This is a genomic window from Urechidicola sp. KH5 (assembly GCF_054661455.1).
Map to the genome: position 1 here is coordinate 749,729 of NZ_BAAFSW010000002.1, position 57,671 is coordinate 807,399.

General features: G+C 34.5%; 31 protein-coding genes (2 of these 31 running past the window's edge). All 31 read right to left on the reverse strand.

What is annotated here, in order from left to right; all coding sequences use genetic code 11:
- Positions 1-1,687 carry the 5' portion of a sialate O-acetylesterase gene (locus ACYQ5R_RS07955; RefSeq protein ID WP_460190388.1) on the reverse strand. Its footprint begins 380 nt before the window's first position, so 1,687 of the gene's 2,067 nt are visible here — the first part of the coding sequence; its start codon is at positions 1,685-1,687; its stop codon lies off the left edge, out of view.
- Positions 1,688-1,756: 69 nt separating this feature from the next.
- A complete protein-coding gene (locus ACYQ5R_RS07960) occupies positions 1,757-3,181 on the reverse strand; it encodes a sulfatase-like hydrolase/transferase (RefSeq protein ID WP_460190389.1) in 1,425 nt (474 codons plus the stop codon).
- Positions 3,182-3,187: 6 nt separating this feature from the next.
- Positions 3,188-4,066, reverse strand: a complete 879-nt coding sequence (locus tag ACYQ5R_RS07965; protein WP_460190390.1) for an alpha/beta hydrolase fold domain-containing protein — start codon at positions 4,064-4,066, stop codon at positions 3,188-3,190.
- A gap of 13 nt (positions 4,067-4,079) precedes the next feature.
- Positions 4,080-5,054 (reverse strand): alpha/beta hydrolase, encoded by a 975-nt coding sequence (locus ACYQ5R_RS07970; protein WP_460190391.1) that lies wholly within the window; start codon positions 5,052-5,054, stop codon positions 4,080-4,082.
- 47 nt (positions 5,055-5,101) lie between these two features.
- Positions 5,102-6,487, reverse strand: coding sequence for a sulfatase-like hydrolase/transferase (locus tag ACYQ5R_RS07975; RefSeq protein WP_460190392.1), 1,386 nt, complete (start codon positions 6,485-6,487; stop codon positions 5,102-5,104).
- 31 nt (positions 6,488-6,518) lie between these two features.
- A complete protein-coding gene (locus tag ACYQ5R_RS07980; protein WP_460190393.1) occupies positions 6,519-9,749 on the reverse strand; it encodes a T9SS type A sorting domain-containing protein in 3,231 nt (1,076 codons plus the stop codon).
- 3 nt (positions 9,750-9,752) lie between these two features.
- Positions 9,753-11,825 (reverse strand): hypothetical protein, encoded by a 2,073-nt coding sequence (locus ACYQ5R_RS07985; protein ID WP_460190394.1) that lies wholly within the window; start codon positions 11,823-11,825, stop codon positions 9,753-9,755.
- Positions 11,826-11,835: 10 nt separating this feature from the next.
- The gene (locus tag ACYQ5R_RS07990; protein WP_460190395.1) at positions 11,836-14,946 is read right to left on the reverse strand and encodes a glycoside hydrolase family 2 TIM barrel-domain containing protein; all 3,111 of its coding nucleotides are present in this window, start codon (positions 14,944-14,946) and stop codon (positions 11,836-11,838) included.
- Positions 14,943-16,376 carry a sulfatase family protein gene (locus ACYQ5R_RS07995; protein WP_460190396.1) on the reverse strand — a complete coding sequence of 478 codons (1,434 nt, stop codon included), beginning with the start codon at positions 16,374-16,376 and terminating at the stop codon, positions 14,943-14,945. Before ACYQ5R_RS07995 ends, ACYQ5R_RS07990 begins: the two co-directional genes overlap by 4 nt.
- Before the next feature lie 2 nt (positions 16,377-16,378).
- A complete protein-coding gene (locus ACYQ5R_RS08000; protein WP_460190397.1) occupies positions 16,379-18,493 on the reverse strand; it encodes a T9SS type A sorting domain-containing protein in 2,115 nt (704 codons plus the stop codon).
- Between the two features lie 4 nt (positions 18,494-18,497).
- The gene (locus tag ACYQ5R_RS08005; RefSeq protein WP_460190398.1) at positions 18,498-21,098 is read right to left on the reverse strand and encodes a GH116 family glycosyl-hydrolase; all 2,601 of its coding nucleotides are present in this window, start codon (positions 21,096-21,098) and stop codon (positions 18,498-18,500) included.
- Positions 21,098-22,612 carry a sulfatase family protein gene (locus ACYQ5R_RS08010; protein ID WP_460190399.1) on the reverse strand — a complete coding sequence of 505 codons (1,515 nt, stop codon included), beginning with the start codon at positions 22,610-22,612 and terminating at the stop codon, positions 21,098-21,100. The genes ACYQ5R_RS08005 and ACYQ5R_RS08010 overlap by 1 nt, the downstream gene beginning before the upstream one ends.
- An 8-nt stretch (positions 22,613-22,620) precedes the next feature.
- Positions 22,621-24,231 (reverse strand): right-handed parallel beta-helix repeat-containing protein, encoded by a 1,611-nt coding sequence (locus tag ACYQ5R_RS08015; protein ID WP_460190400.1) that lies wholly within the window; start codon positions 24,229-24,231, stop codon positions 22,621-22,623.
- Positions 24,231-25,724 carry a right-handed parallel beta-helix repeat-containing protein gene (locus ACYQ5R_RS08020; RefSeq protein ID WP_460190401.1) on the reverse strand — a complete coding sequence of 498 codons (1,494 nt, stop codon included), beginning with the start codon at positions 25,722-25,724 and terminating at the stop codon, positions 24,231-24,233. Before ACYQ5R_RS08020 ends, ACYQ5R_RS08015 begins: the two co-directional genes overlap by 1 nt.
- A 29-nt stretch (positions 25,725-25,753) precedes the next feature.
- A complete protein-coding gene (locus ACYQ5R_RS08025) occupies positions 25,754-27,223 on the reverse strand; it encodes a sulfatase (RefSeq protein ID WP_460190402.1) in 1,470 nt (489 codons plus the stop codon).
- Positions 27,224-27,363: 140 nt separating this feature from the next.
- Positions 27,364-28,794: a sulfatase gene (locus tag ACYQ5R_RS08030; RefSeq protein WP_460190403.1), complete on the reverse strand. Its 1,431-nt coding sequence runs from the start codon at positions 28,792-28,794 to the stop codon at positions 27,364-27,366.
- Between the two features lie 4 nt (positions 28,795-28,798).
- Positions 28,799-30,253, reverse strand: coding sequence for a sulfatase-like hydrolase/transferase (locus ACYQ5R_RS08035; protein WP_460190404.1), 1,455 nt, complete (start codon positions 30,251-30,253; stop codon positions 28,799-28,801).
- Between the two features lie 89 nt (positions 30,254-30,342).
- The gene (locus ACYQ5R_RS08040; RefSeq protein ID WP_460190405.1) at positions 30,343-31,263 is read right to left on the reverse strand and encodes an alpha/beta hydrolase; all 921 of its coding nucleotides are present in this window, start codon (positions 31,261-31,263) and stop codon (positions 30,343-30,345) included.
- A gap of 46 nt (positions 31,264-31,309) precedes the next feature.
- Complete coding sequence (locus tag ACYQ5R_RS08045; protein WP_460190406.1) at positions 31,310-31,663, reverse strand: hypothetical protein; 354 nt, start codon at positions 31,661-31,663, stop codon at positions 31,310-31,312.
- A 23-nt stretch (positions 31,664-31,686) separates the two neighbouring features.
- Positions 31,687-33,738: a T9SS type A sorting domain-containing protein gene (locus tag ACYQ5R_RS08050; protein WP_460190407.1), complete on the reverse strand. Its 2,052-nt coding sequence runs from the start codon at positions 33,736-33,738 to the stop codon at positions 31,687-31,689.
- 17 nt (positions 33,739-33,755) lie between these two features.
- Positions 33,756-36,224 carry a T9SS type A sorting domain-containing protein gene (locus ACYQ5R_RS08055; RefSeq protein ID WP_460190408.1) on the reverse strand — a complete coding sequence of 823 codons (2,469 nt, stop codon included), beginning with the start codon at positions 36,222-36,224 and terminating at the stop codon, positions 33,756-33,758.
- A 17-nt stretch (positions 36,225-36,241) separates the two neighbouring features.
- Positions 36,242-38,710, reverse strand: coding sequence for a T9SS type A sorting domain-containing protein (locus tag ACYQ5R_RS08060; protein ID WP_460190409.1), 2,469 nt, complete (start codon positions 38,708-38,710; stop codon positions 36,242-36,244).
- A 23-nt stretch (positions 38,711-38,733) separates the two neighbouring features.
- Positions 38,734-41,409, reverse strand: a complete 2,676-nt coding sequence (locus ACYQ5R_RS08065; RefSeq protein WP_460190410.1) for a T9SS type A sorting domain-containing protein — start codon at positions 41,407-41,409, stop codon at positions 38,734-38,736.
- A 103-nt stretch (positions 41,410-41,512) separates the two neighbouring features.
- Positions 41,513-43,945, reverse strand: coding sequence for a T9SS type A sorting domain-containing protein (locus ACYQ5R_RS08070; protein WP_460190411.1), 2,433 nt, complete (start codon positions 43,943-43,945; stop codon positions 41,513-41,515).
- Between the two features lie 21 nt (positions 43,946-43,966).
- The gene (locus tag ACYQ5R_RS08075) at positions 43,967-46,399 is read right to left on the reverse strand and encodes a glycoside hydrolase family 2 TIM barrel-domain containing protein (RefSeq protein WP_460190412.1); all 2,433 of its coding nucleotides are present in this window, start codon (positions 46,397-46,399) and stop codon (positions 43,967-43,969) included.
- Positions 46,400-46,411: 12 nt separating this feature from the next.
- Positions 46,412-47,842, reverse strand: a complete 1,431-nt coding sequence (locus tag ACYQ5R_RS08080) for a sulfatase (RefSeq protein ID WP_460190413.1) — start codon at positions 47,840-47,842, stop codon at positions 46,412-46,414.
- Positions 47,843-47,845: 3 nt separating this feature from the next.
- Positions 47,846-49,303, reverse strand: a complete 1,458-nt coding sequence (locus ACYQ5R_RS08085) for an arylsulfatase (RefSeq protein WP_460190414.1) — start codon at positions 49,301-49,303, stop codon at positions 47,846-47,848.
- Positions 49,304-49,312: 9 nt separating this feature from the next.
- Complete coding sequence (gene galB, locus ACYQ5R_RS08090) at positions 49,313-51,796, reverse strand: beta-galactosidase GalB (RefSeq protein ID WP_460190415.1); 2,484 nt, start codon at positions 51,794-51,796, stop codon at positions 49,313-49,315.
- Positions 51,797-51,900: 104 nt separating this feature from the next.
- Complete coding sequence (locus tag ACYQ5R_RS08095; RefSeq protein ID WP_460190416.1) at positions 51,901-53,577, reverse strand: RagB/SusD family nutrient uptake outer membrane protein; 1,677 nt, start codon at positions 53,575-53,577, stop codon at positions 51,901-51,903.
- A 4-nt stretch (positions 53,578-53,581) separates the two neighbouring features.
- The gene (locus tag ACYQ5R_RS08100; protein ID WP_460190417.1) at positions 53,582-56,746 is read right to left on the reverse strand and encodes a SusC/RagA family TonB-linked outer membrane protein; all 3,165 of its coding nucleotides are present in this window, start codon (positions 56,744-56,746) and stop codon (positions 53,582-53,584) included.
- 7 nt (positions 56,747-56,753) lie between these two features.
- Positions 56,754-57,671 carry the 3' portion of a hypothetical protein gene (locus ACYQ5R_RS08105; protein ID WP_460190418.1) on the reverse strand. It continues 594 nt past the right edge of the window, so only the last 918 of its 1,512 coding nucleotides appear in the window; the start codon falls outside the window, past its right edge — the gene reads right to left on this strand; it ends in the stop codon at positions 56,754-56,756.

Here is a 57,671-nt window from a genome sequence, read left to right on the forward strand (position 1 = left end):
TTAAAATAGCATCTGCTTGATAGTATATTCCATTACTGCCGGCTATTTCAAAATGTGTTAAAGACTGAGACTCTGAATTAAGTCCGGATCCAACATTTTCAAAATGTAATTTTAAACTCTGATTTTCTTTTTCAAACCCAATACACAAAGGGCTAGAGGGTATTATATTGGTGAATCCATAGTTGTTAGATAAAGCCCAAAGTGCTAGGCGTTGCCCCACTTTTTTCTTCTCAAGAGGATGTATGTTATTGCATTCATTGATGTCAAGCGAAGAGGCAAGACCTGAATTAATCATAGTTTCTGACAAGTTTAGTTGCATTTGCCAAAAATCAAAATTATTCTCTTGAGTGTCAAAAGGAGCTATCTGAGCTAAATAAAATGGAAAATTTGGTTGATCATTTTTTGTCCTCCATGATTCTACCATTGCCGGTAATAATTGGGCATATTCGTCGGGGAATCCTCTGTTCGCCTCTCCTTGATACCATAAAGCACCTTTTATCTTGTATTTGATAATTGGATGAATCATTGCATTATAAACTGCAGTCGGAGTTTTTTGAGGTGTCTCCAATAAGGTATTTGGTATGGTTACAAAATCAAAATTTTCTATAGTCTCACGATCAATGAATGATTCAATATTTGCACTTCCATAAGCAGCACATATTATACCAATTGGTATTTGAATACTATCTTGTAACATTTCTGCAAAGTAATATGAAACTGCACTAAAGGAAGGACAGGCTGAAGGACTAGATACTTTCCATCGTCCACTAACATCATCTAGTTGGTCTAATGAAGTATCTTTACCCACTCCAAAATATCGAATATTCGTATTGTTAGAATCATTGATATCGTCTACAGCGCCATTAACTGTCTGAGATTGATTCATTCTCCACTGCATATTAGATTGCCCTGCAGTAAGCCAAACTTCACCAATCATAACATTGTTTAAAGTAATTTCACTTGTTCCTTGAATAGTTACTGAGAAAGGACCTCCTGCAGCAGGTGTCGATAAATGAGTACTCCAGTTACCATTTTCATCAGCTATTGTATTTGCATTACCTCCCCATGTTGAGTTTAAATTTACAGCTACACCAGCACCATCTTTCCCCCAAATTTTAACAGATGAATTACGTTGTAATACCATATTGTTTGCAAATATGGATGGAACGGTAGTTTCACTTACCTCTGTTTCTTCGGTATCAATTAATTTAAAACCATCTATTGAGAGTTCTTCTTTCGCCCATCGGTAAATTTGTAGATATAAACTCTCGTGTTCGTCTATAACAGTAAATCTAATAACCGTTGTTAACCAAGTATTATTGTAACGTTCTTCTAATGCATATTCATGGCCAGATAAGCTGACTACACGAATTCTATGTTTTACACCATTGGTTATTTTTGTTGTTATTTGCCATTCATAAGTTTTGCCTACCTCTAGAGTGAATTCACGTTTAAAATATAGATTATTGGAAGTATTATCTGATTTTAAGTACTTTGTGCCATCATGTGCATTGACATCCTGTTGCACAGAAATGACTGCGTTTTCTACGAGATAATTTAAAGAAGTTATATCAGTTCCTTGCTCATAATTTTCATAATTATTTTCATAAATAATAATTTCTGCTTTCATTGAGTTTGCCAATAAAATAAATGCAACAAACGATATAAAGAACGCGTTAGAATTCATATTAATAGATTACTTTGTTAGATTATTTTCATTTAATAGAATCATTTGGTTTTAAAATAGAATAGTTATTTACTCATTTTTAATAATGTAATTACTAGCTTTTTCACGAATACTATTATACATATCAAGACGCTCTTTTGTCTTGGGTCTATGGCCATCTTTTGTCCATAAAGGTTTAATCATATTTAACTCCCACGCCTTATAAGATTCATTCATTTTTTTTACTAATTCAGGATTTTGAGTTGCTAAATTTATGATTTCCATAGGGTCATTTTCTATATCAAACAAAAGCATATCATCACTATACATTCTTTTAGTTAGCTTGTAATTATTTTTTCTAATAGCATATGATTCACCTCCTGCAGTGCGCCAATATAATTCTTGATGTGGGGCCGAAGCGTTGTTATTTATTAGATAGGGTAATAAATTTTTGCCATCAAATCTCAGATCAGTTTCTATGTTGGTAGCTGCTAAAATGGTTGGAAATATGTCTAATGAACTTACCATTTTGCTATACACCTTTTTTGCAGGTAAAACCTGTGGCCATGATGCGCAAAATGGCACTCGAATACCTCCTTCAAATAACATTCCTTTATAACCTCTATAAGGTGTGTTATTGGCAAAATCAGCTGTTACACCACCATTATCACTGATGAATATAACCAGTGTATTATCTTTTATATTGAGATGAGATAAAAGAGAGTTTATTTTGCCAATTCCTTCATCCATTGCTCCAATCATAGCTGCATAAACACTGCGTTCTCCGCGTTCTAAATAACGTGTTTTATCTAGTTGCTCTTTAGTAGCATGCAAAGGTGTATGTGGTGCATTATAAGCTAAATACAAAAAAAACGGATTGTCTTTTGATTGTTTTATAAAATCCAGAGCTTTCTCAGTTAAATCGTTTGTCAAATAGTTAATTTTATTTTCTGCAACAGGGGTCTCATTCTCAAAAAGTGTGCGTTGATTAGGTGTTTCATCTTTATTATCTAAAGACCAATAGCTTCGGGCTCCTCCAGAAAATCCATACCAGTAATCAAATCCACGTTGCAAAGGAAGGTGGTCTTTTGTATATCCTAAATGCCATTTTCCAACAGCTCCAGTTTTATAACCGTTTTCTTGAAGAACATTTGATATCAAAGTTTCATTAAGAGGTAAACCAATTTGAGTGTTTTTAGGTTCATAAGGTGGATTGTTTTCATGTCCGAATCGTTGTTGATAGCGCCCTGTCATAATTCCGGCTCTAGACGGACTGCAGTATGAATGAGTAACATAACCTTGTGAAAATGCTATTCCATCAGATGCAATGCGGTCAATATTTGGTGTTTGAATATCTCTAGATCCACTAAACCCAGTATCAGATATCCCTTGATCATCCGAGACAATGAGAATTATATTTGGTTTTGTTTGAGTTTGTACAGTGTTTTTACTACAACTCTTTACAATAAAACATATAACAAAACTTAATACAATTAATATACATTCTCTTTTCATAGGGGGCTAAATACTTTTTAAAAATTCTTGAAAAATGGGTTGAACCTTTTCTTTTTGTTTGAAGTAAAACATATGTCCAGCTTTTTCAAATTCATATAGCTTAAAATTAGATACCCGATTTTCTTGGCATTCTTTTTCAAAATTCTTGTAATGATAGGGCATTACAATTGGGTCTTCGGTGCCATGAAGCATATACACAGGAATTTGGTTTTTGTGTATATAAGTTACAGGGGAAACACTTTTTTGAAATGATTCATCTTTATTTTGATATTTGCTAAACTGAGTTAAGGATCCTCTATTTTTTACACGCGCAACAAAATCTGTAGGAGCTGAAACCGCCATGACAGTTTTAATATTGGATGTGTAATTGGAATAAACATCTGTTTTAAATGCTTCATCTGGAGTAAGGGCAATCATTAATGCTAAATGCGCTCCTGCACTGTAGCCCCAAACACCAATTCTATCTGAGTCCATCGGGATTTCATTTTCTAAAGATTTTAAATAGCGAATGGCCTGTTTAACATCTTCTATACAAGCAGGAAAAGGAGCTTCTTGAATTAATCTATAAGATATACTAACACCAACAAAACCTTGTTTAGTGGCTTGAAACATCAACCAAGAGACTTGGTCGTTATCGCCTTTGGTCCATCCACCTCCATGAATAAATACAACAACCGGTTTATCTTTTAAACCATCATCTTTAAAGGCAATGTCTATTTCTGAAGCTCTTTGAAAATTACCTTCTCGGTAATGTTTTACTTGATAGTTTATTCCTTCTGGGATATTAGGTTCCTTAACTGGAGGTCGCCCGTTCTTTTGTTGAGTCATTCCAGTTTGAATACAGAAAAGCACCAACAGAAAACTAAACAACAGAATTTTTCTCATAGAGTTTGTATTATTATTCAACAATCAGTTTTTGCTGTTCAATCATATAATCATAGCATAACTCTGTTAAGTTCTTACCATTAAAATTAGTATTCCAAGCACCATGTCCAATTCCCTCTAGCGCAATCAGTTCACAAGGCACTTCAGCTTTTTCATAAGCAGATTTTATTTTAGTTGCCTCTGAAAATTCTACTGTTGGATCTTTGGTTCCATGAACAATCATAATGGGTGGTGCTGAGGAATCTAGCTGATTGGTGCCATATAAACGATGATGAATTTCAAGAGCAGCCATACCTCCCCAGAGGTCTATTAGATTTCGTACTTTAAAGGTGTGTTCTAAATTAGTAGTCTTTAAAGTAGGATCTGTATTTGCACTGATTTCATTAGTAAAGGCGTCTGTGTTGCTAACTCCAATCCCTATTGCAGAAAATGCACCAGCAGAGCTTCCTAATACCGTTAAGTAATCCATGTTTATGCCAAATTCATTAGCATTTGCTGCTATCCAACGCATTGCGGCTTTGGCATCTCTTAGTGCTGGATATATGGCCATTATTTGTGCTTTTCTTTTAGGACTTTGCCCTTGAACTTCTTCTCCAAACTGTTTCCATTCTTCAGGAACAGTACCTTTGTGTTTTAATAAGCGATAAGAAATTGAAAAAACCACCCAACCACGAGATGCGAAATAATTCCCCATTTGTTTAAAATGGTTGGTTTGTCTACTTCCACCTTTAAATCCACCTCCATGAATCAATACCAATGCAGGACGATTATACTCTCTACTTTCAGGTTGATAGATATCTAACAGTAAGTCCATTTTAGAGGCCTTCTCGCTATTGAGTGTTTCATGTGTTAGGCCTTTACCATAAACAACTCCCGAAGTATATTGAACTTGATAGCTAGCATTTTCCTTTATAATTGGAGTCTTGTTTTGTTGAGCTACTAATGAAAAATTAAATAAAACAACAAGTAAAAGAAGGATGTTTTTCATATTTCAATAATCTGAATTCAGGTTTTTTAACTTAATTAGCAACATTATTATTCTTTGGGCTGCTCTAATTGATAGTCCTTGTCGTACAAGTTTAATTGATCTCTTCTCCATTTGGCACCTTCTAAGAATAGTATGTGTGGAGCAGATACATCCCAATCTCCTAATTCTTTTAGCATCGACTGTACTAAATCCCAATTTTCTTGAGCCACATTTTTTTGTTCAGATGGATCTGTGTCTAAATTAAATAACATTGGCATGCGGTCTGGTAAGCGAACCAATTTCCAATTTCCTTTTCGCATACCAGCACTAATAGTAAAACGCCACATGAGTGTTTCATGTGGATGACCTTTAATTTCATTAGTGATAAATGGAAATATATTAACACCATCAAACGCATCTTTATCGTTTATTTCTCCACCCGCCAAGGATACAAAAGTAGGAGCGAGGTCTAAGGCAGTGATGGCTTTATTGTACACACCACTTTTTAATTTTTTGGGATAAGAAATCACAAACGGTACTCGAATCCCCCCTTCTAACAGTATTCCTTTTCGACCATTATATGGAGCATTAATTGATCCATTATTGGTATCTGGCCCTCCATTGTCACTAAAAAATACAATTACGGTATTATCATAAATATCTTGATCTTTTAATTCTTTTACCATACGCCCAATATTCACATCAAGTCGATGTACCATTGCAGCATAGGTGCGTCGTTTTTCATCTTCAATATGACTATACAATTTTAGGTCTTCTTTAGTGGCTTGCATTGGTGCATGCGGTGCATTAAAAGATGCGTATAAAAAGAATGGTTCGTTCTTGTGTCTTTTAATAAAATCAACACACTCATCACCTTTGTCATCTGTAAGATACGTGATTGGTTGTGGTGTTTTATAATTTGAAATAATAGGACGGTTGTATTTTTTGTTAGAAGTATTTTCAGCAAAGTAGTTGTGTCCGCCTGCTAAATAGCCCCAAAACTCATCAAAACCTCTATTTAAAGGATGAAATTGTTCGTCTTCTCCTAAATGCCATTTTCCTACAATACCGTTTACATATCCTAAATCACCTAATCTATCAGCAATTGTTTTTTCTTCAACAGGCAGACCAGAATAGGCTGCATTAAATTGTTTTAAAGGTGTACTTAAATTGTTGTCGTAACCAAAGTTTACTTGGTTTCTACCTGTGATTAAACCTGCTCGTGACGGCGAACAAACAGGAGCCGAAACGTAACCATCTGTAAATACCACCCCATCTTTAGCAATAGCATCTATATGCGGTGTTTTGATTTGTTTACTACCTGTAAAACCAACATCGGCATAGCCCAAATCGTCGGCTAGAATAATTATAAAGTTTGGTTTCTGTTCTTTACTTTGAGCGATCATCAAACCAGATGACATAAGAAGTATAAGTATGACTAATTTAACTTTCATAAAAGGTTTGTTTAAGTTTTTATTAAATAGTTTAATTCACGACAATTTTTATGGTTTGGAAATTATCTTTTACTTGAGCCTTTACAAAATAAATACCAGAAGCCCAAGAATGTACATTAATTACCTTTTTAGAAGTTGTAATAATGTCTTGGTTGATTAGAGTGCCTAAACTGTTGTATATAGAAATAGTTGTTTTGTTTGTGTTGTCAATCAAATCAATGGTAAAACTTTCTGATGAAGGATTTGGATATACAGCCATGAATTTTTGTTCGGATTCATTTACACTTAATGATTCTTGAACTTGAATGCGTAAAAATCGAGCAGTCCCTTTTGGTATTGTGATAAGTACTTCATCGTCGGTAGAAGATAATACACCAATTGAACCTCCACCATTTAATTGATCGAATACAGTGCTTATACCCGAAAGATTGTTTCCAAGTTTTAATCTCACTGAACGTTGAATGGGAGAAAGTACATTATTGCCTGTTAGAAATACGAAATAAGTGAATGGATCATCTTTATCTTGGGCTACCTGCCAAACGCATTCTCCATCGACAAAAAAATCGAGGTTTTGTCGCTCTGTGAGTAAATCGAGTACAATTTGACTTTTGCCACCACTTACCCAGCTATCTCCATTGGTTTGATATGATTTATTACACCAATCGTTATCTAGAACTTCTGAAGATGACCTATTTGGAATGATTGTAACAAACCCACCAGGAGAAGTAGGCATAATATTGTCAAACCTACGTTTAGCTCCCCAGATATATGAAGAAACATCTGTTTCTGAGACATTTTCATATGCATTCCAACAAGAGAATTGACCTAATACGTTATTAGGATTACTCGGATAATACAAGTAGTAGTCGTGTTTTATTGATTGTTCTGTAAGCCTATCCACTCTGTTATATAAGGCCACAGATACTGGAGAAATTCCCTTTATCTTGTCTACACTAAGGGCATTAGGGTATAAACCGTTTTCTGCTATTTTTAAAAAATTTAAAAACCCTTTTTCATATGCTTGCGTCCATTCTAGATCGGGGTTTGTAACATCACCTCGTACAAATAATGGATTTTCTTTTGAAGTAACAGAGGTAACTCTAAAATATCTTGCACCTAAAGCATACGCATTCAACATTTTTCTTAAAATAACATGTGCATTTCGCATGCCACCCCATTCGGCTACACGATTTGGAGTTAAATCATCTCCAATAATGTTGCAACCCCAATCTTTTACATCTCCATTCATCCACATACCAACACGTTCGGCAATACTCCAATCTTGAACATTTACATTTGAATTTTCTACACCCGGTACTATCATTTCTGTGTATTTAGGAAAATATTCATCGGTCTGTTGTTGAGTCCAAGTTGAGAACATTGCTCCTTTAGCACACATCATTACTTTCGGAGGGATTGCACCTATTGTTGTTGCTCGATCTAATAGTGCATCCATGTGCGGTATGTAAGTGTCAAAATAACTATGATGTGACAATTCTCGAGTTCTGGTCATCATATAATTTACGCCATCTACTACCGAAGCCTCAAAACAATCTGCTAAGTTTTCTGGAGTGATATACTGACGTGACCCATGACCAATTTTAAGGCTAAAATATACTCCTCTTTGTGCGAGAGCACGACAATATTCTACCATACCTTCAGGAGTAATATCTGGGTCGGTACCGTCACTACTAACTCCAAACACGGTGGCACTAATTTCTGCCACCATACGAATACGGGTAGGATCATAATTTACTTGCCCTCCAATTTTATCTAACCAATCTTGCTGCGCATCTAGCACTCCCTGAGCCCTTATAGCACAATTTGCGGGCGTCATTTCCCAACCTAACCAACTTGCAAAATAATGTATAAATGATATCGGTTCGTCGGCTGCCGTTGCAGAATTTCCTGTAAAGTTATCAATGGCATTGGATAGATTGTCTAAATTTTGATTGATTTCTCCAAAGGTACCTTGATTGTCAATTATACGTCCATCAGTACGCCAATTACTATCTGTAATATCTATAACATAAAAGTGGTCATCGCCATTGATTGGTCCTGTAATTACGAGTTTATCTGCAGCTCCTGTTCTGCTTTCTAATCGTGCCGCATCTGAAAAATGATAATCAGAATGAACCCATGAATAATCTGAAATATTAAGTGCTTTTGTAGGTGGCTCATAATCTGATATAAATAAATCATCGCCATAAACTGTAAATAGTTCTGGTTTTCCGTCGTTGTCAAAATCGCCTGGAATACCGTGTTGCATTAAATATTTGCCAGTATTGGTAAGTTTTTCTTTATCACCTGCTCTGAAACCATTATTTGCAATCAAGTATTGCTGTGCATAATTAGCATAGGTACTTAGGCTTATCTTTTCATTACTAGAAAGCATAGTAGATAAGAGTTGTGTGTTTGGACCGTCTTCAGGATGAAGTACTCCCCAATGTCCTACCAATTCATCGTCTCCATCACCATCCATATCAAATGCATGTGGAGCTTGTTTATCTGTATACCCCATACCATTCGCAACATCATCTTCGTTGAAAGAGGTAATACCATTCCAATAGGAAGGGCGTTGAAAAGTGGATAAGTCAGTTAAATCAAAAAAGCAGTGTCCTCTAAAATTTCGATTATTTACGAACGAAATAACTTCATCAACTCCATTCCCATCAAAATCACCTGCTACTACATGTCTAATAACTCCTGCAACTCCTTGTGGTTTTTTTGTTTTCGGTCTAAAAGTTGATAATTCATTTCCTGTATTATCAAAAAAATATACAAGACCATCTACTCCTGAAGTGGCAATAATAGGTTGACCTCCAGCACCGATTCCGACAGTAGCAGAATATAAAGCCCCAGTGCTCACTTCAATATCCAACAGCAAATTACCTTGAGACGATAGAATTCTCAGATGCCCATCTGTACCCGGTACTAGAACTTCATCTCCAGTGCTACTGCTTATTACTTCACCTGTAATTACTCTAATACCAATTGAGGTTGGAGGTTGATATTCCCAGAGGCGATTGTCTGAAGCAGGGTTTGAGATTAAATCTGGTCTATTAAAAGCAATTACTTTTCCATTAGTAGTCATTCCGACAATAAAATCTTTTTTGCCTACACCATCAAAATCGGCAGTGCAAATATGCATCATGTTATCGCCTTGAGTATTGTATGGTTGAAAAGCGTTTATAGATTGACTTTGCGCAACTTGGTATACCAATAAAACAAGAACTAAGAGTTGTAGGGTAGATTTATTCATACGCTAGTTTTTATAAAGTCTATAATCGTATATCCTATAATTCATTTCTCTCATATAGTCTATAAGTTCATAATGAATTTGATCGGTCATATCTACCAATCCACAATTGGCATTTTCTCCATTTCCTCTTCCAGCAGTTGTAGAGTTTGCCCACATAAACCAATGGGCACCAACACATCTTGGATTTCGTAGAGCGCCCTCTACAAAGTTTACATATTTCTCTCCACGATTTCTTTGACTTGAGGCATAACCAAGTCCGGTAAAGAATTTTCCAGTATCTAAAGCTCCAAAATTAAATTCTGAAACTATAAAAGGTTTATCTATTCCTTTTTGAGGATATGGATAAAATTCAATTTCATTTTCATATGCATTAAAAGAAAGAATGTCTAAATATTTAGCAGCAATTGAGACGTTAATTTTATTTTTATGATTCCCGTGCCATCTGCAGCCAATATACATTTTACCAGGAGCATGCCTCTCTATCAACTTTTTAGTAATCTCAAAATAGGTTTTGACCATATTCTGATAGTGCATTTCATTTAATTTTTTTACGCCACTTAATTTAATGTCATTTTTATGAACATTGGTCTGTAACAGGTCGTCCCAACTCTTAAAGTCGCCACCTGTTTTTACATTGAATGCATCTATGCTACCCAATTCTTTTTTAAGTAACTCGATGTACACTTTTTTACCAATTGTTTTAGGACCTTTCTCCAAGGTGTTCTGAGCCAAACTGAATGGATTGCCCCAATGAATTTCATTGTTAATAAAGAAGCCAAAGAAGTAGGGGTCATTCTTCACAAATTCCGATTTTGTCTTTACTTTTTTCTCAACATCTGCTTCCCATTTAGGGTCAAAAACATCTGGAAATTTTTCATTAATGGCAGGATACATTGCATTTATGTAAACGGTGTAGGGCAGTTTTTTTTCTTTTGGTTGTTTTGCAACCGCCTCGTTAGACCATCCACCTAGCGTATTCAATCCCCAACTTTTCATTCGATCTAAGGTCACGGGCATGTATTTTTCTTCTGCATTGCTACCGTATTTTTTATAAAGGTTTTGTAATCCAAAATAGTATGAGTTCTTTTTAAAAAATTTTTTAGACGCAGGATCATTTTTAGGGATACTTTCAAAGAAATGTTCTCTCTTATTATAAGGTGTTGCTACTTCTAGTTTACCAGCGCCATTCACACCTGTTGACCAAAATAAATATCCTTCTGGGTCAATAATCCACCATTTTCCTTCTATTTTTTCTGTTCTAAAATTTCCGGTTGCTTCAAATTGAGGACCACTTTTAAATCCTCCGTATTTATTCCATTCTAGGGAGCCTGTATGCGCTTTTAAATCCGCAGCTTCTTTTTTAAAGGCGACTTTAAATTGACTATCATCTGTAATTTTACCATCCCAGTTTGCATGCTTGTATTGTCCGTATTTATTTATAAAAGGGAAAAACTCAGATCGATTATTGGTGTATAAATTAGAGGTCCCTTTTCGATTTTTAAACAATCGTTTTAAAACTATTTTGCGCTCAGATTCTTGAGCGGGAAATACTATTTGGATTCCTTTTATATGCTTTGCATCAATACCGTCAAAATTTAGAATTATACCATTTGGCATTCCTTTCATTTGCGGAAAGTCTTTAGCTTGAGGGTAGTCTTCAATATTAATTTTATCACGAATTAGCACACAATTGAAAACTAGATTTTCTTGAGGTTTTAAAAATCCGATATGCTTATTTTTGACACTATGATTGCTGTTTTTACGTCTTGGGTTATCGTATAAAATGATCGGATCAAATCTGACTTTTTCATTGTTAAGATTCTCTAATTCTAAACTCAAAAACACCCATTGGGTTAAATCCCAATAAGTATTTTTTGGTTTTATAGTAATACTTCCTTTTTGACCTGCCTCTAATAAGACCTGAATACCATTTTGGACGTTCGATACTTGTAAATTGTTACTTTTTATTTGAGCAATATTGGTACTTTTTAATTCTTCTAGTAACTCACTTTTAATTTCTTGTGCAAAAAGAAGAGGTGCTATAAATAGCAGTAATAAAAGGGGAATGTTTTTCATTGACGATATTTTAATAATTTCCTAAATGGATTCTTAAATAATAACTTCTATCACAAATATCTGTGTAGTATTTTTCTATAGGTATTGGACCGCAGCTACCATTACCAAGTGCACCATGGTCAAAATCTATATTAAGAATGTTAAATTCGTTTGCTTTTAATTGATATGGATGTGTAGCATCGTTTAATTGTTTTGTGGTATACTTTCTAAATGAAAAATTTAAGGGTTTATTACTCTTAAATAAGATACCAGTATTTTCGTCTTTAAAAATTTTACCCCATCTAATTTCTGATTTATTTCCATTTTCTTGAGGTCTTGCGTAGTTTACAAAATGCTCGTCAATTGTAGCTTTGTATATACCCAATTGCATACCTGTATTACGATCTTTATAAGAACTTCCTGGGCCTTTTCCATACCAAATACTGTTACTAAATGATTTATTGACTTTCAGTTCGTAGCCAATTCTTGGAAAAGTAATTGGAGCTCCTTCACCTAAATATGAAACACTTGTTTTAATTTCTACAATGCCATTATCATTAATAATAAATTGTTCATTGGTTGCAAATCCTTTTGTATTGCCAATAGATAGATATTTTTTTCTAAACTCAACAATTACCCTTTTCTTTTCTCTGTGCATATTAAAATGCTCAACAGTGGGTAATAAATTATGGAAATCAATCGCATCCCAAGTTTTACGCAAATTAATTTTCTTATCGTTATCTATATAGGCTCTATTAAAAGCTAAATCCATTGAGCCATCTATAACTTTCATGCCATTGTATTTGGCGCTTTTTATGTGACCCACTACTTTATCAAAAACTATTTGTCCATTTTCAAAAGTTATAATTATAGAATTGTCTTTCTCTCTCGCTTTTACTTTTTCTTCAGAATTAATTTTGGCTAATTCTAAAGGAGCTTCTTTTACAATAAATTCTTCCCAAGCGACAATATGGCCAGCAGCAGACCAATCTGTATTCGATTTAGTTTTCGCTTGTAGTTTCAGGGTATATTCTAAAAGAGAGGATGCTGGTAAATTATAATCTCTCAATTTAAAATTGTCAGCACTTCCAGCGATTAAATCAGAATGCATTTCGCCAGATTGAATCGTTTGACCTTCTTCTAGCAACTGCCATTCAATATCAAAACTATTTAAATTAGTTTCAAAAAATTTATTTTTGATTTCTACAACTCCATTTAATGTGTCTATCAATTTAAAAGCAATGTTTTGATATGCTTTTTTTACTTCAACAGTTTTTGGAGTAGGCGTTAAGTCAGCCATCATTACTCCATTCATACAAAAATTACCATCATTTGGTGTATCGCCAAAATCTCCTCCATACGCCCAAAAATAATTGCTTTCTGGTTTTAGACATTCTTCATGGGCATGATTAATATCTTGTATTTGGCTGCCATATTTTCCATCTATCGATTTGGTAATTCCTTGATCAGACCAATCCCAAATACAACCACCAATAAGCGATGGGTATTTTTCAAATACATCTACATATTCTTGTAAATTACCAACACTATTACCCATAGCGTGTGCATATTCGTTTAAGAGATAAGGTTTATCCAGATTCATCGATCCAATATGTTCCATATCTTTTACTGATTGATACCTGCCAAATTTATGTTTTTTACCACCTTTCCAAATTCCACCACCATAGGTGTCATATGAAATTGGTTCTTCAGAAGAATGGTAGTGTGTTGGCCTTGTGGTATCTATTTCTTTGGTGCGCTTTTGCATTGCTGCCATATTCACTCCATTACCGGCTTCATTTCCAAAAGACCACATAATTACACTTGGATGATTTTTGTCGCGTTGAATCATAGCTTCCATTCTTTCTACATGTGCTTTTTCCCAAGTAGATTGCTTTGCTAAAGAGGCAGCACCATATTTCATGCCGTGAGATTCAACATTTGCTTCGTCTATTACTAACAAGCCATATTCATCACATAATTTGTAGAAATAAGGAGACGCAGGGTAATGGGCAGTTCTAACAGTATTAAAGTTGTTTTGTTTTAGAAGTTTAATTGTTTTCTCAATACGTTCTTTTGGTATGTGTTTACCATGTATAGGATCATGCTCAACGATGTTTACACCTTTGATTAAAATAGACTTACCGTTAAGCAGTAATTCTTGTTTATCTGAAATAGATACTTCTCTAAAGCCTATATTAGAAGAAATTGCATCGATCGTTATATTATTCTCTTGTAATTCAATAATTAACCGATATAAGTTTGGAGTTTCGTGCGACCAAAGTACGACATCATTTATAGATTTTTTAAACACAAATTCTTTTAAAGCATTAATTGTGTCATTCACAACGGTAACACCATTTTTATCCAACAGTTTAATTGAAACCTTATAATTACCTAACTCTTGATCGGAGTAATTACTCAGGTTTAATTTTAAATTAAAATCTGCTCCAATTTCGGTGAGTGGAGTAGTTACAAAATAATCTTGTATATAAACTGGATGTTTTTGAATGAGGTTCACATCTCTAAATATGCCTCCCATTCGCCAACCATCTTGGTCTTCTAAATAACTGCCGTCACTCCATTTAAATACTTGTATTTTTAGCGTGTTCTCTCCCTGCTTTACATATTTTGAAATATTGAATTGAGCAGGAGACCAACTATCTTGGCTATAACCTACTTTTTTACCATTTATCCATAAATAAAAAGCAGAGGCCACACTTTCAAATCGAACAAATGTTTCTTTCGAATTGGTTTCACTTAATGTAAATGTAGTTTGATAAAGCCCAACTGGATTGCCGTTTTGTCCTGAAATATATGGAGGGTTTTTATCAAATGGATATACAATATTGGTATATATTGGCTTGCCATATCCTTGCATTTCCCAAGCTGCTGGAACTGTAATTTCATCCCATTTGCTAGGAATTAGATTTTCTGGCACTTCACTAGGGTTATTGTAAAAAGCAAATTTCCAAATACCATTCAGTGAGGTTACATCGGCGCTGCTATCATCATAAAAAAGAGTAGCGTTTGGTTTTTCTTTATTTATTTGTGTTACGTTTTGGTTTTCCCAATCATTTTGGTTTTGTGCAAAACAAAATATGGTGCTACATACAAGTATTAAAAAGGATAACTTTTTCATTTCTCAATAGTATTTTTCCAATGGTTATATGTTTCTATTCGACTTGTTTTTGAATTAGAGTCATAGAATCGAACATTTTGACCAATTTTATCCTGATCGCCTAATTCTTTTCTACCTTCTTCAATTAACAATAATAATGCTTTTACTTTATCTGGATGATGATTAGCTACGTTGGTAGTTTCCTCTTTATCATTTTTTAAGTTGTATAGTAGCAGTTCTTCTACAGGTTCTACTTTTCGCGCAGCCCATTTAAGATATGCAGGTTTTCCGACACGAGGGAGTACTAATTTCCATTCTTTATCACGCACTGCTTGCAGATGTGTATAAAAATAATAGTAATATCGATCATGAGAGCTTTTACCATTTCTAAATAGTACTTCTTGTAAGTCTTTTCCGTCGATTATAGTGCTTTTAGGTATTTCGGCCTTCGCTAATGCAGCAAAAGTGGGAAGGAAATCCATGGTAGTAAGCAATTCATTACTAACAATATTTTCTGGTATTTTGCCTTTCCATTGCATAATGGCAGGTACACGCACCCCCCCTTCCCAGGTTTGTGTTTTATTCCCTCTTAATGGATACGCACTTCCACCGTGATCTCCAATTTTAGCTTCATTCCAAGGACCATTGTCTGAGGTAAAAATGACGAAAGTATTTTCTTCTAAATTTAATTCTTTAAGTGTTTTTAAAACTTGACCCATACTCCAATCTAATTCTTCAATAACATCTCCGTAAAAGCCGCCTTTAGAGGTTTCTTTAAATTCATTTGAAACTCCCAATGGAACATGAGGCATATTATGTGATAGGTATAGAAAAAATGGTTCGTTTCTATTTTGTTTAATAAAATCGAGAGCTTCCTTGGTATACATCTTTGTAAGTAGGCCCATTTCTTCAACGGTATTAATAACTTTAATTGTATCACTGTTTTTAAGTACCGAACATCTAAATTTGTTTTGTTCGATATACTTGGTAGAACCATTAAATTTTGGTGTGCCTAGAAAGTAATCGAACCCTTGTTTTAATGGCATTTGGTCTGGCGCATCGCCAATATGCCATTTCCCTATACATGCTGTTTTATATCCTTTTGTTTTTAATATCTCTGCAATCGTTATTTCTTTGGGGTGAATTTGAGTGTGAATTTCTTTTGTGTTTTCAGGCTCTGCAATGCGCATTGGATAACTACCAGTTAGCAATGCCGCTCTTGACGGCCCGCAAAGAGGTTGTGCATAAAAATTTGTAAATAGCATACCCTCTTGAGCCATTTGATCTAAATGAGGGGTTTTGATATTAGCTGCACCAAAAACACCTACATCATTATATCCTTGATCATCTGTTAAAAAGATAATGAAATTTGGTTGTTCAGAAACTTGACCTGCACAAATGAGTGTTAAAAAACAACCTATTAGAAATATAAAATGTTTGTGTATTGTCATTTTTAATTTAATACAATTTTGCTCACTTCTTTCTTTACATCTTTACTAGATACAACTGCAATATAAATCCCTCTTGAAATATTAGAAACAGACATAGTAGTTTTATTGTTAGAGAAATTTAATTGTTGTTTAGCTACCTGATTTCCCATCATATCAAACAACTCTATTTGGGCGTTAGAAATGTTACTATAGGTTGAAACCGAAATAGAATTTTTTGCAGGATTAGGGTATATTTTAAAAGTGTTATCAATTGAGTTTTCTCTTAACCCTAAAACATTGTTAGTTTTAATGAGTTGAACATCGTCTGCATTGGCAGTAACAGTGCCGCTCGGAGGCTGCCAAATAGATACTTTTAATTGTGTCTGATCTACATCAGTAGTAAAAGTAATTTGATGCAGGGTATATGCTGTATCATAGGATTCAGTTGAATATTGATTTACTTCATCTCCGTCTGCAATAATCATTACAACTCTATTTGCAGCATTACTTGTTTTTAAATAGGCTGAAAGGGTATATTCTGTATCGGGCTCTACTGTTACCCATTGGTAAACAGACCCTTTATCTATCATGTTTAAGGCAGAACTACCTTCAAATGCATCTGTGGTATTTGTCGGGCCATTCCAAGGTGTCCAATGATTAAGCGCATTTTCAAAATCACCATTTAATAACATATTTTGAGTTAGGTCTCTTTCAAAGGCTACCATGGTTAAAGTGTTAGCTTGAATATTAGCCATATAGCTTCCTCTTGTAGCATGATTCCATAAGCCTATATCTTGCAATACTCCTGGATCTTTGAATCGCTTAGCTTCATGAACTGACAGCACGTCAACTCCAGTAAAATTAAATTCAACATTGTTTTGAGCATCATCTTTACTCAATATATAAACATAAACTTTATCTCCTTTTAAAATTGTAGCAGTTAATATTTGATTGTCACTTATTGTTGAGCTAACCAATTCTCCATTAATCGCATTTTTATATAATTCTAGCATAAGTGCAGTTGGGGTAGGGCTGTAATTATCATCAGAATCTACTAAGGTCATAAAATCAGAATTTGCATAATCTGCCCATTGCGTCGTCCACATTGCAGCGAGTTCCAATCCTCCTTGAATAAATTGCAACTGCATTTCAGATTGCATTAATGCTTGCATAAATTCTGTATGTGCAGGGTTCGAATGAAAATCTCCAGGTGCGATATTCCATTCTAAAGCGGCTAATTTTATATGTGGTTTCCCAAGAGAAGTGGTTAAGTTATTAAAATACTCTATCTCTTCTACAAAAGTGCCACCATCGTACCAATCTGTATCGTTTTCCATTGGTGTTGTTGCTTTCCAAGCATTCCAATTAGCAACACCCCATTTCCAGTACCAATGAACATCGATATAGTCAATATTATTACCAGCTGTATTAATTATTGTAGTATATGCTGATATATTAGTTCTTACTTTATCCGTCCAGTTAGCAATGAGAATAGCATCTGGTACAAGTGCTTTTATTGCAGCAGCATATACATTGATTTTTTGCGCATACAATAGAGGTGTCCATTCTTCATTATCACCATCTACATCTTTATTGTAACCATTACCATGATGATAAGTTTCGTTATCTAGATAAAAGTATTTAACATTAAAGCCATTGTTGAGGCAATAATTAATCATATCTTCTGCTTCTTGAATAGCATCTGCTTCTCGATTCCACTCCATTCCAGAACTCATGTTAATACCTAGCATTGGTTCCGTTCCAGCAGCATTTGTTAAAGTGATATATTCATTTAAATCCATGAATTCTGCAGCGGGTCTATCATTTGCATCGTTATAGCTTGGATTCCAGTTATCTATCCATCCCACACCAGATAGATTGTTCCAGTGATACATCGTTGCTACTGTACCCCCAGGCCAGCGAAGAAAACCCGCACCAACATCTTGATATATTTGAGCCATGGTGCCATTGTTGTATATGGCATCGTCTTCTTCTGAATAAACGAGTCCATGACCTTGAATCATAGGATGTATAATATGGCTTTTATCTGTTGCATCAATATTTAACTGTACTTGAGCCTTTATCTGTAAGGTATTGCAGATGAACAAAAGAGTTAAAATGGAGTTGATCTTTTTCATATTTTTAGAATTTTCTATTAAGAATGAGACTATTACCTTTTGATAAATATCGTTGTTTTTTATTTAATAAAAAGGTTCTCTCCTTAATTGAAAAGGAATCAAGTTCTAATTTACCGTACAAGACGTCAAATTTCACGCTATATTCTTCTTGATTTTTATCAATTGAGCACATGCCCCAAGCGGTGCCATTTGACCAGAAATAATTACCTGGTTTATCCGTAAATTTTATTGATTTTTCAATGGCTGAATATTGAAATTCACTAAGAGCTATGAGAGATGCCCAAGATGCCATTGCTCGAGCATAATGATGTCCACACTCTGCTTCATCAAACGGGTTTCTTTTCAAGCCATCATAACGATCTCTAATGTTTTTGATATTATTTAACCCTTCTTCCTCCAAACCTTCATACAGCATTCCGATGGATGCTGTATATTCAAAACCAGTCATGACTTCTGACCAATAAGGAAATGGTATTGTTGGTCTTCCACCATTTGGCCAACTAGCCATTAATAGTGCTTTTTCATCTCCCATTGCATACGAGCGCATATTGTTAAAGTGCTCATACATATTATCTCTATAATTATACTTTTGAATACTTTTTAGTGCTGACTTTACATTGTCCTCTTTCACCAAATAGCCTAACCCCAATACATGAGCCATATATTGACCTACCAATTGATCGACCAAACAGCCTGTTTTTAATTGATAAAAGGGATCATTCAAATCTAGTAGCTTTACTCTTTTCTCACCAATTTGACCTTTTGGAATATCATTTTTGGAACTTGGTATTTCCATTTTGTGAACATAATATTCTCCATTGAATAAATTTTCATCTGTCCACGCACTTCCATACTTGAATAATTCGTTACATTTTTTTGCAAAGGCAAGATCATCAAGAAAACTGGCCATTTCTTCGGCAGCTCTTAATGCTCCTAAATACCAAAGTTGCATTTGTGGATTTGGACCGAAATACTCTACATCCATCGTGTTGTGTTGTATGCCCTCCATTATTCCATTAACATCGGCATCCCAACCATTTTCTATCCAAGCATAGCCAAGAACCGCTTTTATTTTTGACCAGTGGTTTTTTAGAAACTCCGTATCTCCAGATAATTGCCATTCTCGATAAAACTTCATAATGGTTCCCATCTGTCCATCGGCTGCAGCTAAATCTATCCCCGAAACATCTAATTCTAAAGGTAATTTTGTTCGAAATCCCATATGCCCATCTTCTCCAGTAGCATAATCAAATTCAACCTCTCGCATGGTTCTAGCTAGATCATTAAATAAAAATGGCGTGGCTTGTTCGTAGTTCCAAACATGTGTACAAGAGCCAAAACAGGAGCCTTTTCTATCCATTACTCCTTCCCATCCAAACATTTTTCCGTCTGCTGTTCTAAAAACAGTTTGAGATCTTAGGGTGCTTAAATTAAATAAGGCAGCTTCTTTTACTACTTCGGGATATGAACTTTGTACAAAGGAATTTGTAAAAGCTATAGTATTATTGGTTAATTCAGGTAAGTTGCTGATTTCTTTTTCAATTACATCCCACGCATTGTTATATTTAGTGGTGTAATAATTCTGTAATTTTTCTTTGGACCAAGCATATCTATTTGGGAAATGCCATGTCAAATAGAAGTTGAATATTTTAGTTTCTCCGGCACTTAGAATTTTATGAACTGCCAAAGAAGCTAAAGGGTCTTTATCGTATTGTTTGTCTTTTTCTATTAGTAAACCATTACTGCTAAAATCATCCCAAAAATTTAGTGTACTATTGTACCATTCGTTTTTAGTAGAGCTAGTTCTATATGTTATTGTGGCGTCTTTTTGGTTTGGAGTTGAAATAGCCATGGTTCCCCAAGCAGCATCATTTTTATCCACTCCTTCTGAATACATGTAAATGCCTTTTATTACTTCAGTAGTTCTAAATTCATTTTTATTATCCTCTGCACCAATTGGGATAAAATCTCCTTTCCAATCAGAGGTGTGCCTACTGCCATCTTTGCCAATAAAATTTCGAATGTTTCCAGAAATTGAAACTTCTATTTCTTCATTACTAGTATTGGTAACTTCATAAGAAAGTATAGCGATTGGAATACCGGAAGCATCTGCATCAGCTGGAATAAAGGGATTATACCCAATGACTTTAACATCTACAGGCATTGTTTTATCTGATAGATTAACCATACCAAAAGGGTATGTCGCATCAAAGGATGCTTCTCTAAATCGTGGAAAGCCATGATGGTTAACTGAACGCCCTTCATAATGCTGATAGTCTCCGGTATTTATTGGTCCAAGCAGTGCTTTTGAATTAGGAGATTCGTTCATTTTTTTGGTATAAATAGCGAAGAATGGTGCATCATTACCGGTTGTAACCGTGCTATAATCTTTAGCAGGAACATTCATTATTTCCCAATCTCTTAATTCTCCTGAACCACCTAAAGAAACAGTACCTGTACCAATACCACCTATTGGCAAGGCAATACGATGCAAATGATCTTTATCGTAACTTTTTAAAATAGCTATTTGTTTGCTCAATAGATTTTGAGCAATAAGATTGCAACTAATCGCAAGAGTGACTATTAGAAGAAATCTTTTGATCATTACTCTCTTGTTACTTCATTATTTTGAATCCTCTCTATTTCTGCGGCAAATTTTTGTACTAATTTTTTCTTTTTATCGGCAATATTTTGAGTTTCTCCAACATCTGCAGATAAATCAAATAATTGAGCTTTTTTGGAAGTACCCGACTCTATGTTCTTTTCTTTCTTAATCCAAGAAGGGTTTTTGTTAGTAGGATGGATGTACTTGTAATCTTTATGTCTTAAAGAAAGGGTAACAGATTCTTCTAGTAAAAACTCTCGTCCCTTATCTGAAATTCCAGAAAAGGCATCCCACATAGCATAACTGTCTGGTGCCTCCATAGCATCTAATTTATGTCCAATTAATTCGGCAACAGATGCATAAATATCGGTTTGAGTCATTAAAGCATTACTTTTCTTTGGAGCAATTGTCCCAGGCCAATACACAATAGTTGGAACACGAGTCCCTGCTTCAAAAGCACTGTATTTATTTCCACGGTAAGGTCCAGCAGGTTTGTGGTCTCCTAATCGTTCAACAGATTCGTCGGCATATCCATCATCCAAAACTGGTCCGTTATCACTTGTGAAAATCACAATTGTATTTTTATCCAAACCTCTTTTCTCTAGGTGATTTATTACTTCACCAGTAATGTAATCCATCTGAACAATAGCATCGCCACGCACTCCCATATCCGTTGCTCCTAAGAAGCGAGTATCTGGTAATCGAGGTACGTGAATATCATGAAACGAAAAGTAGAGGAAAAAAGGTTCTTCCTTACTTTCATCAATAAAAGTTCGAGCTTTGCTAAGCATTTGATACGGTACAGTCTCATCTTTAAAGCGCGCTGAATTACCTCCTGTCATATATCCAATTCGAGCTACACCATTTACAATGGTTTTACCATGAAAATCATCAGAAGCATAGCGCTCTAAATCTGGGTTTTCATTTCCAGTTGGATCTGTACCCACTTTCTTTTTGTAATTTATTTGAATAGGATCTTCTTGGTCTAAACCAACAACATGATGGTTTTCTAACATTACCGAAGGAACACGATCTCCAGTTGATGGAATTAAGTAACTGTAATCAAATCCAATTTCTAAGGGCCCTGGACTCACTTTTCCGTTCCAATCTACACTACCATTGCCTAAACCTAGATGCCATTTACCTACAACGGCTGTATTGTAACCGTTTTGTTGAAGCATTTTGGGAAGAGTAGGGCGATCAGTACTTATTAACAATGGAGCATCTCCGGGCAATACTGCAGCATTTTTTCTAAAGGCATATCTACCTGTTAATAGAGAATATCTAGATGGCGTACAGGTTGCAGAAGAACTATGAGCATCTGTAAATAGAACACCTCCATTGGCCAGTTTATCGACGTTGGGTGTATTAACTGCTTTGGCGCCATAAGAACTCAAATCTCCATAGCCTAAATCATCTACATAGAAGATTACAATATTTGGTTTTTCGGTTTGAGCAAATGTAAATGCACTTGCAAAAAGTGTTATAGCGAATAATGTTTTTGTGAATTGCATGAATCTTCTTATTGAATTTCTATGGCACCCATGTCTGGATTGCCTTTAATCTTGTTTCCTAAAATATCTGTTTCTACTTCTAATCCTACATAAAGTCCTTTGGTATCTCCAGTAATGTATGGTATTTTAATTCCCTTATTCTTAATCAAGGATTTATTGGTTGGAATGTAATCTTGTATTTCAATACCTCCTGGATTTTTAAACTTGGGATTTCCAATAATGGGGTCTTCATCTTGAATCATTACATTTTTTGGCCAATTTTTAGCTTTTAAGAACAGATTGTTTTTAAAGATAACATTTGGTATATCTGCTGTTCCTTCTTCTTGAGGCTGGTATTGATCTCCTAAAACCGCTTTGCTTTCTCCTTCTATGTAGAATATGTTATTTGCTACCAATACACCTTCTGCCACCTTGGCTACGGCCATTTTTGCAGTAATATCATCTTTAACATAAATAGTATTGTTGTAGAAATATGAATTATATGGTCCTTTTCTTTTTCTGTCTTTTCCAACAAAACCACTTAACCAGTAAATTTTTCCTTCTTGAAAAGCAACTCCTTTCTTTTTTACTCTATGCCCATCGTTTATACTAATATTATAGCGGTAAGAACAATTCCAGTTATTACCTAAAATTTCAGCAAATCCGCCTGCATTGTTTTCGCTCACATTGTATTGTACAACAACATTTTTACAGTTAAAATCTATATGACATCCAGCAGAATCTGCAGGTCCGTTGGAATTTCTAAATTGGTTATGTTCGATTAATACGGTATCTACTCCCCAGGTCCACATACCACTACCGCGGCCCCATTTTCTGCTGTCATCTTTTGATCCTGAATAGTTCACATCGTTCCCTTTAATTAACGAGTTTGTAATATGACTGAATTGCATACCTGGACCTCCGGTTTTGAAGACTTCATTATTCAAAACATTTAGGTTATCAATTTTTCCGTTGATTTTAATTCCGGTATGGGCAACATTTTCAACACGGTTATTTTGAACATATGCGCCTTTTAATCGAGCTTTTTTATTTACAATAAAACGAATACCCCAACCATAACTTTGGGTACCATTGGCCGTTTTCACTTCTTTTTCTCCTCTCTGAAATCCTGAATTTTCAAAGAAAACGTTTTTAACAGTGCAGTTTTCGATTGTAATATTCTCGAAAATACCGTCGCTAGTAGTATAAAAAATACCACAACGCATTCCTTTTTTAGGATTATTGTCTCCACCGTTTGCAGTAACACTAATTCCATCAATTTTTAGATGACTCCCTCCTTTAATTAAAATACCATTTAAATACCCTTTAGCGTTAATGTGAGGTTTTTCTGTATTGCTATTATATGCATAGCTAGTAACAATAATGGGGTTCTTTTTAGAGCCGTATTGTTTATCTAAAATTAATGTGCCTGTGTACTCTAAACCTGTAGCCAATAGGATTTGGTCTCCCGCTTTAAAGTTTTTTCGATTTACTTTATCCAGACTTTTCCATGCTTGTTCAGGGCTTTTACCAGTGTTTTTATCATTTCCAATTTTAGAATTTACATAGTATTCAGTGGCAAACATTGATACGCTAAAAATTAGAGCGCAACACAAGAAGAATAGCTTGTTTGATTTCATTATAGGCTATTTTTTAGAGGTGATTTAAATCTTGGATCAGGATTTTTAATTCTGAATTCAATAAAATCTGTTAGTATTTTAAATTTTTTATTGTCTTTAAAAAGTTGATGATCTCTTAGACTATTTAATATTCTTAGAGGATTTCGTTCATCATAATTAAATGAAGTTTGTATGTCATTTGCAGATTGAACAAATTCATTAGATTTATCTGGATTTAGAATAGAAGCTAGCTGTTGATTCCTTACAATATTATTTGAAAAATTGGTTTGGATAGGAAAAGTATCACCCCAATCATTAAATTCAATTAATGTGTTTTCAATTTCAGGAATCTCCTTGTTCGGTAATATTAATATATTGTGATTTATCTCTGTGTTTTGAACAGGTCCGGTGATGTGAAACGTAGGGGAAAAATAACGTTTGTTATGTGTTTTATATGGACGGATACCGTCATTTACACTTAGATTATACTTAATTTTTGTGTTTTCTGTGCCAATATTTATAGGTTGCCCTAATTTTAATCCGTTATTACAGATTAACATAAAACCTCCCCAATTGTCAAAACTGTAATTGTATTGAAATACTGAACCAATACAATTAAAGTCGGCATCATAGCTTTGTCCATCCCATTTTGCTCTATGATCACTAACTTCATTAAATTGAATAAGCGTATTGTCTGAACTCCAAGGCCAAATTCCAGCTGCAGCATCACCAAAAGGCATACTATCTACGCCTTTTCTTATAACGTTATATTCAATTAAGGCTCCATCACAACCAATTGGAACAATTCCATCACCAGGAATATTTTCAATAAGGTTTCCTCTAATTACAACACCAATACTTGGATGCCATTTGGTGCGATTCGCGTATCCTCTTGAATTGATCGCATTACGTTCACAGTGATGTAAATAATTATTAAGAATTTGTAAATCTACAAATCTGGTTTTTACTTTTTCTCCTTTGTTTTCCCATAAAATTGCAGAACCTCCCCCTTTCTTTTTTTCTAAGAACCCATTTACATGATGGATTTCTAAACCTTCTAAAACAATGTGATTACAATCTCCGAAGTTCTCAGCACGAACAATGACGCCACGTCTTTTTCTCAGTGGCTGACTGCCTTGATTTGTTATTTCTAAGTTTCTAATTTCCCAGTATTGAACATTGTAGAGCAGGAGAGTATACAGTTCTTCTCCTTTACCATGTATTGCTGGATTTGCGCCTTTACCATACTTATCAATTTGTATAACCTTTTTGTTATTACCAGAACCTTTTGGAATCAATTGACCTTCATAAGAAGTTCCAGCGGCAAATAGTACAATATCTCCAGGTAAAAATTCTTCTTCATTAACTTTATTTAGAGATTTCCATGCATTCTGTTCGCTTTTACCATCATTATCGTCATTTCCTGTTTTACTATTTACATAGTAATTAGTGGCGAGCACTGTATTCGTACATACCATTAAAACAATTGACAGAATATGATTATAAAATTTCATTTTTGAAATATTGGGAGCTATACTATTGATTAGTTTTTCTTCTTATCCTTTTTCTTTTTCTTAATATTAGTTTGTGGTGCAGCATTATCTCTATATTTTGCTCTATCTGCTCCTTCTATACTCCAAATGTTCACATAGTCTTCGATCATTGGTTTTTCATTTTGAGGCAGTTGGGACTTAAATTCTATAATTAAGTCTGTGTAACTTGCATCTTTCGCTAAATTCTTCCATTCATTAGGATCTGTAGTATGATCATATAATTCTTCGCTCCCATCGTGATATCGTATATATCTGTGCGTTTTAGTTCTTACCGCATAATTACCTCTACCCCAAGAAGTAATAGTAGGTTTACTCAGTTCTTTATTTTGATCTTTTACAACTGGAATTAAACTTTCTCCATCAACATAAGCAGGCACTTGCACTCCAGTATATTCGGCTATAGTTTTGTAAACATTAATTAAAGAAACAGGTTCATCATATGTTCTTCCTTTAGGCTGATTTTTTATTCTTCCATCATAAATTATAAACGGAACTTTTGTGGCTTCTTCCCAAAGCGTAAACTTTTTAAAGGTATTTTTTTCACCTAAATGAAAGCCGTGGTCAGACCAAATAACTACAACGGTATTTTCTGCATAATCGCTTTCTTCAAGTGCTTTCAATACTCTACCAATATTGTAATCTGCCCATGAGATTGAAGCTAAATAAGCTCTTCTAATTTTACCCCATGCTTCGTCTTTTTTATACTGGTTAAACTCTCCTTGTTTGATCAATTTTTTACCTGCTTGAGGAATATCTTTTAAATCATCTTCTTTATAATTCTCTAAATCTACTTCTTTTGGATATTGATCAAAAAATCGAATTGGAGCGTCAAAGGGTAAATGAGGTTTTACAATTCCAACAGCCAAGAAAAATGGTTTATCATGTTTTTCTTTTAATTTTTCTATACCATAATTTGCAAATTGATGATCTTTATGTTCTTCATCTGGATGCAAGGTTGGTCTAAAAGAATGTTTAGAATTTCTTTTATATCCTTCGCCCTCTTTAAATTTCTTTTGAGCAGCCTTAGGTTTATAATAATCTGTCCATTCATTCGGATCGTCTGAACTGCCGTGATGAATTTTTCCTGATCCGAATGTGTTGTATCCATTCGCTTTTAACAAGGTTGGAAGCGTAGTATATTTTTCTCTCAATTGATCGTGAATATCGTGATCATAAAATGGGTATAAACCGGAGTTAAATGGTTCTACACCATATAACAATGCATTTCTACTTGGTGAGCAACCTGGAGCAGAAACATGTGCATTTGTGAAATTGATTCCTTTATCAGCAATCTTATCTAGATTTGGAGTAATTGCTTCTGAATGACCACCTAAAAAGCCCGTCCAATCATTCATGTCATCTATTGCTATGAATAAGATGTTTGGTTGTTGGTCTTGTGCGAATGCAGAAAGCGCACCAATTAACAATGCGCAGATACAAAAGGTTAAATTTTTATACATGTTAGTTTAATTAATATATCGTTTTTATATGATAGTTTTAAAATCCAAAACCCTACGAGAAATTAAGGGGCTTTGTCGTTTTTTATCAATACCAAAATTAGTTCCCTAATTCTTTACACTTATTTGAATATTGATTATTTTTATTGTGTTTTATTCCAAATAACAGTCTCTAGTTTAGCTTCAAATTCTTCAATGAGATTTTGATACTGTTTTTGATTTGCAAGATTGTTCCATTCATGTGGGTCATTTTCTAAGTCAAATAAGTGATAACCTCCTTCTTTTAATTTTGTAAAGCGGTACTTATCTGTTACTAAACCGTAGTTGCCAACAGCACAGGTATATACTATATTATCCCAACTTATCTTTTTACCTTTTAGTAACGGTGCCAAACTGTTACCATGCAATGTTATATGTTCAGGCTGTTTTATATTTAACAGCTCTAATAAAGTAGGGTAGATGTCTAAGTTTTGAACGACGTTTTCTACGACTTGCGCAGTATTAGAATTGGGCATTTTTATAATAAAAGGATTTCTCAATGATATGTTGTACCCTGTATTTTTGCGCCATTTCCCATGGTCTGTTAAGTGGTAACCATGGTCTCCCCAAACAATAATAATGGTATTGTCATACAATCCTTCGTCTTTAAGAGTTTGTATAATTTTTCCCATTTGAGCATCTGCATACGTTGTACTTGCCATGTAACCTCTAATAAGTTTTTTGGCTGTAGCATCGTTTACGCCTTCATTCCAACCAAACTTTGCACCTCTACCTTGGTACACGTCTTTAGAGATATCTTTTTCAGCCCCTTCTGGCAGGTAGGCTAATGTTCCTGCATCTTCGGGGTACATATCAAAATATTTTTTAGGAGCTACCCAAGGCATATGTGGTCTTGCAAAACCAGCAGAAATCATAAATGGTTTTGACTTATCTCGCTTGTTTTTGATTATATCAATAACATCCTCTGCTGTTTTACCATCGTTTAATAAATTATCTGGACCGTCCACTGATGCATACATTAAAGCTGCTGGACCTGCATCTTTTTTATAATACTCTTCAATTTGGTCTTGTCTACCACCTATATCAACAATTTTATCTTCAATTTCTGATCCACCATCACTATGATCTTTTTTTGCTTTACCTGCAATGTCCCAAGTACCTTTCTGATTTCCTGGTACGTTGCCATGATATATTTTACCCCTAGTTGCGGTCCAATAACCATTTTGCCTTAAAACTTTGGGCCAAGTATCTTGAATACCTACCATTTTTGGGAAAGTCCATTCTTTTTTACCGTTAACCCATACTTGATTATCAAAACGGATACCGGTAAGCATTGCAGCTCTGGATGGTGAGCAGAGTGGGTAACTCACATAAGATTTGTTAAATCTAGTTCCTTCAGAAGCCAGTGCGTCTATATTAGGTGTTAATGGATCAGGTTCTCCATAGGCCCCAACTAAAGGTCTTAAATCATCAAAAGCTATAAATAATACATTCGGTTGCTCTTGAGCATAACAAGAGGTACTTATACCTAAAAGCAAGCCTATTGTTACTTTTAAAAATATAGATTTTATCATGTTGCTAGTTTTTTAATTTAGCCACATTTAAGGGCTCTTTGTACAATTTCATTTGAGCATATAACTCTTTTTTTAATTCGCTAGCAATTTGTTTATATTCAGGATTATTGTATTGATTTTCTAATTCGTTTGGATCTTTTTCTAAGTCAAATAACCAGGGTGTATCTTGAGGAGATAATACCAACTTATAGTGATTGTTCAACGCAGCTACCCATCTGCCATTTGCATTGGTTAAGTAGACAATTCTACTATCGTCTTTCACCTTTTTTTGAGAAGAAATAAAATCTTTCGAGGCGTCAATCCCATGGAACTTATTCGCTGAGTGGTCTATATTCATTAAACCCAAAATGGTTGGAGCAAAGTCTACCATTGTATAAGCTTTATTAATAGATTTCCCAGCTTTTACTTGATCTGGGTATCTCAACATAAATGCAACGCGAGCTGACATTTCGTAGGGTAGGCCTTTATTTAGTTTGCCATGTTCACCATATAAATCGCCATGGTCAGAAGTAAATACAACGATGGTGTTATTGTCTAATTTATTTTCTTCTAAGAAATCTAAAACTCGACCAACGTTGTCATCAATATTTTTAACCATCCCAAAGTAGTTGGTCAAACCTTTTTTAAGTTTAGCTGGTTTTACGATATTTTTTTTGCCTTTTAGGTTTAACCATCCTGGGATCTGATTTTCAGTTTTTGTTGCTGAGGCTGGTACTTTAAATTCCATATCTGCATACATAGTATCATAAGGAGCTCTTACTTGATCTGGACCATGAGGGTCAGGTAATGAAATCATTAAGCAGAATGGCTTGTTTTTATCTCGTTCTATGATTTCAAGCGATTTATCAATAAGAAAGTCGGTGGTAAAGTTTTCTCTATTTGCTTTTTCATGATCCCAAACACCACCACCATGATTGTTAATTTCTTGATCAACAAATGCTCCATGTTCATTCTCTCCTAACATTTTCCAATGCCCTCTATTAAACATGTAACGGTTATCCGTAAATCCAAATTTACGTTCAGGAGCGAAACCTGGTTTGCCTTCACCATCGAGGTGCCATTTACCTACATAGGCGGTAGCGTAGCCATTATTTTTTAAAACCTGTGCAAAGGTAACTAGGTCGTCATTTAAAGGCATATCGTTTACTGGTGAACCCGTAGCTACTGGGTATAAACCAGAAACCATTGATGCTCTTGATGGTGTACAAACAGGAGAAGGAGCATACCAATTCAGGGCTATTGCGCCTTCGTTGGCAATTTTGTCAATATTTGGAGTTTCTACGATATTACCTTCACCCCAAATTTCTGCTTGCTCTTTTGGCATGGTTGCTCTATAAGCACCAAGAGTTCTTAAATTGTGTTCATCTGTATGAATGATGATAAGGTTTGGTTTTTGCTCCTGAGCAACAATTTGAATTATTGAGAATAGACATACTAAAAATGAAAATCTATAAATCATGAGTTGTTATATTTTGGGATTAATTTTTTCTAAGTACTGTACGAATTTTATTTTCGAATAGATTTATAATCTATGACTTCTTAAAATGATTAAGGTTTAAATGATTGTGTTTTTTTTTCATTAGGGAAAACAGTTTTTCTAAACTTATCAGTAGTTGGTTTTCCATTTAAATAGCCTAAAGAAATTAAAAAGGTATCAGCATCTGCCATTGTTTTAAAATGCATATCCCTATGACTGATATTAAAAAAGGCATGTACTTGATCTTTGTAAAGCATTAACTTACATTCATTGCCAAATCCCTCCATTTCTTGTTTGAACTTTTGAGCAAGATGAGGTTTAAAAGCGGTATCTTTCGTTCCTAACAGAATTAGAGTAGGAGGTAGACCCCTTTTTAAATTATGTGCAGGCGAAATATCCTTCCAATACTCTTTTACAAGTTCATATCCAAAACCTTCGTTACCATTGTTTATTACAGGGTTGAATAATACCAATGCGTTTGGCATACAACTCGTTGATGTATCCTCTCCTGTCTCGTTATATTTATCTAAAATTGCTGTTGAAGCAGCTATGTGGCCGCCAGCTGAACCTCCACTTGCAATCATTTTATCAGGGTCAATACCATACTCTCCTGCATGAGATCTAATCCAACGTATTGCAGACTTACCATCTTTCACACAATCTTTAGGAGAAGTGCCGTGAGATTTTTCTGTTCGATATTGCACACTAACAGCAACTAATCCTCTTGATGCAAAATATTTACTTTGGTTAAAAAACTGAGAGGGTCCACCACCTCTCCAACCGCCGCCGTGAAAGAAAACGATTACAGGAGTTTTATTAGAAATTTTATGATTGCTAGGATAGAAGAAATGAAGTTTTAAATCACTTTTACCTATACTTTTATAAACAACCGAAGCATCTGGTTTAAACTTGATTGTCTCTTTGATATCTCGAGCATTACAAATTTGAACAAGGAGTAATAAAAGAAAAGTAAAAGTGATTTTTTTAAGCATGGTATCTAGCTATGTTTTAGGCATAGTTAGGATCTTATTTAAGAAATTATAACTTATCTATTTCCTTTTTTACTTTGGCGTAGAAAGGTTTTAATTCTTTGTACGTTTTACCCGTTAACTTGTTGAAATATTTACCGAATTCTTTATTCGGTTGTTTTTTCTCTTCTTCAGAGATTTCACCTGCTTTGAATTTTTTATTTGCAGCGAATTGATCTTCAAAATGTTTTAGCTTTTTAGTGTACAATTCTTCTTGTTGTTCTGCTGTTAGATTGAATTCATCTGCTGCTACTTGTGCAAATATTTTAGCGCGGTCAAATCTTCCTTCGTAGTATTTGTTTTGTTGCGAAAAGCTTGTAATTGATATTGCAATAAAAGCGATTAAAAGTGTTAATCTTTTCATGGTATTAAATTTATAGTTAAGTATTATCTGTATAATATTAATTGTTGTGTTTGTGTTTTTTTACCTTCTGTAAGTTTTAGGAAATAGATACCATTTTTAATGTTAGAGGGTAATTCAATACTGTTTTCACCAGAACTTAAACTCTCTTTATGCGCAAATACTTCTTTACCTGTCACATCAAAAACTTGAATTGTTGAATTTATTAAAGTTTCTGAGATGTTTAAATTGACACGATTGGTAACAGGATTTGGATAGATTGTAAATAGCGAATTGTTACTTACTTCATTTAAACCTAACACGCTATTTGAATTGTGAGAGTTACTGGCTCCAATGTTTGGTGGATGGTTGTTAATATCTACGGTATTTCCAAAACCATCATCAAATGCTTCGGCTGAAATATGCGCAAATATTCCTGTTCCTGCTGAAGGGAATAAAGGTTGCGTAAAAGATTTACCAGCATTAATTAAAACACTACCGTTATTTATATCATAAATATCTGCATCGCCATTGTCATCTCCAGGAGAAGTGCCTCCAGGCGATGAAAATGATGGCCACGCATTGTCTAATGGATCCCCATCTTTATTTTTAAAAGTGGTATTAATAGAACCTTGGTACATGTTGTTTGAAACATTTAATACGCCTCCATTTTCCATGTCCTCTAAAAATCCATTTACACCATCTTCATTTCTAATTCCCATGGAGCTTCCATTTAAAAACATAAAAACATTGTTGTAGATGTAAGTATCTTCTGCAAAAATGGAAATCTGAGTGTCAATATTTGCCTTATTTACATATACTGTATTATTATAAATATAATTATCTCTTGATGGCACAGGAGGATTACCTGTACCTACGTATCCAGATAACCAAATGGTATAGTTGTGGTGATCTGTTCTATGACCATCATTCACACTAACATTATATCTAAAAATTGAGTTATCGCAATCTCCTAAAATTTCAACAAAACCACCGTCGGTATTTTCGCTATAATTGTATTGAAATAAGGAGTTTTTACAATAAAAATCTATATGTCCACCAGCTCCGTAGGTATCTCCAAACCCCTTATTATTGTATTGTTTGTTGTATTGTACAACCACATTCCAAGAGTCCCAGATCCAGCAGCCTTCACCTCTACCATATAGACGATCACTTGAGTTATTTTTATCACCCAATCCTAAATTATGGTATTCATTATTTTCAACCAAGCCATTAAAAACAGAAGCAAATACAACACCATCACCTCCTAAATTTTCAAAGTGATTATTCCTAATAACGTAGTTCTGATTTCTTTCACTCGGACCATTCGTATCATAACCTCCCAAATGTCTAACACTAATGGCAGTACCTCCTAAATTTTCAAAATGACAATCTTCTATTAATACATCGTCTATTCCAACTTCAGTAGGAGTAGTAGGATTTGAACTTCCGTCATGATTTTCATCAGAATCAAAGAAAAAAGCTTGAGCTTTATAATAATCTAAAATGAACTCTGGAGTTCCTGTGTTTGGGTTGGTAAACATGCTTACACCATAAATATTTTGAAATTCAAGATTTCTGAAAGTTAATCCTGAAGATCTACCGCCCCATTTGGTGGCTCTAACAACAATACCATAAGATTTATTATCAGTCCAATAGGATGAGGTTGTCTGTCTATTATTGGTAATGTGTAAATCTTCAACAATCAAGTGACTTGCATTTATAATTTTAATAACTTCATGAGCATCCCCGCCTAAAGCACCAATATTGGCACCAACACCAGTTAAAATTGGTTTAGCTCCGCTACCATAACTACCAATTTCAACTGGTGCTACTGCTGTACCAGATCGTTTAATTAACAATTGACCAACAAAGGTATCTCCTCGATTAAATAATATTTTATCACCGGGTGAAATATAGCCGCTATTATTATTTGTTTCTAAGGCAGCATTTAATTTTGTAAATGTTTGCCATGCTGTTCCAGGTGTTAATCCATCGTCATTATCGTTACCACTGTTACTCATATAGTAAGTGTTTTGAGCATTGAGTGAAATAATACTAAATAAGATATAACAAAAGATCTGAATAATTTTTTTCATAATTAGAGTTTTAGATGTTATCTATATAATATTAATTGTTGTGTTTGTGTTTTTTTACCTTCTGTAAGTTTTAGGAAATAGATACCATTTTTAATGTTAGAGGGTAATTCAATACTGTTTTCACCAGAACTTAAACTCTCTTTATGTGTAAAAACTTCTTTACCTGTCACATCAAAAACTTGAATTGTTGAATTTATTAAAGTTTCTGAGATGTTTAAATTGACACGATTGGTAACAGGATTTGGATAGATTGTAAATAGCGAATTGTTACTTACTTCATTTAAACCTAACACGCTATTTGAATTGTGAGAGTTACTGGCTCCAATGTTTGGTGGATGGTTGTTAATATCTACGGTATTTCCAAAACCATCATCAAATGCTTCGGCTGAAATATGCGCAAATATTCCTGTTCCTGCTGAAGGGAATGAAGGTTGCGTAAAAGATTTACCAGCATTAATTAAAACACTACCGTTACTTATATCATAAATATCTGCATCGCCATTGTCATCTCCAGGAGAAGTGCCTCCAGGCGACGAAAATGATGGCCATGCATTGTCTAATGGATCTCCATCTTTATTTTTAAAAGTGGTATTAATAGAACCTTGGTACATGTTGTTAGAAACATTTAGAACACCTCCATTTTCCATGTCCTCTAAAAATCCGTTTACCCCATCTGCATTTCTAATTCCCATGGAGCTTCCATTTAAAAACATAAAAACATTGTTGTAGATGTAAGTATCTTCTGCAAAAATGGAAATCTGAGTGTCAATATTTGCCTTATTTACATATACTGTATTATTATAAATATAATTATCTCTTGATGGCACAGGAGGATTACCTGTACCTACGTATCCAGATAACCAAATGGTATAGTTGTGGTGATCTGTTCTATGACCATCATTCACACTAACATTATATCTAAAAATTGAGTTATCGCAATCTCCTAAAATTTCAACAAAACCACCGTCGGTATTTTCGCTATAATTGTATTGAAATAAGGAGTTTTTACAATAAAAATCTATATGTCCACCAGCTCCGTAGGTATCTCCAAACCCCTTGTTATTGTATTGTTTGTTGTATTGTACAACCACATTCCATGAGTCCCAGATCCAGCAGCCTTCGCCTCGTCCAAATAAAAGATCATTTTGATCATTTTTATCGCCCAATCCTAAATTATGGTATTCATTATTTTCAACCAAGCCATTAAAAACAGAAGCAAATACAACACCATCACCTCCTAAATTTTCAAAGTGATTATTCCTAATAACGTAGTTCTGATTTCTTTCACTCGGACCATTCGTATCATAACCTCCCAAATGTCTAACACTAATGGCAGTACCTCCTAAATTTTCAAAATGACAATCTTCTATTAATACATCGTCTATTCCAACTTCAGTAGGAGTAGTAGGATTTGAACTTCCGTCATGATTTTCATCAGAATCAAAGAAAAAAGCTTGAGCATTATAATATTCATAATTAAAAGAGCCGTCCCATGCAATCATATCTACACCATAAATATTCATAAAATCCAAATTTCTAAAAGTTAGCCCTTTTGATCTACCTCCCCATTTATTGGCTTTTACTACGATTCCATAAGATTTATTTCCAGAACCTGTCCAGCCTAAACCAACCATTCTTTCATTCGTTATTTCAAGATCTTGCATTAGTATATGACTTGTATTAGTCATTTTAATAACTTCAATTGCGTCTCCATCGTTATTATTACCCATATTTGCTCCGACACCGGTTAGAATTGGTTTAGCGCTTCCACTGCCATAACTGCCAATTTGAATAGGATTTGCTAATGTACCAGAGCAATTAATAATAAATTGACCTATAAAAGTTTCTCCTTTTTTAAAGAGTAATTTATCACCGGGTTCTAATAATCCATAATTGTTGGCAGAATTTGTTGCTTCATTCACTTTGCTAGATGTTTGCCATGCACTGGCTTGAGTTAATCCATTACTTGCAATATCTGAACCGGTATTGCTAACATAATAGGTAGCGTATTCTTGATCTGTAATGACAACATAATCTATCAGTATATTACTTGAATGATAAATTATTTCTACTGTATTGGTTTGACCACCAATTAGACTTACTGGTATTTTGGTATAATGTCCTATACCTTGAAACTCCCATTTTGTAGCGTTTAGGGTAATAGGATAGGCTGCGGCACCATTTATACTTATGTTGGCGGTTTGTGCAGTATTGTTATTGTAGTGAAATATTTTGAGATAATACGATCCCGTTACTGGAATTGTACCTGAAGTAAAGGTAAGAGAGTTGCCACTTTTAACTATTACCCATTCACCTCCAGATGCATTGTTTCCTCCATTTTTTTTCTCAATTTGATTCGTAGCTGGAACAGGATTTAAAGAATTAAAGACTGTTTCGGCTTCAATAATTTCAAAATGAGATTGCGTATAAGCAATTTGCACACTAAATAAACAAATACATATGTATAGTTGAGTAATTTTTTTCATAATTAGGGTTTTAGATATTATCTATAGAGTATAAATTGTTGTGTTTGCTCTTGTAATTTATTAGAAACCTTTAAGAAGTAAATACCGTTTTTTATTTGTACCGGTATTTTAACTAAAGTGTTACCATTTAACTCTGAATTCTGAGTAGTATGTATTAATTTACCTTGTACATCAAAAATCTGAACAGTTGCATTTTGAATATTTTGTGGTGTTTGAAGCGTTAAATTTTCTTTTACAGGATTTGGAAAAATTGTAAAAAGTTGATTTTCTGTTGAATTGTCAATTCCTAAAGTACTAAAGGAATTATGAGAATTGCTAGCTCCAATATTTGGTGGATGATTATTAATATCTACAGTATTTCCAAAGCCATCATCAAAAACTTCATCTGCTATATGTGCAAAAATACCAGAACCTGCAGCAGGGAATGAAGGCTGGGTAAATTGTAATCCATTATCTACCATAGGGCTACCACTCCATATGTCATAATCACCACGATTTGAACCTCCAGCATTTTGGAATGCAGGGAATGAACCATCATCAACACGATTAGCATCTTTACTCTTAAATGTAGTACTTATATTTCCATGGAAGAAATTGTTAGAAACATGAAGTATTCCTCCGTTTTGCATGCTTTCATAATATCCATTGATTCCATCTTCATTTCTTATGCCCATACTGCCACCAGCATACATGAATACATTATTAAAAATGTAAGTATCTTCTGCAAATATGGATATTTGAGGTTCAATAGCTGCTTGATCTACATAAACAGTATTATTGTACATATAATTATCTCTAGGTGGTACTACTGGTCTAGGAACTCCATTATCTGATCCTACATATCCCGATAACCAGATGGTATAGTTGTGATGATGTGTTCTGTGTCCATCATTCACACTTACATTATATCTAAAAATAGAGTTATCGCAGTCTCCTAAAATTTCTAAAAAGCCACCATCGGTATCTTCGCTATAATTGTATTGAAACAAAGAGTTTTTACAATAAAAATCAACATGACCACCTGCTCCATAGGTATCACCATATCCTTTATTATTGTATTGTTTGTTGTACTGCACTACGATATTCCAAGAATTCCAAATCCAACATCCCTCGCCTCGACCAAAGTATTTATCTGTTGGCAATGTATGATCTCCATAACCTAAATCATGAAACTCATTATTTTCAACAAGACCATTAAACATGGAAGCAAATACTACACCATCTCCTCCTAATTGTTCGAAATAATTGTTTCTAATAACATAGTTACGATTTCTATGTGTATCTCCAGATGTGTTTGCATTGTTCGCTTTATGCGTTGTACTAATACCTCTTCCGCCAAGATTGTAGAAATAGCAGTTTTCAACTAAAACATCATCAATTCCTACTTCTGTACTTGCAGGAGAGCCGTCAACATCAAAATCATGATTCTTCTCAGAATCAAAATAAATACCTCTCGCTGTATACCAATCTCTAACAAATTCTGGAGTGCCTGTTTCTGGATTTGTATACATACTAACTCCAAAAATATCTGTAATATCTAGATTTCTAAAGGTAAGATTACTACTTCTACCTCCCCATTTATTTGCTTTTACATAGATGCCATATGATTTATTATCAGACCAATAAGAACTGGTTGTTTGGCGGTCATTTTTAATGTGTAAATCTTGTACTATAACGTTGCTGGTATTGGTCATTTTTACTACCTCAACTGCATCTCCGCCAAGGTTTCCAACCATAGCACCTACACCAGTTAAAATAGGTTTTGCACCACTCCCATAACTTCCAATTTCAATGGGATTTGATTCAGATCCCGAACAATTGATTTTGAATTGTCCAATAAAAGTATCTCCTTTATTAAAGAGTAGTTTATCTCCTTCTAACATAATACCATCATTGTTTGAAGTATTTGCGGCTTGATTTGTTCGAATCGACGAAGCCCAAGCTGTTGCCGGTGTTAATCCGTTAGCAGCAATATCAGAACCAGTATTACTTACATAATAGGTGTTGTGTGCTTGATCTGTAACAACAATATAGTCAATTAATAAGTTTGATGAAGTGCGTGCAATTTCTATGGTGTTTGCTTGACCACCAATAAGATTTACTGAAATTTTAGTGTATTGACCAATTGCTTCATATTCCCAGCGAGCTGCATCTAAATTTACTGAATAGGGCGTATTTCCATTTATGCTTAATTCGGCTGTTTGCGCACTATCATTATTAAAATGAAATATTTTAAGATAGTATAAACTAGATGTAGGAATTGTTCCAGTAGTAAAAGTTAAGGAGTTACCACTTTTGATAACCACCCATTCACCACCTGAGGCATTACTGCCTCCTGTTTTTTTCTCAATTTGATTGGTTGCAGGAGTTGGATTTAAAGCATCAAAGACTGTTTCAGCTTCTATAATTTCGAAATGAGTTTGTGCGAAAACAATTTGCCAACTTACAAGGCAAATACAAAAAATAATTTGAGTAAAATTTTTCATTTTTCCAGGGATTGATTCATGTATTATCTAAATAAGATAAATCTTTCAGTATGTGATAAGTTGGTATCAATAATCTTCATAAAATAAATGCCGTTTTTAATAGTATCTGGCAGTTTTATTTTGAACTCTTCATGAGCAGTGTTTGGCACTGCTGTATACAACTGTTTACCCGTAATGTCTAAAATTTTAACTATTGGTTGATTAAAAGATGCTATTAATTGAATGTTGATGGCATTTTTAACAGGGTTCGGATAAATACTAAATGGGTGATAATCTTTTATTAATTCAGTGCTCAATGCATTGGCACTATTAAATGCGTTACTTGCTCCAATATTTGGAATTTGATTGATAATATCTATGTTATTACCAAAAAGATCTTTTGAACTAAAACGAGATATATCACTAAATATGCCATTGCCAAAAGAAGGGAATTCGGGTTCTACAAATGATATACCAGCATCTAAAGCGGGACTAGAAGCTTGTATATGATAGCCATAAATACTTTTTGCACCTTCTAGTTGAAAGATAGGATCACCAGGTACCCAATTAGAACCTGTATTTACAAGATTCGCTGAAATTGCTCCTTGATATAAATTATTAGACCAATATAATTGACTTCCAGGGTCTATTGTTACACTAACAGATTGGCCAATCTCGCCATTGGTAGCCATAAATATATTATTATAAACAAAGGTGTTTTGAGCTACAATTGAAATATCTGGAGTATAGTTTTCATCTAAATAAATGGTATTATTATATATGTAATTATTGTTTGAAGTAATTTGATTTCCGGTTCCAGCAAAATCAGAAACCCAAATTGAATTTCCTTTATTATCTCTGAACCCATCGTTAACACTTACATTAAACCTGTAGACACAATTGGTATTTTCACCAAGAATTTCAGCAAAACCACCCTCACTATCTTCGCTGTAATTGTATTGGTAGAATACATCAGTATTGCCAAAATCTATGTGCATACCATAAGAGTCGCCAGAACCTCGAACACTGTAAGAGCGATTGTACTGAGCAACAACATTTTTACATCTAAATACCCATAATCCACTACCTCTTCCTGCGAGTCTTGGTTCAGCAGCATCGCTGTGTCCTGTGTGGTCAAAGTCATTATTTTCAACCAATACATTCATAGATTTAGAAATAATTGCTCCAGAGCCACCAGTTTCGAAAAAATGATTGTTCTTTACTGTAATGTTTTGATTTCTATTAATGGTAAAGTCAACCTCATCATGAGCTCCAGCATGCTTTACCCAAACACCTGCTTTACCAGTATAAGTGAAAAAGCTATTTTGTACAATAACATCTTGAAATCCAATGAGATCAGTAATTATACCTCCGACTTCAACAAAGGGTTCAGATTCAAACATAATTCCGGCAACCTTATATCCTCCAAAATTCGTAGGAATGGTAACAGGAAACACGTCTGAAATTTTTAAATCTGAAAATGTTAAGTTAGTACACCAAGCGTTATTGGCCTTTACATATATGGCTCTACTTAATTTCGCTTCTTTTTTTTCATTTATTGCACCCGTACTTTGACGGTTATTTTTAATCCAAAGATTACTAAAAATTAAATGACTCACATCTTCTATACTCACTGCATGTATAAAATCGCCACCAGTAATAGTTCCACCTGATCCAGATATTATGGGGAGTTCTTCTTCTTCAGAACCATAACTTGAAATAACAATTGGATTTCCATTAGTTCCAGATCTTTTAATTACCAATTGATCATAAAATTCATCACCTCGTTTAAATAAAATATTTGAACCTGGAGCAATCCAACCACCATTTGCAGTTGTTTCTAGTGCAGTATTCAGCTGGGTAATATTCCATGCAGCTTCTGGAGACAACCCGTTATTGGTATTATTTCCAGATGTGCTAATGTAGTAGGTATTTGATTTATTTAGTACTGTACATTTGTCTAGCGATAAATCGTAATTTAATCTTTCTAATGAAATAGAGTTATACCCTTGAATTAAATTAATATCTACAGCAGTATATTGTGCAGCACCGTTAATTTCTAGATTGGAGGGGTCTAAATTTATAGATGTACTACTACCATTGACAGTTAATGTAACGTCTTGCGCAATGGTATTATTAAAATTATAAATTCTAAGACTATAAATACCTGATGTTGTAACACCTGTTATCGCAAAATTAGCTGAACCGGTAGTTTCAAGATTTACATAGGCATTATTAGATGCATTTAATACACCAATATTTTGAATCGTATTTGTTCCGCTTAAAACGGTATTTTCAGCTTCAATACTCTCTCCAACTTTTATACATGGTATGGTTTGAGATACTATAAATTTATCAAGCCATATAGCAGTTGTGGTTGCTACAATAACAATAGAGTTCGAACCTTGATTTAAATGTACAGTAGTAGATACACTTTGAGGAGGAGCTGAGGCCCAATTAGAGGCTGCTAAAAATAAATTATTCGCAGCTCCATTATTTACTGAGACAGAAACCTCATGGTTACTTACACCACCATTAAAATTGAATAATTCTAGGTTGTAATTACCAGCCTCAGGAGCATCTATTTCAAAAGAAAATGATGCCCCGGGATTGGCTTTTATATGGATTCCTCCTGATGCAAAAGTTCCTGTTTTAACCTCATAACTTCCATTGAGAATCGTATACTCAGCCTCTTTCGTTATTTCAAAACAAGAGGTCATTGCAAGCGAATGGAAAGAGCAAGTTAAAATAAGTACTCTACATAATACCAAGAGATTGAAACATTTCATTTTAATAGTTACACAAACTTTACTCTAATTATGATTATCGATATAAAATGAATTGCTCTGTCTGAGACTTGTTAGTATCAGTAAGTTTCAAAAAGTATATGCCATTTCTAATATTAGAAGGTAAGTCGATTAAATTGACTCCTTGATTCATAGTTTGGTTTGACATATATACTTGTTTACCCATTACATCAAATACATGAACTGTTGGGTTATTTAGTTCTTGACTTAAATTTAAATTTATCTTGTCTTTTACTGGGTTTGGATACAAACCAAACAACGTTGTTTCTTCAAAAGAACTTACACCTAAAACGCTATTTGAATTAAAATTGTTACTAGCCCCAATGTTAGGTGGGTAAGTAGCAATATCAACCGTATTACCAAAAATATCTTCAGTTGGGTATACTGGAATATTTGCAAATATACCATTCCCACCTGCCGCAAAAGGAGGTTGGGTAAACATTCTACCCTGGTCGATTGCACCACTAGAATTATTAATGTTATAACCAGACTCAGAGGTAGCTCCAGCATTCACTATCTGTGGATTAGAATTGGACCAATTGGTGTTTGACCATCTTGGCGCAGTACCATTTCTAAAATTAGTAGACACATTACCTCGCCATATATTATGTGACATATCTAATTGAAAACCATTATCAATTTGTATATCTACAGATTGTCCAATTACTCCACTTGGACTATCTTCTATCAAGATATTATTATATACGTAAATGTTTTTACCATACAGTTTTATATCGGGAGAAAAATTCTTATCTAAATAAACCGTATTGTTGTAAATGTAGCTATTATTTGATGAAACATCATTACCTGTACCTGCATATTGAGAAACCCAAAATGTATATCCTTTTGTTGGTCTGTCTCCATCGTTTACACTCACATTAAATCGGTAGGTACATCTATTGTTTTCTCCTAAAATCTCAACAAACCCTTCATTCATTTCACTGTAGTTGTATTGGTAAATAATGTCTTCGTTACCAAAGTCTATGTGCATACCATACGAATCATTCGACCCATGAGCTCCATAAGCTCGATTGTATTGGGCGATTACATTTTTACATCTAAAAACCCACATACCACTTCCTCTGTTTGCAAGTCGATCATCAAAGAAGTCTGCATCATTGTTAGGAGTAGCATCGTATCCTGTTTGATCGAAATTGTTATTTTCTACTAAGGCATTGTGCATTTTAGATAGAATAATACCTGAACCACCAGTTCTATAAAAATGGTTGTTTTTTATAATAAAATTAGAATTTCTGTTAATTCCCCAATCTGTATTGGTAGCGTCCCAGTCTCCTTTATGAATGGCTTGCACTCCAGCTTTTCCAGTGTTGCTAAAATAGCAGTCCTCAATTAAAACATTGTCAAATCCAACATCTGTTGCAGCGGGAGAAGTTGATCCATCATGGTTTTCGGCAGATTCAAAATAAATACCGGTAACTTTAAAACCATTAAAATCTGATGGATCTGGTATAGTAACACTTAAGATATTGGTGATTTCTAAATTTCTAAATACCATATTAGAGGTAATACCACCCCATTTATTAGCTAAACATAATATACCATAACTATTTTCTTCTTGCCAAACTGCATATCTATCGTTCTCTAAACGATCGTTTTGAATAGCAAGATTAGAAAGTATGATGTTACTAGTATTGGTTAATTTAATTGCGTGCACATAGTCTTGAATTGAGGCATCTGCACCGGTTAAAATAGGCAAGTTTCCAACGCCATAATTTGAAATAACTATAGGATTTCCAGGATCTCCAGAACGGTTTACTAAAAGTTGCCCAATAAAAGTGTCTCCAGATTTAAATAAGAATTGATCACCCCCAGTCGCATATCCACCATTATTATTAGTGGCAAGTGCAGCATTAACATTAGTGTAGGTTTCCCAAGCAGTAGCGGGAGTTAATCCATCATTACTATCATCACCATCATTACTTATATAGTATACATTATACGGAGATGAAACATTAAAGTAGTCTAAAATAAGGGCACTACCACCAGCACCTATATGGGAAATACTAATGGTATTTGCACCCGCATTAAGATTTATATCTATATCAGTAAATTTTGCAGTGTCTTCATACTCAAAATTAGATTCTAGTAAAGTAATATTTTGAGTAGTTCCGTTTACCGTAAGACTCGCATCTTGTGTTGTTCCGTTGTTAAAATGATAAATTCGCAATTTATAGGTTCCCACACTTGGTACTCCAGTTACAGTAAAAGCAGAAGAACCAGTGGTATTTAATGTAACCATTGTATTATTTGATGCATTTATTCTTGGGTCTCCATTATTTCTTGTTGAACTTACAACGGTAGTACCAGATAAGGTTGTGTTTTCTGTTTCAATTGTGAAATCTAATTGAAAAGCAAAGCTATTTAAAGAAACTAAAAAAATCGCTATTGCTGCAATGCTCCAATGAGTTGGAAGGATAATTGTTTTCATATTACGGGGTTTATTATTCGACTAAAATACTATAATTTGTTCATTTTCACTAATTATATCTGTAGATTTTACATTTATGTTTATTTCTCCAGAGGTGTTTTTTACTTGTATCATTAATAGGCACTTACCTTTAAATGCATTTCGTGTATTAATTTTATGAGGTGCCAAATCGAGAATATCTCCATTTTCAACTCCAATAATTGTTCCTGGACCTTCAATTTCAAATTCTACTAAATTATCGGCATCAGGACATAAATTGCCACTTTCATCCACAATATCAACTTCTACATGAATTACATCTTGTCCATTCGCTTTTGCTGTTTTTTTATCAAGTGTTAACTTTATTTTATTTGGTCTTTTAGAAGTGTTATGTTCTGATTGCGCTACAATTTGTCCATCTTTTTTAGCAACTACTTTAAGGTTTCCTGGTTGATATGGCACATGCCATACGAGTTGCCTTTCATTTGTCATTACTTTTTCTCCTAATGAAATATTGTTTAAAAACAGTTCGGCACTGTCGCAATTTGTATAAACTACAACAGGTATCTCTCTTCCTTCTTTTCCGGGGTGTGTCCAATGAGGCAGAATATGAACCATTGGTTTATCTGCCCATAAACTTTGATATAAATAGTAATGATCTTTTGGGAATCCTGCCAAATCAATAATTCCGAAATTAGCGGTACGTGCTGGCCAACCAAAAGATTCCCCTAAATAGTCAAACCCTGTCCATCTAAAATTACCTAGGTAATAATCTAAATTTTCTACACGATTCCAATCATCTCTTACCCCCACACGAACAATAGAATTATCGTATGAAGATTGGTATTTTTTGGTAATATTCGGGAATACTTCTTCTTCTGATAAATCTGGGATCTTGAATACTTTCGGCTCCATTTTCTTGAACTGATGCGGTTTTTCCCAAGGAGCAGGATTGTCTTTGGTTCTATACCAAGTTTTAGTTCTATAAACACCGCGTGTTTGGAGTGTATGCGTAATTTCTGTACCGATAATTAATTTTTCTGGATGTTGCTTATGGTATTTTTCTAAGGCCCCTTTATACTCTCCATGTCCATTAAAACCCGAGATGTCTAAATAGGGTGCACTATAGCCACGACCCTGAGTATAAGGCCTTGTATTATCTACGGTTTTTGCAAATTCTATAATTTCTTTTTGTTCCTCTGGTTTAAATTTTGGTACCTCATTTCCAATACTCCAAATGACAACGGAAGGGTGATTTTGATCACGCTTAATAAAATCGGTTAAATCTTGTTGCCACCAGTCTGCAAAGTAATTGCCATAGTCGTGTTTTGCTTTTGGGTTCCACCAACCATCAAATGCTTCGTCCATAACCATAAAGCCCATGGTATCACACATGGTATAGAATTCTGGTGCAAATGGGTTATGCGTTGTGCGTAGTGCATTGGTTCCCATATCTTTTAAAAGTTTAAGTCGTCTGTATAAAACATCATTTGGTACGGCAGCACCAACAGGACCAGCGTCGTGATGATTACTCAAACCTTTAAATTTAATAGGTTCGCCATTTAATAAGAAGCCAACATTAGGTTTCAACTCAATTGATCTAATACCAAATGGAGTACTGTAGATATCTTTTAAAGTAGAACCAGAAAGAATCATTGTTTCGATTCGATACATACTAGGAGTATCTGGAGACCAAAGGTTTGGATTGTTAATTTCGAATTCTTGTATAAAAGAATCTGATTTAGCTGTGTTTAGTTTTGTTTGACTTTCGGCAACTTGCTGATTGTTCTGGTCTAAAATTGTGCTTAAAACAATAAGTTCTTCTTCATTTTCAGTTGCCACTGTAGCTTCTAATTTTACAGTAGCTTTTTCTTTAGATACTTTAGGTGTTGTGACTTTTGTTCCCCATTGTGGTATGTAGATATCTGAAGTTTTTGTCAACCATACATGTCTAAAAATACCAGAACCTGTATACCAACGTCCACTAGGTGCTTTTGAATTATCTGCACGAACCGCAATGGTGTTTGTGCCTTCTTTTATATGTGCTGTTAAATCGTAAGAAAAACTAATGTAACCATACGGTCTGTTTCCTAAATGAACTCCGTTGATATACACATCAGAATTCATATAAACACCATCAAATTCAATAAAATACTTTTCTTTAGACGTTAGAGATTCAATGTTAAAATCTTTTCGATACCAACCTGTGCCAGTTGGTAAAAAGCCACCTGCTTTTCCTGCTGGATTATCTTCTTTATACTCTCCTTCAATACTCCAATCATGTGGTACATTTAACGAGCGCCAATCTGTATCGTCAAAAGAAATAGTATGTGCGTTTTCAATATCACCTAATTGAAATTTCCAATCAAAGTCAAATGCAATGCGTTCTCTTTTGTTTTCAAGAGAAGGTAGTTCACATGAATTAAAAGACAGAATAAGGATAATTAAGAGTAGGGTAGAAGTAATTTTATGCATATGATTTATGGATTATTTTTTCTTACGTTGCTTTTCTTTAATAAAGTTTTCATTCTCACTTGGGTATTGAGCATCAACTTCTATTCTCCAAGCTTTTAGCTTATCTTTTAATTCTATAGAAATGTCTGGATGTTGTTGCAACACATTGTGTTTTTCACTTATATCAGTTTTTAAATTGTACAGTTCAAAGGTGTTTGATTCGAATTTTTCAATTAACTTCCAATCTCCTAACCTGATGGCTGAATACGGTTCTCCTCCTTCTTGATGATAATGTGGGTAATGCCAATACAGAGCTTCTCGAACATTATTTTGATTGGAAATCTCAGGTACCAAGCTTTTACCATCAACAGTTTGCTGTGCAATTTTATCAGATGAGATACCTGCCAATTCCATTAAAGTAGGGTAGTAGTCCATTGAAATAATTGGTGTAGCTACTTTTTGTCCTCCTTTTACTCTATTTGGAGCATAGATTATGGTAGGTATCTTAACACCACCTTCGTAAATATCTCCTTTTCCTGTTCTTAAAGGAGTATTATTGGTAACAGGCTTTTTAGGATTTTTGCCAATTAGTCCACCATTGTCAGAAGAGAAAAGTACGATAGTGTTTTCTAACAGTCCTTTTTCTTCTAGTTTGTTTATTATTTTACCAACTGCATCATCCATATGTTCAACCATTGCAGCATAGGTTGCATTGGTGTGTCGCGCTGTTGAATCTATGATGCTTTCGTATTTATCGATTTTATCTTGTGTTGCCTGTAGCGGTGTATGCACATTGTATAACCAAAAATTGATGAAAAATGGATTGTCTCCATTTTGATCGATAAAGTTTATAACTTCATTGGTTAAACGTTCTGTTAGGTATTCTCCTTCTTCACCATCGGTCAATCTTGGGTTGCCATAAGGAGAGAAGTAACCGTTGGATCCTAATTTTTTGTTTCTGTGTGGTGCGCCTTTTTTCCAGCCTCCAACATTAAGATCGAAGCCATGGTATTCGGGCCAATTTTTTTCTTGTTCTCCTAAATGCCATTTACCAAAATGAGCTGTTTGATAACCAGCATCTTTAAAAGCTTCTGCCATCGTATATTCTTCATCTGGTAAATACATGGTCCAATCTGGTACATTTAATTTTGCCCATGGATATTTATGACCTTCTATCCAATCGGTGACATTAATTCTTGCTGGGTATTTTCCTGTTACAATTGCTGCCCTTGTTGGTGAACAAACGGTACAAGCACTATAAGAATTTGTAAATTGAACCCCATCAGCTGCCAGTTTATCTATGCTTGGGGTCTGATATAAATCACTACCAAAACTACCTAAATCCGTCCACCCTAAATCATCAACAAGTATCAAAACTACATTTGGTTTTTTATTAGCTTCATTCGTTGCATCCAAGCAACCAATTAACACAAGTGAGACGAATAGATAGCATAATTTTTTCATGATCTATTTAGATTTTAGGTAGGTATTAGAATTGAATTTAAATACCTCTGAATGGGTTCTTGCATTTTGCATGATTTCAGTTAACTCTTCAACCAATTCAGGGTGTGCATCTGCAAGATTTTTTTCTTCTGAAGGATCTTCTTCTAAATTGTACAACTCTATTCTTCTAGTAGGCTGTTTTAATACATGATACTTAACAGCTTTCCATTTTCCTTTTCTCACAGCAATTCTGCCTCCTTTTTCATGAAATTCCCAATAAAGATATTCATGTTGATTTTGGGAGCCTTCTTCTGTTAGGGTAGAAAGGAAAGAGATTCCATCAATAGATTCGTCTAATTCTTTACCTATAATATCTGCAAAAGTTGGCATTACATCCCAAAATGCAGAAATATGATTTGTACTAGAGCCAGCTTTAATTTTGTTTGGCCATTTTGCAATCATTGGTACATGAATACCTCCTTCGTATAAATCTCTTTTAAAACCTTTGTATGGACCATTACTATCAAAGTAAACAGGGTCGGCACCTGCTTCTCTGTGTGGCCCATTATCTGATGTGAATATGACAATAGTATTATCTGCAATGCCAAGATCTTCTAATTTTTGCATGATTTCTCCAACCTGTGCATCTAACAAAGTTACCATAGCTGCAAAGGCTGCGTGACCGTTTTCTTGGGAGCCATAACCACCATTTTTAAAATTAGGACCGTCATCAACACCTTTGAAACTTTTTTCAGGTAAATACTTGCCTAAATATGGTTCTATATAGTTTTCCGGAATTAATAACTCTGCATGAGGCAGCGGAGAAGCATAATACATAAAGAACGTTGAATCTTTATTTTCTTCGATAAACTCTAATGATTTTTGGTGAATCAGGTCTGGAGCATAAATAGCTTGTCCTTTATCTTCATTACCTTCTAAAACTACCTTTTCTTGATTGTCCCATAAATAGTAGGGGTAATAATTATGAGCAATTCGCTGACAGTTATATCCGAAAAACTCATCGAACCCTTGGTTGTTGGCATCCCCTTCAGAACCTGGATAACCTAACCCCCATTTACCAAATATAGATGTAGTATATCCGACCTCTTTAAGCATTTCTGCCATGGTGTAAGTGTCTGCCGGCATTGGATATTGTCCTTCAGGTCTTACTTCTTTATTTCCTCTAACAACCGTATGACCTGTGTGCATGCCGGTAAGTAATGTAGATCTAGATGGCGCACAAACAGTAGAGCCAGAATAGTGTTGTGTAAATACCATCCCGTCTACTGCCAGCTTATCGATGTTTGGGGTGTCAAATTTTTGTTGCCCTTGATAGCCTACATCCCCATAACCTAAATCATCTGCTAGAATATAGATGATGTTTGGTTTTTTTTCTTCTTGTACTTCTGGAGTTGCTTTTGGTTCTTTTGAACAAGCAATTAAAGTAACAATTGCTAACAGTAAGAGATTAAAATTTTTCATAATCGTTGGTTAGTTTTTCGTTGTGATGTTGGTTGTTGTACTTTCTAATCCTTGGGAAGAAGCTTTAATCTTAATTTCTCCGACTTTACCTTTTTCGCTTTTTACAACTAAAAGACATAATCCGTTAAAGGCTTTTCTGTGGCTTGCTTGAAATGATTCTGTTGAAGTGGCATCACCATTTCCAACGGCAGCAATAGTTGCTGGACCTTCAATTTCAAACTCAATATTATTATTTGCTAACGGACAGAAGTTTCCGTTTTCATCTACAACTTTAACGGTAATAAATGAAAGATCTGAACCGTCTGCTGCAATTTGTTTTCTGTCTGGAGTTAATTCTAATTTTGCAGGTGATGTAGCAGTTACAATTGTTTTTTCTGCAACCGCTTTGCCATTTTTATAGGCAATAACTTTTAATTCTCCTGGTTCGTAGTTTACATTCCAATTCAATCTATAAGGAGAATCCCATGTTTTTTCAGGTTTCTTCCACCACATAAATTCAGCAGGTAAGGTAGTTTTATCTACGCCCATTATTTTTTTACCTAATGACTTTCCGTTTAAGAAAAGTTCGGCTTCATCAGCATTCGTATAGCAGTATACCGGAATTTCTTCGTGAGGTGTATTTTCCCAGTTCCAGTGGGGTAAAATGTGAACCATAGGTTCTTCTGTCCATCTACTTTGGTAGTAATAAAAACGATCTTTTGGAAATCCACTTAAATCAACAATTCCAAAATAAGAACTTCTTGAAGGCCAATCACCACCCCATTTGCCATGCGTCATATTGTCTTTACCATTGTAGGGTGTAGGTTCTCCTAAGTAATCAAATCCAGTCCAAACAAACTCTCCTAAAGAGTGAGGCATAGTTTCTTGAGCATAGGTTTCAAAATCTGGAGGATACGCCCAAGGGGGACTAATAATATCGTAGCTTGTTACTTGTAAAGATTCATGCTTTTCATAGTTTTCTAGTGGCAAATGATATACACCACGAGAGCTTACAGTAGATGCCGTTTCGGCGCCATAAACTATAAAGTCTGGATTGTTTCTAACAACATTATCATATTGTGTTGGTTTGTAATTAAATCCAACCAAATCTAGCGTTGCAGCTAAACCATTTTTTACACTTTGTGGGTAATTGTTAAATCCAGCAGTAACTGGTCTTGTAGGGTCTTCATCATGGCAAATATCTACTAAATGTTGCGCTACTTTAGCTCCTTTTTTATTTCGCTGCTCTCTAATTTCATTTCCAATACTCCACATCACAACTGATGGATGGTTACGGTCACGCTTTATCATATCGCGTAAATCTTTCTCGTGCCATTCATCCCAAACTTTGTTATAGCCATTTTCAACTTTTCCGATAGCCCACTCATCAAATGATTCTACTTGTACTAATATTCCCATTTTATCGCACAAATCTAATTGTTCTGGTGAAGGAGGATTGTGACTTGTTCTAATGGCATTTACTCCTATTTCCTTCATGATTTCAAGCTGACGCTCTGTGGCACGGTAATTAACTGCCGCACCTAATGGGCCTAAATCATGATGTAAGCAAACACCTTTAAATTTTACTTGACGACCATTTAATTCAAACCCATTTTCTTTTGAATATTTAATAGTTCGAATTCCAAAGTTGGTTTCATAATTATCTATGGCTGTACCACCGTTTAAAATTTTAGTTTGAACGGTGTATAGATATGGATTATCCGTATCCCATAGAATAGGGTTTTCAACTTTAAGTTGACTGTTAATCACAAAGTTTTCAGATGGATTAAATTCTGAAGAAGTTTGGGCAACTTGCAGACCTTCTGCATTTAATATGGTAGTTTCAATTTTGTATTCAGCCGATACTTTATTTGGGTTTTCTATGGTTGTTTCAATATGTACATCGGCATTTTGACTTGTGATATTTGGTGTTGTAATATAGGTGCCACTGTACGCTACATTAACTGGACTCTTAATAGTAAGATACACGTTTCTATAAATACCAGCTCCCGGGTACCAACGTGCAGATAATTCTTTTGGATTCACTCTTACTGCGATTGTATTTTCTTCGCCAAACTTAATATAAGGAGTGATGTTTACTTCAAAACCAATATAGCCAAATGGTCTTTCACCTGCTTTTTGACCGTTTACAAAAACTTCTGAGTTATTCATAACACCGTCAAAAGTTATGGTTACTTGTTGGTTTTGATGTTGTTTGTCTATAGTAAAAGTCTTTCGGTACCAGGCGGTACCATAAATAGGTAAGCCACCCGTTCTCGTATCGTGGTTTTTATCAAAAGGACCTTCAATGGCCCAATCATGGGGTACATTTAATTGACGCCAATCTGAATCATTAAAATCAGGAAGGTGCTCTGAACCAGTTTCTCCTTTTTGAAAGCTCCAACCTTCGTTAAAAGAATTGTGTACTCGTTTTATTTCTTGTCCGTTCGAACAAGAAAAAAGGATAAAACAAAAAGATATTAATAGAGCTTTAAAAATAGGAGCGTAGTTCATTATGAGTTATTTTAAATACACCGCTATTCGAAAGAATAGCGGTGTAATATTTGGGGAAAATTGCTATGTGATTTTATTCACTATAGTGCAGTTATAAGAGTGGTTTACCACTCTGATTTTTGCTCTAACAAGTTGTTGATTAAAACTTCTTGTTGAGGATATGGCAATGAGTAATGCTTGGTTGGGTCAAAGTTTGTTGAAGCACGTAATTTGTACGTATGATTTTCTGGTATATAACCTGGATTGAAAATTACAGAAGCTTCAAACTCTTCAAGTTTTTGCTCCAATAAATGCCATCTAACCAAATCTGCTTTACGGTTACCTTCAAAACACAATTCTCTCATACGTTCATCAACTATCTCCATAAAGAATGCATCTGAATCTGTTGTAACCTCTGGTCTAACAGAAGCAATTCCTGGTAAACCAGCTCTAGCTCTTACTAAATCTAACATTGGTATTGCATTTCCTGGGCCGTTTAATTCATTTTCAGCTTCTGCAAACATTAATAAAACATCCGCAAATCTGATTAAAGGAAAGTTAATTCCTGTATTATTTGCTTGTAAAGGCTCAGGAGTTTCTAAGTTAATGATCGGAGTATCTGATAAATTACTCGCAGCAATATCATCTGGATATATAGGCTCCCATCTTCTAAATTTACCAATACAGTAACCCCAAGATAATGGGCCAGCTTGTACATTTACTTTTCCGTTAGGAAAGTTATTATTTTGAGCTCCAGAAATACCTGGTGTATTCCAAGATTTTCTTAAATCATCTAATTCATAAATAAGATCAAAAACAGGAGAAGGTTGTATCTCAGGATCTCCAAATGGGGTAGCTTGTCTTGGGTTTGGCTTGTATAATAAACCATTCCAGTTACCATTTCTACCTGCAGTATTTACACCTAAAGCAGCACTATTTCTAAATACAATTTCAAAAATAGATTCGCTATAATCGTATCTATTTTGAATGTAGTTTAAAAATAGTTCTTTATAATCTGGATTTAAAGCATGATTACCTTGATTAATGATAACTTCACAGTGTTCTTTTGCAGCTTCAAAAGGGTTTTTGCCATTTATGCTTGAAGCTTGAAGAGGGTACCCTCCGGCTTTTAAATAGACTCTTGCTAACATAGCATGCGCAGCAGAATTATTAGCTCTACCAGCTACATAACTAGCGTCAAAAGAGCTAGGTAAATGTTCTGCAGCAAACGTTAAATCTTCAATTATTTGCATATAAACCTCTTCTGTACTTGAAGGAGCAACATGATTAGAGTTTTGATCTACTGTTGGCTCTAAACGCAATGGTACTTCGTTCCACCATGTGGTTAATTCAAAATACATGTAAGCTCTTAAAAATCTAGCTTCTGCTATATAACGATTGTAATCTTCTTCTTCAAAAGTTTCAGGGAGAAGATGCTTGATCATATTATTACAGTTGTTAATACCTATGTGCAAAACTCTCCATAAATCACCAACATCTTCCGTAGTTTCGTCGTGGGTATAAAGATTGGTTGGAGATTGCTCTACCCATCCTTTAAATGCATAACTTTCATCAGTTCCTGCATCCATTAAGATTAAATCACCACCATATAAACCTCTTAGTGTTGCATATATACCTGCAAAGGCAATATCCATATCACTTTCGGTTTTGTAAAAATTGTCGATCGCCCAAGTTGTTTCTGGTTCTAAGTCTAATGCATCAGAACAACTAGAAACTAAGGTTAAAGCAGCAAGCAGTAACCATGCGTTTTTAAATATTGATTTTATTTTATTCGTTTTCATTTTTTTAGAATTTAGCTGAAATTGAAAAACTATACGTTCTACTTTGTGGGTAAGCAGACCAATCTAAGTTTGGAGTAGTTGTTCCTCCAACTGATACTTCTGGATCAAATCCAGTATAATCTGTCCAAGTATATAAGTTTTGACCAGACAAAGCTAATCTTAAACTATTAATACCAATTTTGTCTTTTAAAGGTACATTATACCCCAAAGTTACAGTTTTTAATCTTAAATAAGATCCATCTTCAATATATCGTTGATCCATTTTATAACCAGATCTTGGATAAGGAGCTAGATCATTTGAGTAATGTGTTATTACATCAGAATCTGTATTCCAAGGCGTCCATGAATTAGCAACATTTGCTAATCTACTGAAGTTTGAATTATGAGTTGGATAACCCCAAAGAGCCTTATTCGCATTAAATACATCGAAACCATATGACCATTGTAACAATACATTTAAGTCAAAGTTTTTATATCTAAAGTCATTACTAAATCCACCAAAATGTTTTGGATGAGGATTCCCAATAACAACTCTATCTTCTTGATCAATAACTCCATCTCCATTTTGATCAACATATTTATTATGGCCAGGACCTACATTGTTACCGTAAGTAGGAATTCCATCTCTTAAGATATACGGAGAAGTTGGATTAGTTGCAGGATCGTAAATAAAATCTTCAACTTGATATAAACCATCCCATTCTAAACCATACATCATACCAACTGGTTGACCAAGTTCTGAGATATAATAGAACTCATCACCAAAATCAATTTGTGGGTCAGATTTGATAAACTCTTGTCCTTGATTTAAGCTAACGACTTCGTTTCTATTCGTTGATATATTAAAGCTACTATCCCAATTAAAATCATCGTTGTTAATGATTTGACCATTTAATGTTAATTCGAAACCTTCATTTGTAATACTACCTACATTTTGAATAGCTCTTGGAAAACCAGTACTTAAAGACATATCAGCAACTAATAATAAATCATCTGTTTTTTTGTAGTAATAGTCTAATGTTCCTGAGAATTGCGAATCAAACATAGAGAAATCAAGACCAATGTTTGTTTGACCCGTTGTTTCCCATTTTAAGTCAGGTACTGCAAAAACTGATTGTACACCACCTGGCTGGTATTGCTCGCCTGTTCCAAAGGCATATCCATTCCATATACCAATACCAAATTGATTTTGTGCAGCATAGTTACCAATTCTATTATTACCAGTAAGACCCCAGCCAGCTCTTAATTTCAAACTGTTTACAAAGTCTACATTATCCATAAAGTTTTCTTGACCAATTTGCCAAGCAGCAGAGAACGAAGGGAAGTAACCCCATCTATTGCCTGATGCAAATTTTGAGGAACCATCAGCTCTAAATGTAGCAGTTAGCAAATATTTTTGACTTAAAGTTACATTCGCTCTGGCGAAGAAAGACATTAATTTATTTTCTTGCTCATCGGTTAATGCGATAGTTGGTTGTGTAGCAATATCTAAATTAGAAATTCCAAATTCATCAGTTGGTAAATTTTTGTTCCATAATTGAGATGTGAAGAATGTGTTGTGAACATATTCAAAACCTCCTAGCACATTATAACGATTTCTCTTTACTTTTTTATTGAATTGTAATGTATTCGAGGTAGAGAATGTAGATCTTTCGTAAGCATTAATTCTTCCGTTAATTCCATTATCAGAACGAGAACCTTGCTGAGTATCTAAAGAATAGAACAATTCTTCTTGACCCGTTGTTGTATTAAAACCATTAGTAGTTTTAAAAGTAAGATTCTGATTAATTTTATAGGTTAAAGATGTATTTACTCGAATGTTGTGAGCTTTATCTTCACGCTTTGTACCTCTAATATTTCTGATAGGGTCAAATAAATTGGCATAATCTTGATCGTTTACACCCGGAATCAAACCACCTTCTTCTTCACCATCTTGAGGATTCAATGGTTCAACAGGTCTGTATAAAATAATGTTTCTCAATTCTTGGTTTCCTCTTCCATTACGCATTCTAGGACCAAATCTATTTGAATTGGTATAATTCATAGAACCCCAAAGAGATAACTTATCATTCAATTTATGTCTAATTGTAAAGTTAGAATTCCATCTCTTAAAACCAGTAGTGATCAAAACACCATCTTGATCGACATAACCTGCAGAAAAAGAAATATTTGTTTTATCGTTACCACCTCTAATAGAGAAATTACCACGAGTCATTGGAGCTAATTCAAAAGCTTCATTTTGCCAATCTATACCTTCGACATCTCGATACAAATCTGGATCAACCCATTTATTAATAAATGCACTTAGGTAGCTGTTTTCGCCTGATGTAGGATGACCATCTGGCCAAAAGTTAAAACCATCTCTTGCAATAGCCTGTGTTTCTAAATTTTTCACAAATTGATAAGGGCTTAAAACTTTAAGTGTTTTCGTGATTTCTTGCACAGAAGCAGAGAAATTGACAGTAACATCGGTTTTAGAGTTCGTAGTTCCAGAAATAGTTTCAATTACTACTACTCCATTTGCACCTCTAGAACCATAAATAGCAGTTGCAGAAGCATCTTTTAATACTGTGAAAGATTTAATATCTGAAACTGGAATAGTTGCAGGATCAAAATCTTCTAAAGGCAACCCATTAACAACATATAGAGGATCGTTAGAATTGTTGATAGAGTTACCACCCCTTACAACAATTTTTAATGGTTCACCAGGTGTTCCTTCATTTGCTGTAACATTTACACCGGCAATTCTACCTGTTAATGCTTGATCAAAGTTAGAAACAACTGCAGTTTCTAATTCTTCGGTTTTAACTGTACCAACGGCACCTGTTAAATCTTTCTTTGCAACAGACCCATAACCCACAACAACAACTTCATCAAGCTGAGCTACGTCTGGTTTTAAAGAAACATTAATTTCGGTTTGGTCACCAACAGTAATACTCTGTGTAACCATACCAATCATTGAAAATGTTAGGATATCCTCTGAATTTACATTGATTGAGTATTTACCATCAAAGTCTGTAGTGGTACCTTGAGTGGTATTTTTAATTAAGACACTTACACCAGGTATTGGCATATTTGTGTCGTCTGTTACCACACCTGATACGGTAGTTTGTGCAAAACTAATAACGGATGCTAGTAAAAATATATATAATAAAAATGTTTTTTTCATGATAGTATTAGTTTTCTGATGCTACAAAATGAAGATCTGAAATGAATGAATCACCTCGCATATTTGATGGTACTGAACTATAATAGCTTAGGTTTCTAAAGGCAATTGTAAAGTTACCGCTAGTTGCATAATCAGCTAAATCTAATTCGCAACGTACCCATTGATTCATCGCATTATTTGCTGGGTCTGCATCCGGAAGACCAGATAGTGGATATGGTGTTCCAGATAAAATAGTACCACTGTTATTAATTTCACAAGAAACTTGATCATTTACATTTGTCCAAGAAGTAGTTTCAACATCTCCAGTATAATTGTCGGTTACCTGAATTTCAAATCCAATTGGTGTACTCCCATCAGGCATAATATCAAGATGCATCGTAATATTTTGCTTTACCCAGAAAACAACTTTTGTATTAAAACAACCTCCGTATTGTGTGAGATTAACAGGGTCTGTTATCATCCAAATTTCAAAAGGATCAGTCAATGGCCCCCAAAACCTATTGGTTAAAGCTTTATTCCCAGATATACCAGCAGCAGTTCTAGCAGCTACAGCATCAGGAGTAGGAGCTGGATTAACACCTCTCAATAAGTTATTATTAAATACCCAACCAGCAAAAGGATTAACAGGAACATCTCTACTGTATCCATCTCCTCCAGCTGCTAAATTATTATTGATATTTGGTACTAAAGAAGGATAAAAGAAATAGATATCTTCAGATGGGATTACCTCAGGAGTTTGTGATATAATAGCAGTAAAAACCCCATCAAAAGGCACCACTTCTTCGGTAATATTACTAACTACATTAATAGTTGGACTAATACTTTCCGTAGCACCAACTATGTAGCTTGGATTTAAGGATAGCACTCCGGTCGAGGCATCAATAATAAGCTTTTCGTTATCGCTTCCTAATTCAAATCGTATATC

What these genes read in the sequence shown, in the direction of transcription:
- ACYQ5R_RS07960 (WP_460190389.1), bottom strand. Translation starts at nt 3,181, where the DNA reads ATGAAAAGAGAATGTATATTAATTGTATTAAGTTTTGTTATATGTTTT.
- ACYQ5R_RS07965 (WP_460190390.1), bottom strand. Translation starts at nt 4,066, where the DNA reads ATGAGAAAAATTCTGTTGTTTAGTTTTCTGTTGGTGCTTTTCTGTATT.
- ACYQ5R_RS07970 (WP_460190391.1), bottom strand. Translation starts at nt 5,054, where the DNA reads ATGAAAAACATCCTTCTTTTACTTGTTGTTTTATTTAATTTTTCATTA.
- ACYQ5R_RS07975 (WP_460190392.1), bottom strand. Translation starts at nt 6,487, where the DNA reads ATGAAAGTTAAATTAGTCATACTTATACTTCTTATGTCATCTGGTTTG.
- ACYQ5R_RS07980 (WP_460190393.1), bottom strand. Translation starts at nt 9,749, where the DNA reads ATGAATAAATCTACCCTACAACTCTTAGTTCTTGTTTTATTGGTATAC.
- ACYQ5R_RS07985 (WP_460190394.1), bottom strand. Translation starts at nt 11,825, where the DNA reads ATGAAAAACATTCCCCTTTTATTACTGCTATTTATAGCACCTCTTCTT.
- ACYQ5R_RS07990 (WP_460190395.1), bottom strand. Translation starts at nt 14,946, where the DNA reads ATGAAAAAGTTATCCTTTTTAATACTTGTATGTAGCACCATATTTTGT.
- ACYQ5R_RS07995 (WP_460190396.1), bottom strand. Translation starts at nt 16,376, where the DNA reads ATGACAATACACAAACATTTTATATTTCTAATAGGTTGTTTTTTAACA.
- ACYQ5R_RS08000 (WP_460190397.1), bottom strand. Translation starts at nt 18,493, where the DNA reads ATGAAAAAGATCAACTCCATTTTAACTCTTTTGTTCATCTGCAATACC.
- ACYQ5R_RS08005 (WP_460190398.1), bottom strand. Translation starts at nt 21,098, where the DNA reads ATGATCAAAAGATTTCTTCTAATAGTCACTCTTGCGATTAGTTGCAAT.
- ACYQ5R_RS08010 (WP_460190399.1), bottom strand. Translation starts at nt 22,612, where the DNA reads ATGCAATTCACAAAAACATTATTCGCTATAACACTTTTTGCAAGTGCA.
- ACYQ5R_RS08015 (WP_460190400.1), bottom strand. Translation starts at nt 24,231, where the DNA reads ATGAAATCAAACAAGCTATTCTTCTTGTGTTGCGCTCTAATTTTTAGC.
- ACYQ5R_RS08020 (WP_460190401.1), bottom strand. Translation starts at nt 25,724, where the DNA reads ATGAAATTTTATAATCATATTCTGTCAATTGTTTTAATGGTATGTACG.
- ACYQ5R_RS08025 (WP_460190402.1), bottom strand. Translation starts at nt 27,223, where the DNA reads ATGTATAAAAATTTAACCTTTTGTATCTGCGCATTGTTAATTGGTGCG.
- ACYQ5R_RS08030 (WP_460190403.1), bottom strand. Translation starts at nt 28,794, where the DNA reads ATGATAAAATCTATATTTTTAAAAGTAACAATAGGCTTGCTTTTAGGT.
- ACYQ5R_RS08035 (WP_460190404.1), bottom strand. Translation starts at nt 30,253, where the DNA reads ATGATTTATAGATTTTCATTTTTAGTATGTCTATTCTCAATAATTCAA.
- ACYQ5R_RS08040 (WP_460190405.1), bottom strand. Translation starts at nt 31,263, where the DNA reads ATGCTTAAAAAAATCACTTTTACTTTTCTTTTATTACTCCTTGTTCAA.
- ACYQ5R_RS08045 (WP_460190406.1), bottom strand. Translation starts at nt 31,663, where the DNA reads ATGAAAAGATTAACACTTTTAATCGCTTTTATTGCAATATCAATTACA.
- ACYQ5R_RS08050 (WP_460190407.1), bottom strand. Translation starts at nt 33,738, where the DNA reads ATGAAAAAAATTATTCAGATCTTTTGTTATATCTTATTTAGTATTATT.
- ACYQ5R_RS08055 (WP_460190408.1), bottom strand. Translation starts at nt 36,224, where the DNA reads ATGAAAAAAATTACTCAACTATACATATGTATTTGTTTATTTAGTGTG.
- ACYQ5R_RS08060 (WP_460190409.1), bottom strand. Translation starts at nt 38,710, where the DNA reads ATGAAAAATTTTACTCAAATTATTTTTTGTATTTGCCTTGTAAGTTGG.
- ACYQ5R_RS08065 (WP_460190410.1), bottom strand. Translation starts at nt 41,409, where the DNA reads ATGACCTCTTGTTTTGAAATAACGAAAGAGGCTGAGTATACGATTCTC.
- ACYQ5R_RS08070 (WP_460190411.1), bottom strand. Translation starts at nt 43,945, where the DNA reads ATGAAAACAATTATCCTTCCAACTCATTGGAGCATTGCAGCAATAGCG.
- ACYQ5R_RS08075 (WP_460190412.1), bottom strand. Translation starts at nt 46,399, where the DNA reads ATGCATAAAATTACTTCTACCCTACTCTTAATTATCCTTATTCTGTCT.
- ACYQ5R_RS08080 (WP_460190413.1), bottom strand. Translation starts at nt 47,842, where the DNA reads ATGAAAAAATTATGCTATCTATTCGTCTCACTTGTGTTAATTGGTTGC.
- ACYQ5R_RS08085 (WP_460190414.1), bottom strand. Translation starts at nt 49,303, where the DNA reads ATGAAAAATTTTAATCTCTTACTGTTAGCAATTGTTACTTTAATTGCT.
- galB (WP_460190415.1), bottom strand. Translation starts at nt 51,796, where the DNA reads ATGAACTACGCTCCTATTTTTAAAGCTCTATTAATATCTTTTTGTTTT.
- ACYQ5R_RS08095 (WP_460190416.1), bottom strand. Translation starts at nt 53,577, where the DNA reads ATGAAAACGAATAAAATAAAATCAATATTTAAAAACGCATGGTTACTG.
- ACYQ5R_RS08100 (WP_460190417.1), bottom strand. Translation starts at nt 56,746, where the DNA reads ATGAAAAAAACATTTTTATTATATATATTTTTACTAGCATCCGTTATT.